The sequence below is a fragment of the Variovorax sp. 10N412 genome, from assembly GCF_056394985.1.
Window position 1 is genome coordinate 1 of record NZ_JBFTIO010000006.1, and the last position, 55,178, is coordinate 55,178.

Consider the following 55,178-nt stretch of genomic DNA (forward strand, 5'->3'; position numbering starts at 1 on the left):
TTGCCGATCCACATCGAGGCGATCAGGCCCCAGAACAGCTCGGGGTTGCTGGTCATCACCTGCGGGCCGGGCTGGATGTTGTGGATCGTCATGGCACCCACCATCAGCGCCATCACCGCGTTGGGCGGAATGCCCAGCGTCAGCAGCGGAATGAAGGAGGTCTGCGCGCCGGCGTTGTTGGCCGACTCGGGCGACGCCACGCCGCGGATGTTGCCCTTGCCGAACGGGACTTCGCCCGGGCGCATCTTGATCTTCTTCTCCAGCGCATACGAGGCGAACGAGGCCAGCAGCGCGCCGCCGCCCGGCAGGATGCCCAGGGCCGAACCCAGCGCCGTGCCGCGCAGCACCGCGGGCGTCATGCGCTTGAAGTCTTCCTTGGTGGGCCACAGGCCCTTCACCTTGTGCGTGAACACCTCGCGCTCGTCGTCGGGCTGCGAGAGGTTGCCGATGATTTCGCCGTAGCCGAACACGCCCATGGCGATCACCACGAAGCCGATGCCGTCGGTCAGTTCAGGAATGTCGAAGCTGTAGCGCGCCACGCCCGAGTTGACGTCGGTGCCCACGATGCCCAGCAGCAGGCCCAGCACGATCATGGCCACCGCCTTGATCAGCGAACCCGACGCCAGCACCACCGCGCCGATCAGGCCCAGCGTCATCAGCGAGAAGTACTCGGCCGGGCCGAACTTGAAGGCCAGCTCGGTCAGCGGCGGGGCGAAGGCCGCGAGGATCAGCGTGCCGACGCAGCCCGCGAAGAACGAGCCCAGCCCGGCCGCGGCCAGCGCGGGGCCCGCGCGGCCCTGCCTTGCCATCTGGTAGCCGTCGATGCAGGTGACCACCGAGGACGACTCCCCGGGCAGGTTCACCAGAATGGCCGTCGTGGAGCCGCCGTACTGCGCGCCGTAATAGATGCCGGCCAGCATGATGAGCGCCGACACGGGCGGTAGCGCATAGGTGGCAGGCAGCAGCATCGCGATGGTCGCGACCGGCCCGATGCCGGGCAGCACGCCGATCAGCGTGCCCAGAATGCAGCCCAGCAGGCAATACAGCAGGTTGGTGAAGGTGAAGGCAACGCCGAAACCGATGGAAAGGTTGTGGATCAGGTCCATGGTGCGTGCTCCTCAGCCCGAAATGAAAGTGGGCCAGACCTGGATCTGGAGCTTGAGCGCCCAAATGAAGGCCACGTAGCTGCCGGCGGCCAGGATGGTCGACAGGATCAGCACGTCGCGCAGCTTGAAGTGCTCGCCCGCCATGCTCGAGATGATCGTGAGGGCGTAGATCGCGATGATCATCCCCATGGCCGGCAGCCCGATGCTGGGCAGCCCGCCCAGCAGCACGCCGAAGGCGAGGTTGGCGCCGAGCACGAAGGCCAGGGGCTTCCAGGCCCACTTGCCGATCGGGTCGCCGTCGGTGGTCTCGACCACCAGCGCCTGGAACATGATGATGGCGCCCAGAAAGGCCAGCAGGATGCCCAGCATCAGCGGGAAGTACCCCGGCCCCATGCGGGCGCCGTCGCCGATGGTGTAGGTCGTGGCGCCTATCGCGAAGGCCCCTCCCACGCTGGTGAACATGACTCCTGAAAAGAAGTCCGCCTGACTCTTGATGCGCATGTCTCGCCCCTCTTGTTTTGAAGGAGTGAGCGTCGTTCTGCGCGGCTGACCGTTGGCTGACCGCGAGGGTACGGACAAATGCTTACCGGGTTTCCATGAGGGCGACCTGACTGCGGGCTCGGAAGGGGGGCGGTAGAAACGAAAAAAGCTCCCGAAGGAGCTTTTTTCATTCAGAGAGCCGGAGCTCTCGGACGTGCAGGGAGGGCTTAGTAGCCGCCGCGGCCACCGCCGCCGCCGCCGTAACCGCCGCCACCACCGCTGCGGCCACCGCCGCCGCCGCCGTAACCGCCGCCACCACCACCACCGCCGTAGCCGCCACCGCCACCACCGCCGTAGCCGCCGCCACCACCGGTGCGGGGGGGACGAGCTTCCATCGGACGGGCTTCGTTCACCGTCAGGGCACGGCCCTGGAGCGAATGGCCGTTCATGGCTTCGACAGCTGCGAGTGCTTCAGCATCCGTGCCCATTTCGACAAAGCCGAAGCCCTTCGAACGACCGGTGTCGCGTTCCATCATGACCTTGGCGCTGACGATCGAGCCGAACTCGCCGAAAGCCTGTTCCAGGTCGTTGTCACGCACGGAGTAGGCGAGGTTGCCTACGTAGAGTTTCTTGCCCATTGAGGGACTCCTAATTCAAACCAACAAAACAAAGCGATGGAGTCCCAGAATCACAACAAACAAGTGCGCTGTGGCGCGAAACTGACCGATCACCGAATTACGTGCACGGGAGACAAGTCTCACAGACACGTAAGCCGGATTATCCAGCGTGAATTGCAAAAAGAGTGGGAAATTCGTGTGTTATTGCGAAACAGTCCGACCCGGCGGGCGATTTCGCAACGGTTTCAGGAGGTCCGAAAGCCCGTTGTGGTCTATCTCATGCATCAGGGCGAGCAGCCGGCCGATGTCGCCTGAGGGAAAACCCTCACGCGCAAACCAATTCAGGTAATTCCCGGGCAAATCGGCGATCAGCGTGCCCTTGTGCTTGCCGAAAGGCATCGGGAGGCTCACCAGGCGCTGCAGGTCTTCGGGCTTCATCGGGTGCTCAGCCTCCCGCTCGCTTGACGGTGTGGCCCTGCTTGACGAGGGCGGCGATCACCGTTTCGCGGTGGTCGCCCTGGATTTCGATCACGCCGTCCTTCACCGTGCCGCCCGAGCCGCAGGCCGTCTTGAGCTGCTTGCCGAGCGCCGCGAGGCCTTCGGCGTCCAGCGCCACGCCCTTGACGACGGTCACGCCCTTGCCTTTGCGCCCCTTGGTCTCGTGCGATACACGCACAATGCCGTCGGTGGCCGGCGCGCGCGCGTTGAGTTCCTTGCAGCGGCACCGGGCCACGGGCTCGCCGCAGTCGGGGCACATGCGCCCGCCCGCCTCGGTGGAGTACACCAGGGCGCTGCCGGTCTGATTGCGCTGTTTCATCGTCGACATTCGCTACGTCTCTCTTCTCTCTCGGGTTTCTCTCTCTGTCTGCTCACATGCCATTCGTTTCACTGGGCCTGGCCCCCGCGCTCGTTCAGGCTGCCGCCGAAAGCGGTTATGCCGCGCCGACCGCCATCCAGGCCGCGGCCATCCCCGCGATTCTGCAGGGCCGCGACGTGCGGGGCTCGGCGCAGACCGGCTCCGGCAAGACCGCCGCATTTTCCCTGCCCGTGCTGCAGCGCCTGAGTGCCCAGCGCGTGGACGGCCCGCGCCGCGTGCGCGCCCTGGTGCTCGTGCCCACGCGCGAACTCGCGGCCCAGGTCGGCGAGACCATGCGCAGCCTGGCGCAGCACCTGCCCGAGCGGCTGAAGATCGTCATCGCCTTCGGCGGCGTGTCGATCAACCCGCAGATGATGGGCCTGCGCGGCGGCGCCGACATCGTCATCGCCACGCCGGGCCGGCTGCTCGACCTGGTCGAGCACAACGCGCTCAAGCTGAATGCCGTGTCGACGCTGGTGCTCGACGAGGCCGACCGCCTGTTCGACCTCGGCTTTGCCGAGGAGCTCGGCCGCATCCTGGCGCTGCTGCCCGCGCAGCGCCAGAACCTGCTGTTCTCCGCCACCTTCCCGGCCGCCATCCAGGCGCTGGCCGACGGCATGCTGCGCGAGCCCGCCGTCATCGACGTGCAGGGCGAGCCGGGCACCGAGCCCAATATCGTGCAGCGCGTGATCGAGGTCGACGCCATCCGACGCACGCAGTTGCTGCGCCACCTGCTCAAGCAGCACGAAGGCGAATGGGACCGCGTGCTGGTCTTCGTCGCCACGCAGCATGCGGCGCAGATCGTGGCCGAGAAGCTCTACAAGAACGGCATCTACGCGGTGCCCTTCCACGGCGACATCGCGCAAGGCACGCGCACCGACATCCTGTCGCAGTTCAAGGAGAGCCGCTGGGACGTGGTGATCGCCACCGACCTCGCGGCGCGCGGCATCGACATCGCGCAGCTGCCCGTGGTCATCAACTACGACCTGCCGCGTTCGCCCACCGACTACATCCACCGCATCGGCCGCACCGGTCGCGCGGGAGAAAGCGGGCTCGCGATCAGCTTCGTGAGTGCATCGACCGAGGCGCACTTCCGCCTGATCGAGAAGCGTCAGGGCCTGAGCCTGCCGCGCGAGCGCGTCGAAGGCTTCGAGCCGACCGAAGCGGCCGTGCCGGTGACCGATGCGTCGGGCACGGGCGGCGTGAAGGGGGCGCGGCCGAGCAAGAAGGACAAGCTGCGGGCGGCGGCGGCCCTTGCAGCGGCCCAGCGCGGCGAGGGCGGCCAGGGCGATCAGGGCGGCCCGAACGACTGACGCAGGCGCGTCACTCCGCCGCGTAGTCGACCTGGTGCCGCGCGACGCGCAGCTCGCCCAGCTCTTCGCGAATGCGCAGGTGCGCGGGGTGTGTGGCGTAGCCGTCGAGCGCGGCCTGGCTGTCGAACTCGCTGTAGAGCACCACGTCGCAGGCGTAGCCCACGCCGCTTGAATCGACACCCACTTCCAGGTGCAGAAGGCCCGGCACCTGCCCGCGCAGCGACTCGAACTTGCGCTTGAGCAGCTGGCAGGCCTGCGCCTTTTCTTCCGGCGTGTCGCCGCGCAGGTTCCACATCACGATGTGCTTGACCATGGAGGCAGCGCGCTCGCTCATTCGGCCGGCGCAAAGCCGACCTTCTGCGGCCACAGGTTGGTGAAGGCCAGGACCGAACTCGAACTGCTGGCATAGAGCCCGGCGCGCGTGAAAGGCTCGTTCGCCTGCCATTGCTCGGCAGCCGCGCGGCTGTCGAATTCGATGGCCAGCAGGCTGCCCACCATCGTCTTTCCGTCGTCGGCCAGCAGCGGGCCGGCGAAGGCCATGCGGTCGGCCACCTGCGCCAGGTAGGCCTTGTGCTCCGGGCGCACCGCGGTGCGCAACGCGGCCGAACCGGGCTTGTCGAGAAGATGGAAGACGAAGATCACACGGGGCTCCTGCTGTGGGTGGCCGCTCGATGCTAAGCAGGCGCGGCGCAGAACGCCATGCACCGGCAGCCTCGCCGGTGAAGAACAGTTTTCCGCTGGCGTGCGATCGGCCTGCGGCGCGCCCGGTCTGGCCGCTCACCAGCCCATCTGCTTGGCCGCCAGCTCCTTCATGATTTCCTCCGCCCCGCCGCCGATCATCATGACCTTCACCTCGCGGTAGATGCGCTCGCTGACGGTGCCGCGCATGAAGCCCATGCCGCCCAGGATCTGCACCGCCTGGTCGGCGCAGAACTGCATGGTCTGCGTCGCATGGTTCTTCAGCATGCAGATCTGCGCCACCCACTCGGGCGCGTTGAAGCGGCCGGCCGCCTCGAGCGCATCGCCCTCGGCCGACACGGCCTCGATCCATGCTTCGGTGGAGGCGATGCGCATCTGCATATCCACCAGCTTGTGGCGCACGGCCTGGTGTTCGATGAGCGCGGCGCCGAAGGTCTTGCGCTCACGCGACCAGGCCAGTGCTTCGTCGAGGCAGGCCTGCGCGAAGCCGAGCGCCCCGGCGGCCAGCCCGATGCGCTCGCCGTTGAAGTTGCCCATGACCATGCGAAAGCCCGCGCCTTCGTCCCCCAGCAGGTAGCGCGCCGGCACGCGCACGTTGTCGAAGTGCAGCGTGGCGGTGTCGGAGCACAGCCAGCCCATCTTCGCCAGTCGCGTGCGCGAGAGGCCCGGCGTGTCGCCCGGCACCAGCAGCATCGAGATGCCGCCCGCGCCGCGGCCTTCGCTGGTGCGCACGGCCACGGTGATCCAGTCGGCGCGCATGCCCGAGGTGATGAAGGTCTTCTCGCCGTTCACGACGTAGTCGTCTCCGTCGCGCCGTGCCGTGGTGCGCAGCGCCGCCACGTCGGAGCCGCCGCCGGGCTCGGTGATGGCCAGGGCCGCGATCTTCTCGCCGCGCAGCACCGGCGGCACCACCTCCTGGCGCACCGCCTCGCTGCCGTGCAGCACCACGGGCGGCAGGCCGATGTTGTGCGAGAACAGGCTGGCGAGCACGCCGCCGCTGCGTCCATGGCGCGCGAGCGCGATCCACGCGGGCAGCTTCAGCGAATACGAGGCGGGCGTGCCGCCCAGTTCCTCGGGATAGCTCAGGCCCAGCAAGCCGAGCTCGGCGGCGCGCGTGTAGAGCGCGCGCGGAAACTCGCCCGCGTCGTCCCATGCCTGCACGTGCGGCGCGATCTCGGTTTCGGCGAAACGCCGCACCGTGTCGGCGAGCGCGGCGCGGTCGGCTTGCAGTTCGGCGTTCATGGCCGCGTCTTCAAACGCGCGGCGCCCGCTTGGCGATGCCCATGGTCTTTGCGAGGATGCCCAGCATCACCTCGTCCGCGCCGCCGCCGATGGAGCCCAGCCGCCCGTCGCGGTACAGGCGCGACACGCGGTTTTCCAGGGTGAAGCCCATGCCGCCCCAGAACTGCAGGCAGGTGTCGGCCACCTGCCGCGTGAGGCGCCCGGTCTTGAGCTTGGCCATTGATGCGAGTTCGAGCACGTCCTCGCCCTGCACATGCAGGTCGCAGGCGCGGTAGGCGAGGGCACGCAAGGCTTCGACTTCGGTCTTCAGCTCGGCCAGCTTGAACTGAACCCACTGCTGGTCGGCCAGCGTGCCGCCGAACATCTGGCGCTGCTGCGCCCATTCGATGGTCTGGGCGATGCAGTCTTCCATCGCTTCGAGCGAGCTCGCCGCGGCCCACAGCCGCTCTTCCTGGAACTGCTGCATCTGGTAGATGAAGCCCTGGCCCTCCTCGCCGACGCGGTAGCGCTGCGGCACGCGCACGTTGTCGAAGTAGATGAGCCCGGTGTCGCTCGAGTTCATGCCGATCTTGCGGATCTTCTTCGCCTTCTCGATGCCGGGGCTGTCCATCGGCACCATCACGAGCGACTTGTTGCGGTGCACCGGTCCGTCGCCGGTGTTGACCAGCATGCACATCCAGTCGGCCTGCAGGCTGTTGGTGATCCACATCTTCTGGCCGCTGATGAGGTAGTCGTCGCCGTCCTTGCGCGCATGGCTCTTGAGGCCCGCCACGTCGCTGCCCGCGCCGGGCTCGCTCACGCCGATGCAGCCGACCATGTCGCCCGCGATGGCGGGCGCCAGGAACTCGCGGCGCAGTTCGTCGCTGCCGAAGCGCGCGAGCGCGGGCGTGCACATGTCGGTCTGCACGCCGATGGCCATGGGCACGCCGCCGCAGCTGACGTGGCCGAGCGCCTCGGCCATGGCCATGGCGTACGAGTAGTCGAGCCCGCCGCCGCCGAAGGCCTCGGGCTTGTTCAGGCCCAGCAGGCCCAGGTTGCCGAGCTTCTTGAAGACCTCGTGCGCGGGGAAGATCTCGGCGGCTTCCCATTCGTCCACGTGCGGATTGATCTCTTCGTCGATGAAGCGGCGCAGGGTCTTCTGGATCTCGAGGTGTTCGTGCGTGTACTGCATGGGGTTGTCTCCGTTCGTTCTTTCTTCACTTGTCCTGCGCGTCCTGGAACACACGCGGCGTCTGCGCCAGGTGGAAGCCGTCGAAGGGCTTCACCGCGCCGCGCTGCCGTGCCTGGGCATCGGGCAGTTCCATCGGCCAGCCCATGCGCACCTGCGGCCGCGCGCCGTCCACGCGCAGCACGGTGCCGCTGATGAAGCTGGCCGCGGGGCACAGCAGGAAGGCGATGGCGGCGGAGGTCTCGGCCTCGGTGCCGAAGCGGCCCGCGGGCAGGGTCTTGCGCATGGCGCGCAGCATGTCGCCGGCCTCGGGCGGGTAGTGGTCCATGCCGCTGGAGGCGATGTAGCCCGGCGCCACCGCGTTCACGCGCACGCCGCTCACGGCCCATTCGGCGGCGGCCGTCTCGGTGAAGCTCACCATGCCGGCGCGCGCCGCGCCGCTGTGGCCCATGTTGGGCATGGAGCCCCAGATGTCGGCCACGATGTTGACGATGGCGCCGCCGTGCGCCTGCATGCTTTGCACATAGCACTCGCGGGCCACCAGGAAGCCGCCCGTGAGGTTGGTGTGGATCACCGCCTCCCAGCCCTTGGCCGAGATGGCGGCCAGCGGCGTGATGTACTGGCCGCCCGCGTTGTTGACCAGCCCGTCGATGCGGCCCTGCGCGGCGACGACGGCGCCGATGGCCGCGCGCACCGCGTCTTCCTGGCGGATGTCGAAGGCCTGCGTGCTGGCATGGCCGCCGGCGGCCTCGATCTCGGCTCTCACCGCGTCGAGCTTTTCCTGTTTGCGCCCGACCAGCACCACGTGCGCGCCGAGCGCCGCGAGTTCGTGCGCGGTGCAGCGGCCGATGCCGGAGCCGCCGCCGGTGACGACGATGACCTGCCCGTCGAACAGGCCGGGGGTGAAGACGGAGCGGTAGCGGGATGAAGAGGCGTTCATGCGAAGGACTTTCGGAAACTTGTCTTGCGGTGTGTCATGCGTCATTCGCCAACGATCTCGGCGACCTCGGCCACCACATGCCGCGCGGCCACCTGCGCGCCGACCGCGACATGCAGCGCGACGCGCCCGGCGCGCGGTGCGCAGTGCACGTGCTCCATCTTCATCGCCTCCAGCGTGACGAGCGGCTGGCCTGCGGCGACCGCATCGCCTTCGGCCACCAGCAGTGCGATGACGCGGCCGTTCATGGAAGCGCGCAGCAGGCCGTCGCGGCCGGCATCTGCGGCGCGTGCCACGGCCGCGTGCGTGAGGTCGTCGAGCCGGAACGCGCGGCCACGGAAATGGAAGAAGACGCGGCCGGCCTCGCGCACCACGAGCGCCTGCTCGGCCAGTCCGCCGCACGAAAAGCGCAGCGTGCCGTCGTCCTGCAAGGCGACCAGCGCGATCTGCGCGACCTGCGCGGGCGCCTGGTCGTCCAGCACTACATCGAAGGCGCCCTTGCCGCGTGGCGTCACACGGGCCGCGTGCACCGCGCCGTCGAGCGCAAAGCGCAAGGCGTTGGGCAGCGTGTGCGCCAGCGGCGACGGCCAGCCGCGCTCGCCGAGTTGCAGCAGCAGGGCGGCGAGCAGCGCGGCCTGCGTGTCGGCCGGGGCATCGGGCGCGAGCAACGCACCCGAGTGATCTGCAATGAAGGCCGTCGTCGCCGCGCCGCTGGCGAACACTTCGTGCGACAGCGCGCGTTGCAGCAGTGGCTGGTTGGTCGCGATGCCGAGCGCCACCGTGTCCTGCAGGCCCGCCATGAGCCGGTGCCTGGCTTCCTCGCGCGTGCGGCCGTGCGCCACCAGCTTGGCGATCATCGAGTCGTAGAAGGGCGGCACGGCCGCGCCGTCGCGCAGCGCGTGTTCCGTGCGCAGCGCGGGCGAAGGCCGCCACGCCGCGAGCGTGCCGCTCTGCGGCATGAAGCCCTGGTTCGGGTCTTCGGCGCACAGGCGCACTTCGATCGCATGGCCGGTGATGCGCACGTCCTGCTGCGCCAGCGGCAACGGTTCGCCGGCGGCCACGCGCAACTGCAGCTCGACCAGGTCGAGCCCGGTCACGGCCTCGGTCACCGGGTGCTCCACCTGCAGCCGCGTGTTCATTTCCATGAACCAGTACCGGCCTTCGGCATCGAGCAAGAATTCAAGCGTGCCCGCGCCTTCGTAGGCGATGGCCTTCGCCGCCGCCACGGCCGTGGCGCCCATGCGCTCGCGCAAGGCCTCGGACACCGCGGGCGAAGGCGCTTCCTCGATCACCTTCTGGTGCCTGCGCTGCACCGAGCAGTCGCGCTCGCCCAGGTGAATGGCGTGGCCGTGCCGGTCGGCGAACACCTGGATCTCGATGTGGCGCGGCGCGACGATGGCGCGTTCGAGGATGACGGTCGCGTCGCCGAAGGCGTTGAGCGCTTCCGACTGCGCGCTGCGCAGCAGCTCGTCGAACTGCGCGGCAGATGCCACGAGCCGCATGCCGCGTCCACCGCCGCCGGCCGTGGCCTTGATCATCACGGGCCAGCCGATGCGCGCGGCTTCGGCGGCCAGCCGCTCCGCGCCCTGGTCGTCGCCCTGGTAGCCCGGAATGCACGGCACGCCCGCGGCCTGCATCAGGCGCTTGGCGCCGGCCTTGTCGCCCATGGCGCGAATCGCCTCGGGCGACGGTCCGATGAAGACCAGGCCCGCGTCGCGGCAGGCCTGCGCGAACTCGGCGTTCTCCGCGAGGAAGCCGTAGCCCGGGTGCACCGCGTCAGCGCCGCTGGTGCGTGCGGCCTCGACGACGGCGGCGATGTTCAGGTAGCTCTGCGCGGGCAGCGACTCGCCGATCCACACGGCCTGGTCGGCCTGGCGCACGTGCTCGGCGTCGGCGTCCGCGCTGGAATACACGGCCACGGTGCGGTAGCCCATCGCGCGCGCCGTGCGCATCACGCGCACCGCGATCTCGCCGCGGTTGGCGATGAGGATCTTGCTGAAGCCGTTCACTGAAAAACCTCCGCGCTGCGCACTGCGGCGCGCGCTTGCTTGGGGCGGCCCGGCGCTTCGCTCATGGCCGCGCCACCGAAAACTGCATGGCTTGCGGCACGCGCGCATCGGCATCGCGGCAGACCGACAGCACCTCGGCCAGCACGGCACGCGTGTCGCGCGGGTCGATCACGCCGTCGTCCAGCAGCAGCGCGCTGGTGGTGAACACGCTCATCTGCCGATCGAAGCGCTCGACGATCTGCTGCTGCATGGCGTCGATCTTCGCGTGGTCGACCGCACCCTTGCGCGCCATGCCGGCCTCCATCACGATGGCCATGGTCTTCGCGGCCTGCTCGCCGCCCATCACCGCGGTGCGCGCATTGGGCCAGCTGAAGCAGAAGCGCGGCGCAAAGCCGCGCCCGCACATGCCGTAGTTGCCCGCCCCGTAGGAGGCGCCGCAGTGCAGCGTGATCTGCGGCACCGTGGCGCTGGTCACGGCCTGGATCATCTTGGCGCCGTGCTTGATGATGCCGGCCTCCTCGTGCGCGCGGCCCACCATGTAGCCGGTGATGTTCTGCAGGTAGACGATGGGCGTGCGCGACTGGCAGCAGGCCTGGATGAAGTGCGTGGCCTTGGTCGCGCCGTCGGAGTCGATGGGGCCGTTGTTGGTGATGAGGCCCACCGCGTGCCCTTCGAGCCGGATGTGGCCGCAGACGGTGGCGCTGCCGTAGTGTTCGCTGAACTCGAGGAACTCCGAGCCGTCGGCGATGCGCGCGATGACCTCGCGCATGTCCACCGGCCGCCGGCCGTCGCTGGGCATGAGGCCCAGCAGGTCGTCGGCGTCGTGGCGCGGCGGCGCGAAGGGGCGCGGCTTGTCTTCGCGCGCCCAGTCGATGCCGCCGAGGATGGAGCGCGCGATGCGGATGGCGTCTCGGTCGTCTTCGGCCAGGTAGTCGCCCAGCCCGGAGATGTGCGCGTGCATCACCGCGCCGCCCAGTTCTTCTTCGGTCGCGATCTCGCCGGTGGCGGCCTTCAGCAGCGGCGGCCCGGCCAGAAAGGCCCGCGTGCGGTCGCGCACCATGACGATGTAGTCGGACAGGCCGGTCTGGTAGGCCCCCCCCGCGGTCGATGAGCCGTGCGTCACCGTCACCACCGGCAGCCCGGCGGCCGACAGGCGCGCCAGGTTGCGAAAGATGCCGCCGCCGCGCACGAAGTCCTGCACGCGGTATTGCATGAGGTTGGCGCCCGCGCTTTCCACCAGCTGCACGTAGGGCAGCTTGTTTTCGAGCGCGATCTCCTGCACGCGCAGCTGCTTGTCCAGCCCCATGGGCTGCAGCGCGCCGGCGTCGATGCCCGAGTCGGACGCGCTCACCATGCAGCGCACGCCCGACACCCGGCCGATGCCGGCGATCACGCCGCCGCCGGGCACGCTCTTCGACAGGTCGGGGTTGTCCTGGCCCAGCCCGGCGAGCGAGGCCAGCGGGAGAAAGGGCGCGCCGGTGTCCAGCAGCAGCGCGATGCGCTCGCGCGGCAGCAACTGGCCGCGCTTGGCAAAGCGCTCGGCCGATGCGCCGGACGTCGCCGCGGCGCGGGCCTCGTGCGCGCGCACCTCGCCGAGCAGCGCGAGCATGCCGGTGCGGTTGGCCTGAAAGGTGTCGCTGGCCGCGTGCAGCCGGGATTCGATGACGGGCATGGGGTCTGTACGGATCGTTGTTGTCGCTCTGTACGGACTTTAGGAGGGGCCCGCCGCCCCTGCTTGCGCCAACTAGCTGGTGGGCGCTCCCGGGCGTCGGTGCGTCAGTGGGCCGTGGGCCGCCGCACGCCGGCCGCCGGTGTCGTGTCGAGGCTGCTGCCGGTGACCACCCAGTAGATGAAGATCAGCACCGCGCCGGCCGTGCCGAACACGATGAGGCCCATCGAACTGCCGCCGATGGCCAGCGCGTCGACCGGCGCGGCGGCGGTGCAGACCATGCGCGCGGCGCTCATGCCCACGTAGTGCATGGTGCACACGGCCACGCCCATCACGGCGGCGGCCGCCACCTTGTGGGAGAACTTGCGCAGGTTGAACGCCAGCCACAGCGCGGCGGCGGCGGCGCTGACGGCAATGACCACCGACAGCGCGACCCACGCCACGTCGAAGTCCATCTCGGCGCGCATGTTCATCGCGAACATGCCCATGTAGTGCATCACGCACGCGCCGGCCCCGGCCAGCAGGCTGCCGCCCAGCCAGCCGGACCTGCTGAACCGGTGGCGGCCGCCGGCCATGTACAGCGCAATGCCGGAGATGAGCACGGCCGCCACCAGCGACACCGCCGTGAGCGGCACGTTGTACGAAATGGCCACCGGCAGCCGGTACGCCAGCATGCCGATGAAGTGCATCGACCAGATGCCGATGCCGCCCAGCGCCACCGCGGCGCAGGCCACGACGGCAAGGTTGGGCCTGCCGTCCGCGCCGACCATGCGCCCGGCGCATATGAGCGCCACCAGCGAGCCGGCGAACGAGATGAAGAAGGAGAGCGCCACCATGCCCAGGGAATATTCGGGCAATAGCAGCTGGCCTGCGACGAGCGGAGTCATGCGTGTTCCTTTCGATGAAAGAAAGGACGGCTCGCGAACCCCCGAAAACGGAATGCGACCGGGACGCCGCGAGACGTCCGGGCCAGTTTGTAATGGTTGTTTTAAAAAGTAAACAGGTAATTACACTTCTTGTTACGCTACCTTACGGCGCGAATTCGATAGATCGCATTGTTGCGGTCGGCCGCCATGTAGATGGTGCCGTCGCGCCCCACGGCCACGCCGGTCACCACGTACGGCGGCGGCAGCCCGGGGCCGGGCGCGAGGCCGATCGGCAGGTTCTCGGCCACGGTGCGGCGGCTGCCGTCGGCCGGGTCGATCTCCACCAGCCGGCGCGCCGCGCTCTCGGCCACGATGAAGCTCCCCCAGGGCGTTTGCGCCACGCCTTCGGGCAGCGCCAGCCCGTCGGCCACGGTGCGCAGCGGCGCGCTGGCGTCCAGCGGAATGCGCAGCAGCTTGCCCGCCGCCTCGGTCACGTAGAGCGCGCCGTCCTGCCCGATGACCATCTGCACCGGCCCGTTCAGGCCGCTGGCAACGACCGACTTCTGGACGAACTTCGGCCCGCTGGCGCGCGTGATGCTGCCGGTGGCGATCTCGGCGTAGATCACGCTGCCGTCGGGCATGGGAATGGCGTCGAACGGCGCCTTCAGGCCGTGGATGGTTTCCACGGTCTTCAGCGTCTGGCGGTCCACCAGCTGCACCGTGCCGGTGAACCACGAGGTCAGCGCAAACAGCCTGGACGACAGGCCGACCGCGAACGGGTAGTCAAGCTCGGGTTCGCGCTGCATGCGGAACACGTCGCGCACCTCGCCCTTGCGCACGTCGACTTGGCGGAAGCCGAACACGTCGGCCACCCACAGGTCGTTGCCGTCGATCTTCATGCCGGCCGGCACCGCCACCTTGCCGCTGGTGAGCGTGCGCAGGTCCCCGGTGGCGGGGTTGAAGGCCAGCACCTCGTTGTTGGCCATGTTCGACACGTAGATCGTGCCGTCCGGTGCAATGGCGAGGTTGTCCAGCGAAGGCCGCAGTTGCCTGGCGACAGTCTTCTTGCCGCTTGCAAGATCGACCCGCACCAGTTCGCCGCTGCGCGCATCGACCACCCAGAGGTTGCCCTTGCCGTCCAGGTTGGCGGCGGCCGGGATCTTGAAGCCGTCGGCAATCACGGTCATGTCGCCGTTCGCGGGGTCTATCTTCACGACCTGCCCCTTGAACCACAGCGGCCCGTAGAGCAGGCCGTCGGGCCCGACCTCGAAGCCGTTGAAGCCGCCCATGTCCTTCTTGATGAGCCGCGGCGGCTTCTGGCCCGTGCGGTCGATTTCCCAGAGCGCGTCGCCCAGGAACACCTGCGAGGCATAGAGCTTGCCGTTGCGGCGGTCGAAGTCCAGCGAGTTCAGGCCGGGCAGGTCCTTGGCGAGCACCTGCAGCGGGGCGGTGTCGTTCTCGCGGTAGCGCAGCATGCCCATGAGGTAGTTGGTCCAGGCCAGCTCGCCCTTCGGACCCACGGCGATGTCGTCGGCCTGGCCTTCGGGGGCGTCGACCAGCACCTTGGCCGCGCCGGTGGTGCGGTCGACCTCCCACAGCGTGTTGCCCAGCACCGAGCCCGCCAGCAGGCGGCCCTTGGCGTCGATGGCCAGGCCGTGCACGCCGGCGAAGGCGGAAGGCGCGACCAGCGCTTCGGGTGCGGCCCACGACACGGGCCGTGCAGGCCGGGTGGTGAGCGGCTCGGCGGACGAGGTGAAGGAAGGCGGGGCCAGCGTGCTGCAGGCGCCCAGCAGGGCCAAGGTGGCGGCCAGCGCGGCGGCGCGAAAAACGCCGGACGAACGACGGGGCATGGGTTTGTCTCCTCTTGTGATGGCGCGAGCAGTCTAGGAGGCCGCCGGGGCGGCGGAGTCTCTCCGGGGACACGGTGCGGACTTTCGTCCGCTGGGGCTTACCCGCCCGGGGGAATCGTGCTCAGCCGCGCAGCAACTGCGTGACCGTGTGGATCAGCAGCCCCACCAGCCCGCCCACCAGCGTGCCGTTGATGCGGATGAACTGCAGGTCGCGCCCGATGTGGCGCTCGAGTTCGACGGTCATTTCCTGCGCGTTCCACTCGCCCACGCGCTCCTCGATGTAGCGGCGGATGTCTTCGCGGTAGCGCTCGATGGCCAGCGGCGCGGCGGCCTCGATCTGCTCGTTGATCCAGCGGCGAATGGCCTCGTCGCCCTGCAGCCGCGTGCCCAGCGCGCCGGCCATCGACGCGATGCGCTGGCGGATGGTCGAGTCGTGGCGGCCCAGGTCGTCGTGCAGCCAGGCCAGCAGCTCGCCCCAGAGGCCGTGCAGGTAGTCGCCCAGGGCAGGGTGCGCGATGAGCTCGGCGCGAATCTGCTCGCCGCGCCGCTGGAACTCGGGGTCCAGCTTCAGGCGCACCACGAAGTCGTCGACGAAGTGGTCGAAGCGCTTGCGCATCGGGTGGTCGGGCTCGGCCGCCAGCTCGCCGAGGGTGTGCGCCACGGCCGCCACGATCTTGCGCGTGGCCAGCTTGGCCGCCACCTGGTCCAGGCCCACGTAGCGCAGCGTCTTGATCTCGCGCGCGATGGCCTCGGTGATGTGCGCCTGCAGTTCGTCGCCCTCGAGCAGGCCAGCCACCTGCTGCAGCACGTCGTCGAGCAGCGCCTGGTGGCGCCCGCCGGCCGTGAGCGCGTCCAGCGCCTGGCCGGTCAGGCGAGACAGGTCGATCTTCTCCAGGCCCGCCGCCGCGGCGCGGCCCATGAAGGCGCGCACCCGTTCGTCGTCGAAGGCCGTCAGGCCATAGCGCGCGGCGGCCACGCCCCATTCGCCCAGCTTCTCTCCGCTGGCCGGGCGGGCCAGCCAGTCGGCGATGCGCCCGGCCGCGTCGAACTGGCGCACCTTGCCCAGCACCTGCGCGGTGCTCAGGAAGTTGTCGCAGATGAAGCCCGCGAGCTTGGCGCCGATGCGGTCCTTGTTGCTCGGGATGATGGCCGTGTGCGGAATCTTCAGGCCCAGCGGATGGCGAAACAGCGCCACCACCGCGAACCAGTCGGCAATGGCGCCGACCATCGCGGCCTCGGCGAAGGCCGCCACATAGCCCGGGGACACCCAGGCCGGGTGCCGCGCATGCAGCACGCTGGCCACCGCATAAAGCAGCGCGGCGCCGCACAGCAGGCCGAGCGCGACGCGCTTCATGCGCCGCAGCGCGTCGCCTGCGCCACTGTCGCCGGTGTCAGCCAATATCAGCCGATGGTGGGCGAGGTGGCCAGCCGTTCCATGAACAGCTCGCAGCGCGCCAGCTGCTCCAGGCTCACGAACTCGTCGGGCTGGTGCGCCTGCTCGATGCTGCCGGGGCCGCACACCACGGTGGGGATGCCGGCGTTCTTGAACAGGCCCGCTTCGGTGCCGAAAGCCACCAGCGTGGTGCGGTCCTCGCCCGCCAGGCGCTGGGCCAGCAGGGTGATGGGGTCGCTGGCCGAGCCCAGGAAGCTCGGGATTTCGCAGATGGTCTCGAACTGGAAGCCGGCGTCCTTGGCCACCTTCTTCATCGAAGGCTCCAGGCCGCCGGCGTAGGCCACCACGTCGGCCTGCATGCGCCTGGCATCGGCGGTGGGCAGGTCGCGGAATTCATAGCGGAATTCGGCGTCGCGCGGCACCACGTTGTCGGCGATGCCGCCGTGGAACTGGCCCACGCTCGCGGTGCTGAAGGGCACGTCGAAGCCCTCGTAGCGCGGCTCGCTGCGCTCGAAGTCCTCGGCCATGTCGCGCACCTTGCCGATCACGCGGGCGGCCATCTCGATGGCATTCACCGACTTGGGCGTGAGCGACGAATGCGCCTCCTTGCCGCGCACGCAGCATTTGTAGCGGTACACGCCCTTGTGGGCGATGGCCGGCACCATGCTGGTGGGCTCGCCCACGATGCAGGCCAGCGGCTTGATGCCCGCGTCGCGCATGTCGGCAATGAGTTCCTTCACGCCGAAGCAGCCGATCTCTTCCTCGTAGCTGAACGCGAAGTGCACCGCGAAGGGCGAGTCGCTTTCCAGGAAGCGGTGGGCATTGGCCAGCGCAATGGCGATGAAGCTCTTCATGTCGGCCGAACCGCGGCCGTACAGGCGCTCGTTCTGCACCACGGCGGAGAGCGGGTCGACGCTCCAGTCCTGGCCGTCCCAGGGCACCGTGTCGGTGTGGCCGGAGACGATCACGCCGGCCGGCTTGCCTTCGCCCAGCGTGGCGAACAGGTTGGCCTTGGTGCGTTCGGCGTTGTAGGTGATGCGGCTCTTCACGCCCAGGGCGGCCAGATGGCTCTGGGCGAAGTCGATCAATTGGAGGTTGCTGTTGGCGCTGACGGTGTTCATGCGAACCAGCGTCTGGGCCAGCAGAAGGCTTTGGGGGGAAAGCGTATGGAGCATGCAACACATTCTCCCGGAAGTCGGCGCGGCGCGCCGGGCGGGGTCGATGCTGTCACGCGAAGCGGGTACGCTGCGCCTCTTTTGGACGGAGAAAAATCCATGCGCACCCTTCAGCTCGCCCTGACCGCGACCGCCGCCCTGTGCGTTGCCGCCTGCGGCACCACCGGCAATTCCGGTTCCGCCAACAAGCTGCTGACGCTCGACGGCAACCCGCCGCTGGTCATTGCACACCGTGGCGCCTCGGGCTACCTGCCTGAAGAAACGCTGGAAGCCTATTCGCGCGCCATCGAGCTGGGCGCCGACGTGATCGAGATGGACCTGGTCTCCACCAAGGACGGCGTGCTCATCGCCCGCCACGACCCCAACCTGGCCATCAGCACCGACGTGGCCAAGCACCCGCGCTTCGCCTCGCGCAAGAAGACCATCAAGGTCGACGGCGAAACCCAGACCGGCTGGTTCAGCAACGACTTCACGCTGGCCGAGATCAAGACCCTGGGCGGCATCTCCACCGACGCCGAGCGGCCGCAGGAGTTCAACGGCAAGTTCAAGGTCGTGACCTTCCAGGAAATCATCGATTTCGCCAAGGCCAAGACCAGGGAAACCGGCCGCACCATCGCCATCTACCCCGAATCGAAGAACCCGACCTATTTCCGCGAACTCGGCCTGCCGCTGGAAGACAAGATGATCGCCGCCATCACGGCCGCCGGCTGGAACAACAAGACCGCGCCCATCTACGTGCAGTCCTTCGAGCCGGGCAGCCTGAAGTACATGAAGAGCAAGGGCCTGAACACGAAGATCATCCAGCTGATCGACGGCGACAGCGTCGACCTGCGCACCGGCACCGTGACCTTCGCCGTGCCCAGCGACCGCCCCTACGACTGGACCAAGGCCGGCGAAAAGCGCAACTTCGACGCCATGGTCACGCCCGCGGGCCTGGCCGAAATCAAGACCTACGCCGACGGCATCGGCCCTTGGAAGCGCTACATCGTGAGCATCAAGGGCACCATCGGCGCCGACGGCAAGCCGGTGGACGTGAACAAGGACGGCAAGATCAACGACGCCGACGCCACTTCCATGGCGCCCACCACGCTGATCGCCGACGCCCACAAGGCCGGCCTGTTCGTGCACCCCTTCACCTTCCGCAACGAGTCGCGCCGCCTGCCGTCGGACTACAACAAGGACGGCAAGAACGAATACGGCGTGTACTACAAGCTGGGCGTGGACGGCGTGTTCACCGACTTCACCGACACCGCCCTGGCCGCGCGCGCGGACTACCTGAAGAGCATCGGGCGCTGAGCCTTGCGTCGAGCGGATCGTTGAGCGCAGCCTGAGGGTTTGCCCGGCACGGTCTTTGCGGGTGTTGTCGCAAAGCCTAGACTGTGAAACATGAAACTCATCGATTCGCTCGTCACGCAGGCGGCCGGCATCGCCGCCGTCCGACGTGACCTCCACGCCCATCCCGAACTCTGCTTCGAAGAAGTCCGCACCGCCGACGTGGTGGCAGGCAAGCTCACCGAATGGGGCATTCCCATTCACCGCGGGCTGGGCACCACCGGCGTGGTGGGCATCATCAAGAACGGCACCGGCAACCGCGCCATCGGCCTGCGCGCCGACATGGACGCGCTGCCCGTCACCGAACTCAACACCTTCGCCCATGCCAGCCAGCACCACGGCAAGATGCACGCCTGCGGTCACGACGGCCACACGGCGATGCTGCTGGCAGCCGCGCAGCACCTGGCGAAGAACCGCAACTTCGACGGCACCGTGTACCTGATCTTCCAGCCCGCGGAAGAGGGCGGCGGCGGCGCGCGCGAGATGATCAAGGAAGGGCTCTTCGAGCAGTTCCCCATGGACGCCGTGTTCGGCATGCACAACTGGCCCGGCATGAAGGCCGGCCAGTTCGCCGTGAGCCCCGGCCCGGTGATGGCGTCGGGCAACAAGTTCCACGTGAACGTGATCGGCAAGGGCGGCCACGCCGCGCTGCCGCAGACCGGCATCGACCCGGTGCCGATCGCCTGCGAGATCGTGCAGGCCTTCCAGACCATCCTCACGCGCAAGATGAAGCCGACCGATTCGGCCGTGATCTCGGTCACCACCATCCACGCGGGCGAAACCAACAACGTGATTCCCGACAACTGCGAGCTGTCGGGCACGGTGCGCACCTTCTCGCTGGAAGTGCTCGACATGATCGAGGCCAAGATGGAGCAGATCGCCAAGCACATCTGCGCGGCGCACGACGCCACCTGCGACTTCCGCTTCGAGCGCTACTACCCGCCCACCATCAACACCGAGGCCGAAGCCGACTTCGCCCGCCGCGTGATGGGCGAGATCGTCGGCCCCGACAACGTGCTGCGCCAGGAGGCGGCCATGACGTCGGAAGACTTCGCCTTCATGCTGCAGGCCAAGCCCGGTGCCTATGCCTTCATCGGCAACGGCGACGGCGCGCACCGCGACGTGCACCACGGCGAAGGCCCGTGCACGCTGCACAACGCGAGCTACGACTTCAACGACGACCTGATTCCGCTGGGCGCGACCTGCTGGGTGCAGCTCGCCGAGCAGTTCCTGAAGCCCGGCGCCGCCGCCGCATGATCGGCATTGCCGAAGCCTTTTCGCCGCGCTACGCCCAGGCACGCCAGAAGTTCCTGCAGGCCTGCGTGAGCGCGGGCCTGACGGTCGAGCCGCACGCACACCCGCTGAAGGGCCGCGACGGCGAGGAGCTCTCGATGGACGTGGCGCTGGACGGCAACGCCGACGCCGAGCACATGCTCATCGTCACCAGCGCCTGCCACGGCGTCGAAGGCCATTGCGGCAGCGGCGTGCAGGTGTTCGCGCTGCACGACGCCGAGTGGCGCGAGAAGGCCAGGGCGCAGGGCGTGGCGGTGCTGTACGTGCACGCGCTCAACCCGCACGGCTTTTCGCACGGCCGGCGCGTGACGCACGAGAACGTCGACCTGAACCGCAACTTCATCGACTTCTCGAAGCCGGTGCCGGTGAACGAGCCCTACGCCAGGCTGCACGAACTGCTGCTGCCCGCCACCTGGCCGCCCACGCCCGAGAACCAGGCGGCGGTGGCCAAGTGGATCGACAAGCACGGCACCACGGCCTACCAGGCCGCCGTGACCAGCGGGCAGTACCAGTTCGACGACGGCCTGTTCTTCGGCGGCAAGGCGCCGACCTGGAGCAACCAGACGGTTCGCAGGGTGCTGAGGCGCCACGCGGGCCGCGCGAAGCGCCTGGCGTGGATCGACCTGCACACGGGCCTGGGCCCCAGCGGCCTGGGCGAACGCATCTACGCCGGCAAGGACGACAAGGCCGCCTACGCACGCGCCAACGCCTGGTGGGGCACGCCGGCCGCGCCTGTCACTTCGATCTACGACGGTTCCTCCACTTCGGCCCTGCTGCGCGGGCTCATGTGGGACTCGGTGTACGAAGAGTGCCCGCAGGCCGAGTACACCGGCATCGCGCTGGAATACGGCACGCTGCCGATCCTCGAAGTGACCGGCGCCTTGCGCGCCGACCATTGGCTGCACAAGCATCCGGAAGCGCCGGCCGACCTGGCCGACGGCATCCGGGCGCGGATGGTGGAGGTGTTCTACACGGACACCGACGCCTGGCGCGGGCAGATCGTCAGCCAGGCCCGCCAGGCCATGTTCCAGGCCGTGGACGGGCTCAGGTCCTGACCCGCCCGTCGCCCGTCAGCATCGAAAGCTCGACGAACTTCGAGCCCACGTGGTTCTTCGCGGAGAACGACACCTCGAACCCGCCGAACTGCTGGCGGTCGATGCTTTCCAGCCCGGCCACGAGGCTGTCGCGCGTCGGCTTGCCCGGCGCCCTGCGCAGTCCCTCGGTCAGCACCTTCGCGGCCAGGTAGCCTTCCATGCTCGAGAAGTTGGCGCTGGCACCGTTGCCGGCCTTGCGCACCGCGTCCGCGAACTCGCGCGCCAGGGTGTTGGCCTGGTTGTAGGGCGAGGGCACCACCTGCGTGACCATCACGCCCGCGGCCTCCTTGCCCAGTTCGTCGGCCAGCGCCTGCGTGCCGACGAAGGACATGTTGAAGAACGTGCCGCCGTAACCCGCCTTGCGCGCCTCGCGGATGAACGCCGCGCAGGCCTTGTAGGCGCCGACTTGCACCACCGCGTCCGGCCGTGCGGCCACGATGGTCTTCACCGCCGCCGCCACGTCGTTCGAGTTGCGCTGCACCGTGGCCAGCGCCACAGGCTTGAGCTGCTGCTGCTCGAGCGCCAGCGTCACGCCGTCGAGCCCGGCCTTGCCGTAGGCGTCGTTCTGATGGAACACCGCGATCTTCTTCTGGCCCAGGTGCGTCAGCTGCTTCACCATCAGCGCCGTCTCGTCGTTGTACGAGGCGCGCAGGTGGAACACGTTCTTTTGCAACGGCTCGCGCAGCGACATGGCGCCGGTGAGCGGCGCGATGAACGGTACCTTGTCCTTGACCGCCAGCGGCATCGCCGCCAGGCTGGTCGGCGTGCCGATGTAGCCGAACAGCGCGAACACGTCCTCGTCGATCAGCTTCTGCGTGTTGGCCGCGCAACGGTCGGGCTCGTAGCCGTCGTCCAGGTTCTTGATCACCACGTTGCGGCGGTCCGGCTGGGCGTTGTAGGTGTCCAGGAACAGCTTGGCGCCCTGGTGGAACTGGATGCCCAGTTGCGCCGCCGGGCCGGTGAACGGCGCCGATTGCCCGAGCACCAGCGGTGCCTCGCCCTGCGCCCGGGCGATGCCGAAGCTGCCCAGCGTGGCGGCCGCGCCCGCGGCCAAAGAAAAACGTCGTCGATTCATCACCATGTTCAAAACCCCCTCCCGCGCTTTGACTCGCGCACAAATTAGACTTGCCCGATGCCCCACGCACCGGATTCCCTGCTTGAAGAAGCACCCCCGCCCACCGCTGTGTCCACCGTCCTGGGGGCCTGCCCCCATGACTGTCCGGACACCTGCGCGCTCGTCACCACCGTCAAGGACGGCGTGGCCGTGAAGCTGCAGGGCAATGCCGCGCATTCGCACACCGGCGGCGTGCTGTGCACCAAGGTGTCGCGCTACATCGAGCGCAACGACCATGCCGAACGGCTGGTTCAGCCGCTCAGGCGCGTCGGTCCCAAGGGCAGCGGCCAGTTCGAGCCGGTGAGCTGGGACGAAGCGCTCGACGACATCGCCGCGCATCTTGAAGTATTACAGGGAAAACCCGAAGACATTCTCCCCTACAGCTATGCGGGCACCATGGGCCTGGTGCAGGGCGAGTCGATGGACCGGCGTTTTTTCCACAAGCTGGGTGCCAGCCTGCTGGACCGCACCATCTGCTCCATGGCGGGCGGCGAGGCCATGGTCTACACCCTGGGCGCCAAGGTCGGCATGCGCATCGAGTTCTTCGCCGAGGCCAAGCTCATCCTGATCTGGGGCAGCAACTCCATCGCCAGCAACCTGCATTTCTGGCGCCACGTGCAGGCGGCCAAGCGCGCCGGCGCGCGGGTGGTGTGCATCGACCCGCGCAAGACCGAAACCGCCGACAAGTGCGACGAGCACGTCGCGCTGCTGCCCGGCACCGACGCCGCCCTGGCGCTGGCGCTGATGCACGAACTCATCGTGCACGACTGGCTCGACCACGGCTACATCGCCGACCACACGCTGGGCTGGGAGCAATTGCGCGAGCGCGCGCTGCAATGGCCGCCGTCGCGCGCGGCCGAGGTCTGCGGCATTGCCGAAGCGCAGATCGTGTCGCTGGCCAGGGCCTACGGCACCACGAAGCCGGCCGCCATCCGCCTGAACTACGGCATGCAGCGCGTGCGCGGCGGCGGCAACGCGGCCCGCGCCATCGCCTGCCTGCCGGCGCTGGTGGGCGCCTGGCGCGACCGCGCGGGCGGCCTGCTGCTGAGCAGCTCGGGCCACTACCCGGTCGACCGCGCCGCGCTGCAGCGCCCCGACCTGCTGGCCGGCCGCCGGCCGCGCACAATCAACATGAGCACCATCGGCGACGCGCTGCTGGACACCGCCCGCCCCGTGAAGGCCATCGTGGTCTACAACAGCAACCCGGTGGCGGTGGCGCCCGAGTCGGCCAAGGTGGCGGCGGGCTTTGCGCGCGAAGACCTGTTCACCGTGGTGCTGGAGCAGTTCCGCACCGACACCGCCGACTACGCCGATTACCTGCTGCCCGCCACCACGCAGCTGGAGCACTGGGACATCCACTGCAGCTACGGCCACACCGACGTGCTGCTGAACCGCCCGGCCGTGGCGCCGCGCGGCGAGGCGCGCAGCAACGCCTGGGTGTTCCGCGAGCTGGCGCGCCGCATGGGCTTCACCGAGCCCTGCTTCTCCGACTCCGACGAGACGCTGTGCCGCACCGCCTTCGCCGAGAACGCCATCGACTTTCCCCAGCTGCTGGAACAGGGCTTCACCAGCGTGAAGCTGCCCGAGGCGCCGTTCGCCGAAGGCAAGTTCCCCACGCCCTCGGGCCGCTGCGAGTTCTTCAGCGCCCGGCTGGAAGCGATGGGCATGAACGCCGTGCCCGACCACGTGCCCAACTGGGAGCCGGCCGGCAGCTCGAAGGAGTTCCCGCTGGCCATGATCTCGCCGCCGGCGCGCAACTTCCTCAATTCGACCTTCGTCAACGTGACCAGCCTGCGCGCCATCGAGGTCGAGCCGCTGCTGGAAATCCACGCGGACGACGCCGCCGCGCGCGGCATCGAAAACGGGGCCACGGTGCGCGTGTTCAACCAGCGCGGCGAGCACCGCTGCCGTGCCGAGGTGTCGCGCCGCGCGCGGCAGGGCGTGGTGCACGGCATGGGCATCTGGTGGCGCAAGCTGGGCATGGACGGCACCAACGTGAATGAGCTGACCAGCCAGCGCCTGACCGACATCGGCCGCGGCCCCACGTTCTACGACTGCCTGGTCGAGGTCGAGCGGGCGTGAAGCTGCTTTCAGCGCTCGCGCTGGCCGGCTCGCTGCTGCTGACCGGCTGCGCCGACCTCGGTTACTACTGGCAATCGGCCAGCGGCCACATCGGCATCATGCGGGCGGCCAAGCCCGTGCCCGAGTGGCTGGCCGACCCGGCCGTGTCCGCCCCGCTGAAGGCCAAGCTCGAACTCACGCAGCGCATCCGCCGCTTCGCCTCCAGCGAGCTCGGGCTGCCCGACAACCCCAGCTACAAGTCTTATGCCGACCTGCACCGCCCCGCCGCCGTGTGGAACGTGGTGGCCGCGCCGCCGTATTCGCTCACGCTCAAGAGCTGGTGCTTTCCGGTGGCGGGCTGCGTGGGCTACCGCGGCTACTACAGCGAGGACGCGGCCAAGGCCGAAGCCGAGGCGCAGAAGAAGCTCGACCTGGAAGTCGCCATGTACCCCGTGCCAGCGTACTCCACGCTCGGCTGGATGAACTGGGCCGGCGGCGATCCGCTGTTGTCCACCTTCATCGGCTACCCCGAAGGCGAGCTTGCGCGCATCGTGTTCCACGAACTCGCGCACCAGGTGCTCTATGTGCCCGGCGACACGGTGTTCAACGAGTCGTACGCCACGTCGGTCGAGCGCATCGGCGGCGCGATGTGGCTGCAGCGCGAAGCCGGCGAGGCAGCGCGCGGGGAATACACGCAGTTCGACGCGCAGCGCCAGGGTTTTCGCGCGCTGGCGCTCGACACCCGCCGCGCACTGACCCAGGTCTACGAATCGCCCGAAGCCAAGGCCAAGGACTGGGCCCGGGTCGAAGCGATGAAGCAGGCCGCCATGGCCGACTTTCGCGCGCGCTACGCCCAACTGAAAGCGGGTTGGGCCGGCCCGCGCCAGAATGCCTACGACGGCTGGGTGGCGCGCGCCAACAACGCGGCCTTCGGGGCGCAGGGCGCGTACGACGACCTGGTGCCCAGCTTCGAGAAACTCTTCGATCGCGAAGGCCGCGACTGGCCGCGCTTCTACACTGAGGTCAAGCGCATCGCCGCGCTGCCGACCGCCGAGGAACGCCGCGGCGCGCTGCAAGCGGCCACCGGCATCCTGCAAACCCGCTCCAGCCCCCACAAAGCCAACAAGGAAGATCACGGTGCCTGACATCCATATCGAACGCAACCACACGCTGGGCATCGCCGGCGCGCGCGCCGTCGCACACCGGTGGATCGAGCAGGCCGAGCAGGAGTTCGGCCTCGAATGCGTCTACACCCAGGGCGACGACCGCGACGTGGCGACGTTCACCCGCGCCGGCATCGACGGCACCGTCGAGGTCACGGCCAGCACCTTCGTGCTGGACGCAACGCTGGGCTTCCTGTTCAGCAGCTTCAGCGAAATGATCGAGCAGAAGATCACGCGCAACCTCGACGCGATGCTTGGCGCGCCCGGCGGCGGTACCCGCCTCGCCTGAGGCGTCGACCGGCGCCAGGCTTCAGCTCAGCCGGTGCATCGCACCGCGCAACGCTGGGTAGAGCGACTTGTAGATATCGAAGCGTTCGCGGTACACCGCCTGCGCCTCGGGCCGGGGCCTTGCGCGTTCCACCAGCGTGACCCAGCCGCGCTCGGCCGTCGCCGCATCGACCAGCCCCGCACCCAGCGCCGCGAGCATCGCCGCGCCCAATGCAGCCTCGACTTCTTCCTCGATGGTGAACACCGGGTAGCCCGTGACGTCCGCCACGATCTGCATCCACAGGTCGGAGTGCGCCGCACCGCCGACCACGATCAGGCGGTCGTCCAGCGGCTGGCCGCTGCGTCGCCCCGCCTCGATGTTGTGCTGCAGCGCGAAGCTCACGCCTTCGAGCACCGCGCGGTACAGGTGCGCGCGGCTGTGCGCGAGCGACAGGCCGATGAACGCGCCCTTGGCCTGTGCGTCCCAGATGGGGCTGCGCTCGCCCATCAGGTACGGGAGGAAGACGAGGCCTTCGGCGCCGGGCGGCACGTCGACGGCCTTGCGCTCGATCAGCGCGTGCGCGTCCGCTCCGGTGCGCGCGGCCTCGGCCACCTCGGCCTGGCAGAACGCTTCGCGGAACCAGGTGACGGCCGCACCCGCCGTGATCGCGCCGCCGAACACATAGCTGCGGTCCGCGCCGCGGTACACGTGCGGCATGGTGATGAGCTGGTGCCGCGCATCGACCGTGGGGCTCACGAAGCCCCAGCACATGCTGGTGCCGATCATCGCGACATGGTCGCCGCTGCCGGTCACGCCCGCGCAGAAGGTGGCCACGGCCGCATCGACCCCGCCCGCCATCAGCGGCATGCCTTCGGCCAGGCCCAGCTTCGCCGCCCACCCGGCGCTCAGCCCGCCGACCACGTCGCTCGATTCCACAAGGCGCGGCGGCATCAGGTGCGCCGGAATGCCGAGCATGCGCATCGCCTCTTCGGACCACTGCCGGCGCTCGGCGTCGTACACGCCGCCGATGTTGCCGGCCGAGCTGTGGTCCACCGCGAGTTCGCCCGTCAGCCGCCAGTTGATGTAGCTGTTGGGCGGCAGGAAGTAGCGCGTGGCCTCCCACACCTGCGGCAGGTGCTCGCGGACCCACAGGATCTTGGTGAAGCCGTGGTAGCTGTCCACGCCGTTGCCGGTGATGGCCTCGAGCCGCGGCACGTCCACGTTCGCGTTCACCCACGCGACCTCGGCAGTGGCGCGGCGGTCCATCCAGATCAGGCAGGGGTGCAGCGGCTGCATCGCTGCATCGACCGGGATGCCCGCGCCGCCGTACAGGCTGCTCACGCACATTGCCGCAATGTCCGCGGGCGCCAGGCCGCTGGCTGCCACGCAGGCGCGCACGCTTTCGCATACCGCGTCGAACCACACCGCGCAGTCCTGCTGCGCCCACAGCGGCTTGGGCGTCTCGGGCTGGTAGGCCACGCTGCGTTGCGAATGCACCTTGCCGTCGATGCCGACCAGCAGGCATTTGGTGCTCTGCGTGCCGATGTCGACGCCGATCACGTATTTCATGGTGTGTTGTCTCTTGGAATCGGGGTTGCGGCCGCTGCAGCCCCGGGTTGGAATCCAGCCAGTTTGCCAGCGACACGGCACACTCTGGCGCCATGACGACGACAACCTCTTCTCCACCCGTGGCCGGCCCGCTGGCCGGCCTCAAGGTCATCGAGCTCGGGCAGCTCATCGCCGGGCCTTTCGCGGCGCGCACGCTGGCCGACTTCGGCGCCGAGGTCATCAAGATCGAGCCGCCCGGCGCGGGCGACCCGCTGCGCACCTGGCGGCTGCTGAAGGACGGCACCTCGGTGTGGTGGCAGGTGCAGTCGCGCAACAAGCGTTCGCTGGCGCTCGACCTGCGCGAGGCCGAGGCCCAAGCGATCGTTCGGCAACTGGCGGCCGAGGCCGACGTGCTGATCGAGAACTTCCGCCCCGGCGCCATGGAAGGCTGGGGGTTGGGCCCCGACCAGCTGCTGGCGGCCAACCCCGCGCTCGTGATGCTGCGCATCAGCGGCTATGGCCAGAGCGGGCCCTACCGCGACCGGCCCGGCTTCGGCGTGGTGGCCGAGGCCATGGGCGGGCTGCGCCACCTCACGGGCGAGCCGGGCCGCGTGCCGGTGCGCGTGGGCGTGTCGATCGGCGACACGCTCGCGTCGCTGCACGGCGTGATCGGCGTGCTGCTGGCCATGCAGCACCGGCATGCCACGGTGAGCGCCGCCCACCCGAAGGGCATCGGCCAGGTGATCGACGTGGCGCTGTACGAGGCGGTCTTCAACTGCATGGAAAGCCTGCTGCCCGAGTACGGCGCCTTCGGTGCGGTGCGCGAGGCGGCCGGCAGCGCGTTGCCGGGCATCGCACCGACCAACGCGTACCGCTGCAAGGACGGCGGCTACGCCATCGTCGCGGGCAATGGCGACAGCATCTTTCGCCGCCTGATGGCATGCATCGGCCGGCCCGATCTCGCGGCCGACGCGGCGCTCGCGGGCAACGCGGGGCGGGTGGCGCAGGTGCAGATGCTGGACGCCGCCATCGGCGACTGGGCCGCGCAGCGCACGGTCGACGAGGTGCTGGCCGCGCTCGACGCGGCGCACGTGCCGGCGGGTCGCATCTACACCATCGCCGACATCGCGGCCGACCCGCACTACGCCGCGCGCGGCATGCTGCAGCAGGTGCGCATGCCAGACGGCAGCGCGCTCGCCGTGCCCGGCTTCGTGCCCAAGCTGTCGCTCACGCCGGCCAGCCACCGGCACAACGCGCCGGCGCTGGGCGCGGACACCGATGCGGTGCTGAAGGAAATCGGGTTGAGCGCCGAGCAGATCGCCGCGCTGCATGCGCGCGGGATCGTGGCTTGAAGCGGGTGCCGATCAGTCCCGCAGCGACTCGATCAGGTCGATGTATTTCTGCTTGGCCTCGTCCGCGCTCGCACCCTTCTGCGCGGTCCACGCATCCCACTTGGCGCGGGCCACGATGTCGCTGAAGCTGGGTTTCTTGGCGGTGTTGTCGCCTTCGGTGGCCTGCTTGAAGAGGCCGTAGATCTTCAGCAGCGTGGGGTTGTCGGGGCGCTCGGCGAGCAGTTTGGAGTGGGCCTGTGCGGCTTCGAACTGGGCATGGAGATCGGACATGTCGGTCGGTTTGAAAAGCTGAAAACGCGCATCTTAAATTGCGCGGTACCCATGGGTACCGGCTCAGTCTTTCAGGCCCGCACGCGCCAGCTCCACATCGAGCCGTTCGCGCGCGTCGGCCGGCTTCAACGCCGCGGCCTGCTCGTACAGGTCGGTGGCTTCGCCCATGCGGGAGTCTCCGTGCAGCATCAGCAGGGCGCGCGCGTACTCCATCTTCCCGGCGGCGGAATGCGGGTGCAGCTCGAGCCCGCGTTCGAACAGCGCCATCGACGTTTCCGCCCGCACGCCATAGGTCATGCGCCCGACCAGCGCACCCACCTTGTCGATCACCTCGGCGTGGAACGACGCCAGCGCCAGGTGCGCATCGGCATGCCGGGGCTGCAGCTCGATCACGCGTTCCAGCGTGCCCTTGAGCCTGCTGCCCAGCCCCTGGGCCAGCGCGCGCGCCACGCTGATGCCCTGGCTGTAGCGGCCCAGCGCATAGGCCTGCCAGTACAGCGCCTGGCAGTTGTCGGGCTCGGCCGCGGCCTGCGCGCCGGCGCGCTCGATCACCTGGCGGAACATGGCGAGCCGCACGGCCTCGCGCGGCTCCAGGTAGTTGGCGTAGATGGCGGTGGCCTGGTTGGCCAGCGCCAGCCCTTCGGCCCCGTGAAGCAGGCCCAGCATGGCGGCACGCTCGAACTCGCCGCTGTGGTACAGGGCCCAGCCCTCGGCCAGCGGCGAGCGCTCGTCCGGCACGGGCAGCTCATGGCCGGCATGCAGGCGCGGCCAGTGCGAGGCCACGCTGCGCGCGTCGTAGCGCGGCACGTCGGCCCAGGGCAGCGGCTTCCATGGGTCGGCGTTCGCGGCAGCCGGGTGGGCGGACATCAGCGAGAGGGGTTGGAAGTCAGGGTGGGGCATGTGTCTAGACCGCCATGTCGACAGAAGGTGTCGCGTTGCTGCCGCGCTGTGGAGCATCGTCGCCGTTGTAGGCATGGCTGAGCGTCAGCAGATGCCGCCGCTGCTCCCGCTCGAGGTACGGCGCAAGCTGGTGCAGCGTGTGGTGGGCGCCGCGCATCAGCGCGCCCTGCGCGTGCGAGGGCTCCAGCGCCTCGCGCGGGTTGCGCACGTACTCGTAGCTCAGCCAGTAGGTCAGCACGACGACCATGCTCTGCGCGAGCGTGTCGACCTCGTGCGCGTCGATCTCCAGGTGGCCGGCGCGGCTCAGCCCGGCAATCAGCTGGCGAATGGCGCGCGCCTTGTGCTTCAGCACCAGCTGGAATTGCGTTTCCAGGTGCCGGTTCTTGCTGAGCAGGTCGTTCAGGTCGCGGTACAGGAAGCGGTAGCGCCAGATCAGCTCGAACAGCGTGTGCATGAAGAACCATGCATCCTCCACGTCGTGCACGCCTTCGCTGGCGTGCAACAGCTCGTTGAGCTCGGCCTCGTAGCCGTCGTAGAGCTTGTTGATCAGCTCTTCCTTGGCCGGGTAGTGGTAGTACAGGTTGCCCGGGCTGATGTTGAGTTCGCCCGCCACCAGGGTGGTCGAGACGTTCGGCTCCCCGAAGCGGTTGAACAGGTCCAATGCGGCTTCGAGGATGCGTTGCGCCGTGCGTCGTGGCGCCTTCTTTGCCATGTCGGTGCCCCCGTTTGTCTCGTGGTCTGTTGGGGACACTCTAGCGTATGTGCACCGCGCCATGGATGGCGCAGGACATGTTTCGCGGGACTGATTTTTGGTGCAGTGCCGCAATCCGGGCAGGCCGCGTTCGGCCTGCGCGGGGTCAGCCAGCCTTGCTGCGGCGCAAGGTGGTCTTCTTGGCGGCGGGGGCCGCCGTCTTGCGCGCGGCGCTGCGGCTGGCGCGCGCCGGGGCGGCTTCCTTGGGCGCGCCGCCGTGCTGCTTCTTCAGTTGCGCCTCGAGCGCGTCGACGCGCGCCTGCAGCGCGGCCATGTCGGCGGCCGTGGGCGTGCCGAGCTTTTCGAGCGCGCGCGCCACGCGCTCTTCGAAGATGTTCTCCAGCTTGCCCCACTGGCCGGCGGCCTTGGTGCCGAACTCGCTGGCGAAGCCGGCCATGCGGGTCTGCGCCTGGCTCAGGGTTTCCTCGGCGGCCTGCTGGGTCTTCTTCTGCATGCCGGCGCCGTCCTTGACCAGCGCCTCGAAAGCCTTGCTGCCCTCCTGCTGCATCTTGGCGAAGGCGCCGAGCCCGGCCAGCCAGATCTGCTGGGCGGAGTCCTTGATGCGGTCGGAGGATTTGCCGTTGTCGCTGCTGTCGTCGTGGTTGCCGGAGGTGGCCATGCGAGAAATTCCTTGAAAGGGGTCGGGTCGCAGGACTCTAGCCGCCCGCGCCCCTCGCCGTTAGAGCTTTCCGCCTAGCCGGGCACCCTCAGGGCGTGGCGCCTGCCGCGCGGCTGGCGTCCAGGTGGGCCTTGGCGCGCTCGGCCAGCGCCATTTCGCCGGGCGTTACCGGCGCGAAGGCCTCGACCGGCAGCGGCCGGCCGTGCGAGTCGACCGACACGAACACGATCAGGCATTCGGTGGTCTTTTCCATCACGCCGCCCTTCATGTCGCCGCTGCGCACCTCGACCGAGATGTTCATGCTGGTGGTGCCGGTGTAGGCCAGGCGGGCTTCCACCTCGACGAGGTCGCCGATCATGATCGGGCGGTGAAAGCGGATGCTGCCGATGAAGGCGGTGACGCAGTAGCGCTTGGCCCAGCTGGTCGCGCAGGCGTAGCCGGCCTCATCGATCCACTTCATGACCGTGCCGCCGTGGACCTTGCCGCCGAAGTTGACGGTGCTGGGTTCTGCGAGGAACCGCAGGGTGATCGAGGACATGGGGGCCGCCTTTTTCGTAGGGCTGTGGGTTCGGGAGCCGCGATTATGCGAGCGCCCGAATACCCGAGGACGCCGCCCGTCGCTCCGGCATGCGCGCTCAGCTGCCGCTGAACAGCTGGGCCAGCGTGCGCCGCAGCCAGGCGTTGCCCGGGTCGGCATGAAAGCGCTCGTGCCAGTGCTGCTTGACGGCGTAGGCGGGCAGGGCGAAGGGCGGCTCCAGCAGCTTCACCGGCTCCTGCGTGACCAGCACCTGGCCCAGGATGCGCGGCACCACCACGATCAGCTCGGTGTGCGCCACGATGCGCGCCACGCTCAGGAAGCTCGACAGCCGCACCACCACGTCGCGCTTGAGCCCCAGCCGGGCGATGGTCGTGTCGACGATGGCATGTCCGGTGCCCGACGTGGACACCACCGCGTGCGCCTCGGCCTCGAAGCGCTTGCGCGTGAGCTTGGCGCCGATGCGCGGGTGGTTGCGCGCCGCCAGGCACACGAAGTTCTGCATGAACAGCGTCTGCTGGTAGAAGCCCGCGTCCAGCTGCGGCATGAAGCCCACGGCCAGGTCGACCTCGCCGTCCTGCAGGCGGCGCCCGCTGATCGTGGAGATGATCTCGGTCTCGATGTGCACGCCCGGCGCCGCGCGGCGCAGGTGGTCGAGCAGGCCGGGCAGCAGCACCACCTCGCTGATGTCGGTCATGCAGATGCGAAAGCGCCGCTGCGCCTGGGCGGGCTCGAAGCTGCTGCGGTTGCCCTGGGCCTGCGCCAGCTGGGCCAGCGCCTCGCGCAGGTTCGGGTAGATGCGCTCGGCGTGCGGCGTGGGCTGCATGCCCTGCGCGGTGCGGGTGAACAGGCGGTCGTCGAAGTGCGCGCGCAGCTTGTTCAGCGCGGTGCTCGCCGCCGCCTGCGCCATGCCCAGCCGCTCGGCCGCCTTGGACACGTTGCCGGTCTTGTAGACCTCGTCGAACACGGCGAGCCATTCGAGATCGAGCTTGGACATGGACAGGTTTCCTCTGGCGCCGGTTGGAATGCGAAAGCTGCGAAAAGCACCATTATCGAAATTTCGAATTCCGTGTATTGGCCGCCGGTCTTGAGGAAATAGTGGTGCCGCTCAACAATGCCCGCAACGGAGACACCCACGCCCATGAAAACCGCGCCATCCAATGCGGCCGAGCGCAGCGACTACTACGCCCGCATCCGCCCCCTGAACCTCACGCCGCTGTGGGAATCGCTGCATGCCCTGGTGCCGCGCGAGCCGCAGACGCCCTGCGTGCCCGCCCTGTGGCGCTACGACGAGATCCGCCCGCTGCTGATGGCGTCGGCCGACCTCATCACCGCCGAAGAAGCCGTGCGCCGCGTGCTGGTGCTGGAGAACCCGGCGCTGCCGGGCAACTCGTCGATCACGCAGTCGATCTATGCCGGCCTGCAGCTCATCATGCCGGGCGAGGTGGCGCCTTCGCACCGCCATGTGCAGTCGGCGCTGCGCTTCATCGTCGACGGCAAGGGCGCGTACACCACGGTGGGCGGCGAGCGCACCACCATGTACCCGGGCGACTTCATCATCACGCCCTCGTGGGCCTGGCACGACCATGGCAACGAGGGCATCGAAGGCGTGAGCGAGCCGGTGGTGTGGCTCGACGGGCTGGACATTCCGATGCTGCGCTTCTTCGACGCCGGCTTCGCCGAGAACGACGACGCCAAGGTGCAGCATGTGTCGCGCCCCGAAGGCCACAGCCTGGCGCGCTTCGGCCACAACATGGTGCCGGTGCGTCACGACCATGTGTCTGCCACCTCGCCGATCTTCAACTACCCCTATGCGCGCAGCCGCGAGGCGCTGGCCCAACTGCAAAAGCAGGAGGCGCCCGACGCCTGGCTGGGCCACAAGCTGCGCTACATCAACCCGCTGACGGGCGGCTCGCCGATGCCGACCATCTCGACCAACCTGCAGCTGCTGCCCCAAGGCTTCGCGGGCAAGACGCACCGCGCGACCGACGGCGCCGTGTACAGCGTGGTCGAAGGCCACGGCACGGCCGAGATTGCCGGCCAGCGCTTCGACTTCGGTCCGCGCGACACCTTCGTGGTGCCGTCCTGGGCACCGCTGCGGCTGTTGTCTCCGAACGAAGACACCGTGCTTTTCAGTTTCTCCGACCGCCCCGTGCAGCAGGCCATGGGCATCCTGCGCGAAGCCTTCCTCGAAGACGCCTGAAGCCCGGCGACTCTTTTTCCTTCCACTTGTTTTGACCGTGTGCCGCCGCGTGCGGCAGGAGCCTTCATGTCCTTTGTCTTCACACCCCCCTCCATCGTCGGCCTGCCCATCGTGGATTCCGACAAGCTGTTCCCCGTGCGCCGTGTCTACTGCGTCGGCCGCAACTACGCGGCGCACGCCCGCGAGATGGGCTTCGACCCGGACCGCGAACCGCCGTTCTTCTTCTGCAAGCCCAACGACGACGCGTCGGTGGTGCCCGTCGCCGAAGGCGCGACCGGCCACATTCCGTACCCGCCGCAAACCAGCAACTACCACTACGAAGCCGAGCTGGTGGTGGCCATCGGCAAGGGCGGCAAGGACATTGCCATCGACCAGGCCGCCAGCCACATCCACAGCTACGCGGTCGGCCTGGACATGACGCGCCGCGACCTGCAGATGAAGATGCGCGAGCAGGGCCGCCCGTGGGAAATCGGCAAAGCCTTCGACTTCTCCGCGCCCATCGCGCCGCTGCGCACGCTGGCCGACGTGGGCGAGATCAACGCCGGCAGCATCACGCTGGAAGTCGACGGCCAGGTGCGCCAGAACAGCGACATCACGCACCTGATCTGGTCGGTGAACGAAGTCATCGCCAACCTGTCGACGCTGTTCACGCTGCAGCCCGGCGACCTGATCTTCACCGGCACGCCCGAAGGCGTGGGCGCGGTCAAGCCCGGCCAGACGATCAAGGTGAGCATCGAGCGCCTGCCGTCGCTGACCGTTCGCATCGACTGAGTCCCGCACGAGAAAGCACAGGCCGCCCCATGACCGCATCCGCCCCCAAGAACCCTCCCACCGTGCTGCTGGTCGGCGGCGGCATCGGCGGCATGGCCGCCGCGCTGGCGCTCGCGCGCATCGGCGTGGCCGTCGACCTGCTGGAGCAGAGCGCCGCCATCGGCGAGATCGGCGCCGGCCTGCAGCTGGGCCCCAACGCCTTCGCCGCGCTCGACGCGCTGGGCGTGGGCGAGGCGGTGCGCAGGGGCTCGGTGTTCACCGACCGGCTCGTGATGATGGACGCGGTCGATTGCGGCGAGGTGGCTTCGGTGCCGGTCGGCGATGCCTTCCGCGCGCGCTTTCGCAACCCGTACGCGGTGAGCCACCGCGCCGACCTGCACGGCGCCATTCACGAGGCGGTGAAGCAGCATCCGCTGATCCGCTTCCACACCTCGGCGCAGGTCGAGGCGGTCGACATCGGCGGCCAGGGCGTGACCGCCGTCACCCGCGACGGCCGCCGATTCAGGGCGGACGCCATCGTCGGCTGCGACGGCGTGAAGTCGGTGGTGCGCCACGCGCTCATCGGCGACGCGCCGCGCGTGTCGGGCCACGTGGTCTACCGCGCCGTGGTGCCCGCGGCCGACATGCCCGCCGACCTGCGCTGGAACGCGCCCGTGGTCTGGGCCGGTCCCGACTGCCACCTGGTGCACTACCCGCTGCGCCACGGCGAGCAATACAACCTGGTCGTCACCTTCCACAGCCGCGAGAAGGAAGAGTGGGGCGTGAGCGACGGCAGCAAGGAAGAAGTGCTCTCGTACTTCGAGGGCGTGCATGCGCGCCCGCGCCAGCTGCTCGACCGCCCGACGTCGTGGCGCCGCTGGAGCACCGCCGACCGCGACCCGGTCGCGCGCTGGAGCGAGGGTGCGGCCACGCTGCTGGGCGACGCGGCGCATCCCATGATGCAGTACCTCGCGCAGGGCGCGTGCATGGCGCTCGAAGACGCGGTGACGCTCGGCGAGGCCGTGAAGGCCTGCGCTTTCGACATGCCCGCCGCGTTCAGGCTGTACGAGGCGGCGCGTGTCGCCCGCACCGCGCGCGTGGTGCTGTCGGTGCGCGAGATGGGGCGCCTGTACCACGCCAAGGGCGTGGAGCGCCTGGTGCGCAACAGCCTGTGGGTCGGCCGCTCGCCGGAACGCTTCTACGATGCGGTCGAGTGGCTCTACGCCTGGCGGCCCGAGCAGTGCCTGGACGATGCACCCGAGGCACTGCACGCGCCGGCTTCGGCAAGGACCGAGGCGGCCGCCGCGCTTTCGCCGCACTGACACCTGTTTCTTTCATCATCCACAACCATCGAGGCGGCCACCAAGGTCACGCCCAGGAGACAAAGACATGAATTTCTCGCGCGCACTGCTGGCAGGCGTCCTTGCCTTGACGGCGGCCACCGGGGCGCTGGCCCAGGCCGGCGACTATCCCAACAAGCCCGTGACCCTGGTCACCCCGTTCGCGGCAGGCAGCGGCCCCGACGCGGTGCTGCGCCTGGTCTCCGACAAGCTCTCGCGTCTGTGGAACCAGCGCGTGCTGATCGACAACAAGCCCGGCGGCGGCGGCTTCATCGCCATCGACCAGGCCCGGCGCGCCGCGCCCGACGGCTACACGCTGCTGCAGCTCGACAGCGAGCACATCGCCGCGCTGCCGCACCTGTACAAGTCGAAGAACTTCGTGACGCTGCAGCACTTCGACCCGGTGGCCTCGCTGTTTCGCACGCCCTTCTTCGTGGCCGTGGGCAGCGACTCGAAGTGGAAGACCATGGGCGACCTGATCGCCGCGGCCAAGGCCGACCCCGACGCCGTGGTCTACGGCTCGTGGGGCGTCGGCAGCCCGGGCCACCTGGGTGCCCAGCAGCTCGAGGCGCTCACCGGCATCCGCATGCGCCACGCGCCCTACCGCGAGGTGTCGCAGCTGTATGCCAACGTGGGCGCCGGCGAGGTGCCATGGGCCTTCGCCAGCATTCCGTCGAGCCAGGGCATCTACAAGGCCGGCAAGCTGCGTTACATCGCGGTGGCCGCGGCCAGGCGCATTCCGCAGATGCCCGACGTGCCCACCATGGCCGAGGCCGGTGGCCCGGCCTCGCTGGAGGTGAATTCGTTCGTGTCGCTGCTCGCGCCCAAGGGCGTGCCGGCGGCCGTCAAGGCGAAGATCAACGCCGACGTGGCCAAGGTCATCGCCGACCCCGAAATTCGCGCCCGCTTCGACACCTTCGCCTTCGAGCCGCTGGCGTGGTCGCCCGAGGAGATCGAGCGCAATGCCGAGGCCAAGTCGAAGGTGTACGGCGAGCTGGTGCGCAGGGGCAACATCAGCCTCGAATAGCGCGGGCCGCGCCTTGCCCACCCTTCCGCTCGGCAGTTAAGCTGGCCCTCTTCGTTTTTTTGACAATTCTTCACATTTCCATGCACGCCACCAAGAGAGCCCTCCTGATTGCCTGCGGCCTGGCCGCCGCCGCCGCGTTGCCGCTGACCGCCAGCGCGCAGAACGCCGCCTGGCCGACCAAGCCGATCCGCCTGCTGGTGGGCTTCCCCGGCGGCTCCACGCCCGACATCGCGGCGCGCACCATCGCCGAGCCGCTGTCCAAGGCGCTGGGCCAGCCGATCGTGGTGGACAACAAGGCCGGCGCCTCGGGCAACATCGCGGCCGACCAGGTGGCCAAGGCCACCGACGACCACACGCTGGGCATCGTCATCAACGGCAACCTCACGTCGTCGAAGATGCTGTACGCCAAGCTGCCGTACGACCCGGTCAAGGACTTCACCTACCTGTCGCTGATCGCGACCGCGCCGCTGGTGCTGGTGGCGCAGAACAACCTGCCCTCGGGCACCGCCTTCTTCGACGCGGGCCGCAAGGCCGGCGACAAGTGGAACTACGGCTCGGTCGGCATCGGCTCGGTGGGCCACCTGGGCATGGAACTGCTCAAGACGCGCGTGCCCGGCTTCAAGCCCGAGCACGTGCCCTACCAGGGCAACCCGCAGGTCATCACCGCCATGCTGGGCGACCAGGTGCAGATGGGCCTGATTCCCCCGGGCGTGGCCATGCCGCAGATCCGGGCCGGCAAGCTCAAGGCCATCGGCCTGACCGGCGGGCGCAGCGCGCTGGTGCCGGAGATTGCGCCGCTGGCCGACGCCGGCGTGAAAGACTTCAACCTCGAGGTGTGGGTGGCGCTGCTGGGCCCGGCCAACCTGTCGAAGGCCGCACAGGCGCGCATCAGCCGCGAACTCGAAGTCGTCATGAAGGACCCGGACGTGCGCCGCAAGCTCTTCGAACAAGGCTGGCAGGCCGTGGGCACCTCGCCGGACGGCATGCGCACGCGCGTGACCGAAGAGGCGGCCATCATGAGCAAGATCATTTCCGCCCGCGGCATCAAGTTGCAGTGATGAGCGCCCAGACCCTGCATGAACCGGCGCGCGAGCTGCCGGTGTTCGGCGAGTACGACGTGGTCGTGGTCGGCGGCGGCCCCGCCGGCATCGCCGCGGCCGTGAGCGCGGCGCGCCACGGCGCCAGCACGCTGCTGGTGGAGCGCTACGGCTTCCTCGGCGGCATGGGCACCGCGGGCGGCGTCACCAACTTCGCGGGCCTGTACGGCAAGCGCAGGGGCGAGATGACGCAGCTGGTGCACGGCGTGGTCGACCAGCTGATCGAGCGCATCGCCGCGCTCAACGGCATGAACGATCCGCAGAACGGCATGGGCGGGCGCATCTGCGTGCGCTCGTACGACACCTCGGCGTACAAGCTCGCGGCCGACCAGTTGCTCGAAGCGGCGGGCGTGAAGCTGCTGTTCCATGCCTATGCGGCCGCGGTGATCCGCGACGGCAGCCGCATCGCGGCGCTGGTGGTGGAGACCAAGTCGGGCCGCCAGGCCATCCGCGCCAACGCCTTCGTCGACGCCAGCGGCGACGCCGACGTGGCCGCCTTCGCCGGCGTGCCCTTCGAGGTGGGCGACGGCCACGGCAGCGGGCTGTTCCCGACCACCATGTTCCGCATCGGCCAGGTCGACGCGCCGGCCGCGCTCGAGGCGGTGGGCGAGTTCAAGGCCATCAACGACTTCATGGCGCGCGCCGAGGCGCAAAAGCCGGGCGTCTACAAGTTTCCGCGCGAAGGCGCCATCCTGCGGCCCAACAAGGACCCGCGCGAGTGGCGCGCCAACGTCACGCAGATCCGCAACGCCCAGGGCCGCGCGATGAACGGCGTGGACGCGCAGGAGCTCACCGACGGCGAGCTCGAGGGCCGCCGCCAGATCACCGAGTACTTCAGGTTCCTGAAGGCCGAGGTGCCGGGCTTCGCGCAGTCGGCCATCGTGGAGATCGCGCCGCAGGTGGGCATTCGCGAGACGCGGCGCATCCAGGGGCTGTATGCGCTGCAGCGCGAAGACATCCTGGGCTCGGCCAGGTTCGACGACAACATCGGCCTGAACGCCTGGCCGATGGAGATGCATGCCGACGGCCGCATCGAATGGGCCTTCCCGCGCGACGAAGACAACGCCTACAACCACCTGCCGTGGCGCATGCTGGTGCCGCAGGCGCTCGACAACCTGCTGGTGGCCGGGCGCTGCGCGTCGATGACGCACGAAGGCCAGTCGGCCGCGCGCGCGAGCGGCGGCTGCTTCGTCATGGGGCAGGCCGCGGGCACGGCGGCGGCGTCGCTGGGCGGCGCGGCCTTTGCCGCGGTCGACGTGGCGGCGCTGCAGAAGAAGCTGCTCGCCGACGGCGCCGACCTCGACCGCTGAGCGCGGCGAACACGGCGGGATGACGCTAGAGTCCGGGGCTTGATGAACTCGAACCCCGGACGAAAAGTGCACTTCCTGTCGTTGCCGACCACCGCGCGTCGCATTCTCCTGGCGCTGTCCTGCGCCACCCTCGGCCTGTTGCAGATGGGCTGCGCCAGCACCCCCGAAGGCGACCCGGTCCATGGCAAGGACCGCATCCTGAGCTTCGTGGCGGCCAAGGACGGCCGCAAGGTCGCCATCGCCGGCGAGAAGTACCACTACGTGTTCGACGGCGACCCTTCCGTGGCGGCGCTGCTGCGCTGGGACGGCCGCGCGAAGGTCGTGCCCGCCCTGATCGGCGAGTTCAAGGTGGCGCGCAACCAGAGCTTCGAAGGCCAGTACGTGCTGATGGCGTTCGACGCCGACCTGACGCCCGAAGACCGCAGCTTCCTGGTCCAGACCGGCTTTGCCAAGGCGGACGTGAAATACGGCGACCGCACCGGGCCGGCGCTGCGTTACTTCGGCACCGTCTACGGCAAGCGCTACGAAGCGGCGCCGCTGAAGTCGGCCGACAAGGTCGACTTTTCCAGGCGCCAGTACCTCGCCTACGTCGAGCAGGAAACGCTCAGCGGCGCCTTCACCAAGGCCGCGCCCACGCCGCTGGTGTATGCCGACGACGGCTCGATGCTGCTGGGCGGCGTGCCCGTGCGCGTGGTCCAGGGCGGCACCGACTTCACCTGCAGCGCCCGCGTCATGGGCTTTTGCCTGTACCGGTAGCCGCGCCGGCAATGCGTGCTGACCGGGCCGCGACAGCCTGCGGGCCCGGCCTTTGCTATGGTCGGAGCTTGCCTTTTTGCCAGCCCCTGACTGCTCCTTCCCGATGATCATCGACCCCGCCACCGCCGCCCGCCTCGTCAACGAACTCGTCTCGCTCATGCAGCTCGAGCCCCTGGGCGGCGACCGCTTCCTGGCGCAGAGCGAGGACATCGGCACCCCCGCCGTGTTCGGCGGCCAGGTGCTCGGCCAGTCGCTGATGGCCGCCAGCCTCACGGTCGGCGCCGACCGCCCGGTGCACTCGATGCACGCCTACTTCCTGCTGCCGGGCGAGCATGCGCCCATCGAATACAGCGTCGACCGCGTGCGCGACGGCCGCAGCTTCACCACCCGCCACGTGGTGGCGCGCCAGCAGGAGCGCATCATTTTCGAGATGTCGGCTTCGTTCCAGACCGTGGACGACGGCGTCGACCACCAATTCGACATGCCCGAAGTGGCGGGCCCCGAAGGCCTGGTCAGCGAGCTCGACCAGCGCATCGCCCTGGGCGACCGGCTGCCCGAGCCCTGGCGCGCCAAGGCGACGCAGCCGCACGGCATCGAGTACCGCCGCGTCGACCCCGAAGACCTGATCGCACCCGAGGTGCGCCCGACCTCGGCCCAAAGCGCCATCTGGATGCGCGCCGTCGCGCCGCTGCCCGACGACCCGATGGTGCACCGCGCGCTGCTGGCCTATGCGTCCGACCACGGCCTGCTGCGCGCCGCCATGCTGCCGCACGGCCTGAGCTTCATGAGCGGCCAGGTGCGCCCCGCCAGCCTCGACCATGCCATGTGGTTCCACCGCGATTTCCGCATGGACGACTGGCTGCTGTACGTGCTCGACTCGCCCAGCGCGGGCGGCGCGCGCGGCCTGTGCCGCGGCAGCCTCTATGCGCGCGACGGCCGGCTGGTGGCCTCGGCCGCGCAAGAGGGCATGCTGCGCATCAGGAAGCTGGCGGCTCGGCAGGTTCGGTCATGAGCGTGGGCGGCAGCCCTTCGCGGCTGCGTTCGTCCAGCAGCCGCTGGTAGTTGTCTCGCAGCAGGATGCCCGCGTAGTACACGTGCTCGCGCATCAGCTGCTCGGCGCGCGCGGCATCGCCTGAAATCACGGCCTGCACGATGCGGTGGTGGTCGTCGTGCGAGCGCAGGATCACGCCGTGGTCGTTCCACAGCATGATCCGGTCCGACGCGAACGGCACCGCCTGCGCCTGCGCGCCGAAGCGCATCACCCACGGGTTGCGCGCGCCGTGCATCAGCGTGTTGTGCAGCTTCACGTTCATCTGCTGGTAGGGCGCCAGGTCGTCCAGCAGCAGCCGGCCCTTCGCCAGGATCTCGTCGCCCTCGCGCAGGCACTCGCGCAGCAGCGCGGCGGTGGCGTCGTCCACCCCCAGTGCGGCGAAGCGCCGGCAGGCCAGCCCCTCCAGCACCGAGCGCACCTCGTAGGCCGCCAGGATGTCCTCCAGCGCGAACGAGCGCACCAGGTAACCCTTCTTCGGCTGGTGGTCGATCAGCCCTTCCATCGCCAGCGCGGCCAGCGCGGCGCGCACCGGCGTGCGCGACACCTTGAGGCTTTCCGCGATCGGCACTTCCTCCACGCGCGTGCCCGGAGCGAGCCGTCCGTGAAGGATCCAGGTGCGCAGCGTCTCGGTGACTTGTTGGGAGAGTGTGTCCATGTCAGGTATACATGATGCCCGTAAATTGGGACGATAGTTGGCGTTATTAGGGAAAACGAGGGCGCATGGATGTGCTCATGTATACACAATGCGACCCTCGATCAACTTTCAAGCCGCCCCGCAGGCGGCCCGGAGACCTTGAAGCCCATGGCGGACCATCATGCACAACCCCACGGCCGGCTGGCCCTCGTGACCGGCGGCGGCCGCGGCATCGGCGAGGCCGTGTGCCGTCGGCTCGCGGCCAGCGGCTACCGCATCGTCGTGGCCGACATCGACGGCGACAACGCGCGCGCCGTGGCGCAGTCGCTGGGCGAGGGCCACGACTTCCGCCAGTTCGACGTGAGCGAAGAGGCCGCGGTCGAAGCCGCGTTCGACGACATCGAGGCCAGGCTCGGCCCGGTCGCCGCGCTCATCTGCGTGGCCGGCGTGCTGCTGCAGCCCGGTGGCGAGCGCTCGCCCATCAAGGACACCACGCTGGAGAACTGGGAGCGCACCTTCGCCGTCAACGCGCGCAGCGTGTTCCTGTGCGGGCGCGCCTACCTGCGCCGCCGCGAGGCGGCGCCCGTGGCGCACGGGCGCATCGTCACCTTCGGCTCGGTGGCGGCGCAGCTCGGCGGCTACCGCGCGAGCGCAACCTACATCGGCGCCAAGTCGGCGGTGCTCGGCCTCACCAAGGCCATGGCGCGCGAATCGGCGCACCTGGGCGTCACCTGCAATTCGGTGGCCCCCGGCCTGATCGACACCGACATGCTGCGCGGCACCGTGCAGAGCAGCGGCGCGCTCACGGCCGCCGCCGCCAACATTCCGCTCGGGCGCATCGGCACGGTGGACGACGTGGCGGGCGCGGTCGACTACCTGGCCTCGGAGCAGGCGGCGTACATCACGGGCAACGTGATCGACGTCAACGGCGGCTACCGCATGCAGTAGGCGCGCGGGTTTTCTTTCACTCACCCATTCCAACGGAGACAGCCCATGAAAAAGAACTTCCTGATTTCGGCCCTGGCGCCCCTCGCGCTGTGCGCTTTCGCGGGCGGCGCCGCCGCGCAGGCCGAACCCGGCCTCACCGACAAGACCATCAAGATCGGCATGTTCTCGCCGATGTCGGGCGCGTCGATGAACTACGGCTTCGACGTGATCAACGCCGCGAAGATGTACTACGACAAGGTCAACAAGGAAGGCGGCGTGAACGGCCGCAAGATCGAGCTGGTGGTGGAAGACGACCGCTGCAACGCCAACGACCTGCTGGCCGCGGTGAAGAAGCTCACCGAGCAGGACCAGGTGTTCCTGCTCAACGGCGGTTCCTGCTCGGCCGCCGTGGTGGGCGCGCGCGAGTACGTGGAGCGCGCGAAGATTCCGCTCGTGATGCTCAACGCCTCGGGCGACGGCGCGCTGTATCCGCCGTCGAAGTACATCTACGGCGCGTTCTCCATCTCGCAGCACGCCGTGGGCGGCTCGATGGTGCAGTTCGCGAGCGAGCAGCTCAAGGCGAAGAAGATCGGCTACATCAACCACGACGACGCCTACGGCGGCTGGAACCTCGAGTCGGCCCAGGCACAGGCCAAGGCGCTCGGCGGCGTCGACCTGCAGGTGCAGTCGGTCAACCCGAACATCACCGACGTCACGGCGCCCATGCTGAAGATCAAGGCCGCCAACCCCGATGTGCTGCTGCTCACCACCTATGCGCGGCCCGTGAGCCTGATCGTCAAGCGCGCCTTCGAGCTCGGCTTCAACAAGCCCATCGTGCTGGCCGTGAACTCCACCGCCGACCTGAAGCAGCTGGTGGAGAACGTGGGCAACAAGGACGCGTTCAAGAACGTCTACATCCAGGAAGTGCTGGCCGACGTGCCCGGCGGTCCCAAGCTGAAGTGGGTGTACGACATGTACAAGGCCGCCTACCCCGACCTGGCGTCCAAGCCCGGCCATCCGCAGGCCTACATGCCCTACGGCATCCCGCCCGCGATGGCGGTGGTCAACGCCCTGAAGGCGGCCGGCCCGAACCCCACGCGCGAGAAGGTGCTCACCGCGCTGTCGACCATGAAGTTCGACTCCGGCGTGATGGCCGGCCCGATCGAGTTCGGCCCCGACGACCGTGCCGCGCAGGAGGCGGCCATCTACATCAAGTTCGACGGCAGCAACATGGCGCTGGTGCCCGGCAGCTACAAGAGCGTGTGGAAGTACAAGCCCTGAGGGCGGCGGCGATCCCATGAGCCTCTCCGACATCTGGCTTTTCCTGCAGCAGGGCGTGCTGTCCGGCATCGTGACCGGCAGCGTCTACGCGCTGCTCGCGGTGGCGATCGTCATGGTCTTCAAGACCACCGACGTGCCGAACTTCTCGCAGGGCGAAATCTTCATGGCCGGCGGCTACGCCGCGCTGTTCCCGCTGGTGGTGTGGGGCTGGCCCTACTGGGCCGCGGTGCTTGCGAGCATCGTGGTCACCGCCTTGCTCGCCGCCGCGTTCCAGCGCGTGGTGATGCAGCGCGTGACCGCCTCGCGCGGCGTGGGCGTGCAGCTCGTCATTGCCACGCTCGGCTTCGCCTACCTGCTCAAGGGCCTGGTGCGCAAGACGGGCCTGGGCGACACGCCGCGCTCGCTGCCCTCGCTGGTGCCGCAGGACCCGGTCATGATCGGGCAGGCCTCGCTCACGCTGCTCGACCTGGCCATCTTCGGCTCGGCCGTGGTGGTGATGGTGCTGCTGTACCTGATGTTCACGCGCACCCGCACCGGCCAGGCCATGCGCGCGGTGGGCATGAATCCGCGCGGCGCGCAGATCGTGGGCGTGAAGCTGGGCAGCATCCGCATGAAGATCTGGGCGCTCACGGGCGTCATCTCGGCCATCTCGGCGCTGCTGATCACGCCCAAGATCCTCATCACGCCCGACATCGGCCACATCGCCATCCTGGCCTATGCGGCGGCCATCGTCGGCGGCTTCACCAGCCTGCCGGGCGCGGTGGTCGGCGGTTTCATCATCGGCATCGTCGAGAACCTGGTGGGGCTTTTCATTTCGTCCAATGCCATCGTGGTGGCGCCCTTCGTGGCGATCATGGTGGTGCTGCTGGTGCGTCCGCAGGGGCTGCTCGGCGGCAAGCCGCAGGTGAAGAAGGTATGAGCGCGTCCACAGTTTCGTCCCCGTGGTGGGACCGCGGCGTGCTGCTCGGCATGGCCGTGGTGCTCGCCGTGCTGCCCTTCACCACCAGCGGCTACGTGCTGTACGTGGTCAACCTGCTGATGGTGTTCTCGGTGCTGGCGCTGGGCATGCACCTGGTCATCGGCGAGACGGGCCAGTTCGCGCTGTCGCACGCGGCCTTCTTCGGCATCGGCATCTACACGGCCGGGCTCATCAACAACCAGTGGCAGCCGCCTTTCTTCGTGTCGATCCTCGCGGGCGCGGTGCTGTCGGCGGCGCTGGGCTGGGTCATCGGGCTGCTGGCGCTGCGCATGCGCGACATCTACCTGGCGCTGGCCACCTTCGCCTTCGGCGAGGCGATGCAGTGGGTGTTCCTGAACTGGGAGTCCGTGACCAACGGCTCCAACGGCTTGCAGATGAAGTCGGCCTCGCTCGGCGGCTACCAGCTCATGAACGACCTGCAGGCCTACCCCTTCGTGGTGGCCATCGCGGCGCTGATGCTGTGGCTCACCGTCGCGCTGGCGCGCTCGCGGCTGGGCTCGTCGTTCCGCGCGGTGCGCGAGAGCGACGTGGCGGCCGTGGCCATGGGCGTGAACACCCGCGCGGTGAAGGTCACGGCCTTCGTGCTGTCGGCTGCCTTCGCGGGCGTGGCGGGCGGCATGTACACGCTGTTCACCTCGTTCATCCACCCCGAGAGCCTGGGCTTCCAGACCACCATCCTGATCCTCACGATGGTGGTGGTGGGCGGCCTGGGCTCGGTGCGCGGCGCGGTGGCCGGCGCCATCGTGTTCGGCCTGGCGTCGGAGCTGCTGCGCCAGGCCCCGTCGTACCAGGAAATCATCTACGGCGGCATCCTCATGCTCTTCATGATGTTCCTGCCCAAGGGCATGGCCTCGCTGTTCGTGGCGCGCCGCAAGTCGCAGCGCGCGACTTCCGTGAACGCAACGGAGAAGCACGCATGAGCGCCGCGCTGGGCCGCCCCGAGCAAGCTCGCACCGTAGCGCGCAGCGCGGAGGTTATTCAATGAACACGACAGCATTTCTCGACGTGCGCGACATCAGCGTGGTGTTCGGCGGCCTGAAGGCGGTGAACGGCCTCTCGTTCCAGGTGGAACAGGGCCGCATCCACGCGCTCATCGGGCCGAACGGCGCGGGCAAGTCGACCACCTTCAACTGCATCTCGCGCTTCTACACGCCGAGCAGCGGCAGCGTGAGCTTCGAGGGCCGCGAGCTCACGCGCGTGTCGCCGCACCGCATGGCCTCGCTGGGCATCGCGCGCACCTTCCAGAACCTCGAACTGTTCGCCGAACTCTCGGTGCTGGAGAACGTGCTGCTCGGCACGCACGCCCGCGGCGCGAACACGCTCGGCCGCCTGCTGCGCCGCCCCGACCGCGAGACCGAGGACTTCGCCATGCACCTGCTGGAGCGCGTGGGCCTGGCCGGCGAGCGCCACCAGCCGGCGCGCGACCTCGACTTCGGCCGCCAGAAGCTGCTGGAGCTGGCGCGCGCGCTGGCCATCAAGCCAAAGCTGCTGCTGCTCGACGAGCCGGCCGCAGGCCTGCGCAACCGCGAGATCGAAAGCCTCGACCGGCTGCTCAAGGAGCTGGTGGCACGCGACGGCATCACCGTGCTGCTGGTGGAGCACGTGATGCAGCTGGTGATGTCCATCTCCGACCGCATCACCGTGATGGCCTTCGGCGAGAAGATCGCCGAGGGCACGCCCGCGGAAATCGGCAGCAATGCGCGCGTCATCGAGGCCTACCTCGGCAAGGGAAAAGCAAAGGAGGCCGCGCATGGCTGAAGCACTGTTGTCCTTGCGCGCCATCTCGGCCGCGTACGGCCGCATCCAGGCGCTGTGCAACGTGTCGGTGGACGTGCCCGAGGGCGAGATCGTCGCGCTGCTCGGCAGCAACGGCGCGGGCAAGACCACCACGCTGAACTGCATCTCCAACCTGGTGGACTGCACCGAGGGCGAGGTGCGGCTGGACGGCGAACGCATCGACCGGCTCGGCTCCGACGCGCTCGTTGCGCGCGGCATCGTGCAGGTGCCCGAAGGCCGCCAGGTGTTTCGCGACATGAGCGTGCGCGAGAACCTCGACCTGGGCGCCTACCTGCGGCGCGACCGCGCGGGCATCCGCAACGACCTCGAGGCGGTGTACGCCATGTTCCCGCGCCTGAAGGAGCGCCAGCACCAGATGGCCGCCACGCTCTCGGGCGGCGAACAGCAGATGCTGGCCATCGGCCGCGCGGTGATGGCGCGCCCGCGCGTGATGCTGTTCGACGAACCGTCGATGGGACTGTCGCCGCTGCTGGTGGAGCAGATGTTCGAGATCATCGAGCGGCTGCACCGCGAGCAGAAGCTCACCATCCTGCTGGTCGAGCAGAACGTGCAGCTCGCGCTGGCGGTGGCCAGCTACGGCTACATCCTGGAGAACGGCGAGATCTCGCTGCATGGTCCCGCCGCGCAGCTTGCCAATGACGAAGCGGTGCGCCGCGCCTACCTCGGCGTCTGACGCCGACCCCTGCGAAGGAAAGTTCATGCTTCTCGAAGACAAACTCTCGCTCGTCACCGGCGCCGCGCGCGGGCTGGGCGAGGCCATTGCGCGCCGCATGGCGGCCGAAGGCGCGCACGTGCTGGTGGTGGACCGCGACCTCGACGTGGCGCAGCAGGTGGCCGCATCGATCCGCGAAGGCGGCGGCCGCGCCGACGCCGAGAGCGTCGACGTGAGCGACGCGGCGGCGGTCGATGCGCTCGCCGCGCGCGTGGCGGCGTCGCACGGCGACATCGACGTCCTGGTGAACAACGCCGGCATTTCCGCGCGCTCGAAGTTCGACGAGCCCGGCGCGCGCGAGGCCTGGGACCGCGTGATGTCGGTCAATCTGCAGGGCGTGTTCAACGTGACGCAGTCTTTCGTGCCCGCGCTCAAGCGCACGCACGGCAACATCGTCAACCTGTCGTCCATCGTGGCCTTCGGCGCGGGCATCTCGTCGGCCGGCTACGTGGTGGCCAAGGGCGGCGTGCGATCGCTCACGCAGGTGCTGGCGCGCGACCTCGCCCCGCATGGCGTGCGCGTGAACGCGGTGGCGCCGGGCCTCATGGTCACCGACATGACGGCCGGCCAGCGCGAGACCGAGCACGGCACCGACTGGTACATGAGCCGCGTGCCCATCAAGCGCCATGGCGAGGCCGACGAGATTGCCGGGCCGGTCGTCTTTCTTGCCTCCTCGATGGCGAGCTACGTCAATGGCGTGGTGCTGCCGGTCGATGGCGGCTACCTGGCGGTCTGAAGACCCCCACACTCTGGAACAACAAATGAACAACAGCAGTGAAGACAAACGCCTGGTCCTGGTCACTGGCGGCGCCAGCGGCATGGGCCGTGCCATCGTCGAGCGCATGGCGCGCGACGGCTGGCGCGTGGTGATGGCCGACTACAACGGCGAACTCGCCGAACGCGAGACGCAGGCGCTGCGCGCCGCCGGCCTCGACGTGGCGTGCCGCGCCATCGACCTCACCGACGAGGCGGCCGTGCGCGCGATGGTGCAGCAACTGCCGCCGCTCACCGCGCTGGTCAACAACGCGGGCATCTTCGACGAGCGCGCCTTCCTGGACGTGACCTCGGCCGACTTCCGCCGCATGTACGAAGTGAACCTGCTGGCCGTGGCCACGCTCACGCAGGAGGCCGCGCGGAAGATGACCCACGGTGCGCGCATCGTCAACATCGCGTCGCGGGCGTACCTGGGCGCGAGGAACCACGCGCACTACGTGGCCTCGAAGGCCGCGCTGGTGGGCTACACGCGCGCCAGCGCGATGGAACTGGCGGCGCGCGGCATCATGGTCAACGCCATCGCGCCGGGGCTCATCGACACGCCGCTGCTTCGCGCGCTGTCGCCCGAGCGGCTCGCCGCGCAGCTGGCGCTGCAGCCCACGGGCGCGGCCGGCACGCCGGAAGACATCGCCAACGCCGTGGTGTTCTTCGCCTCGCCCGCGACCTGCTTCGTCACCGGGCAGGTGCTGTTCGTCGACGGCGGCAAGTCGCTCGGAGGCTCGGGATCGTGATGGCGAATTCACCGGAAAAAACGTCGTACGACGTCGTCGTCATCGGCAGCGGCGCGGGCGGGCTCAGCGCCGCGCTCACCGCAAAGCTCGAAGGGCTGGACGTGCTGGTCGTCGAGAAGACCGGCCGCGTCGGCGGCTCCACCGCCATCTCGGGCGGCGCCGTGTGGATACCGCTCAACGACCAGGCCGAGGCCGCCGGCCACCCCGACACGCGCGGCAAGGCCTGGACCTACCTGCAGAACACCGTGGGCGCGGCCGGCGACGAGGAGCTGCGCCACGCCTTCCTCGACGCGGGCCCGCTCGCGCTGCGCTACCTGCGCGAACGCACGGAGGTGAAGCTCGCCGCGCGCACCTACTCGCCCGACTACTACCCCGACCGCGAAGGCGCCGCGATGGGCGGCCGCTCGCTCGACCCGATCGAGTTCGACGGCCGGTTGCTCGGCGCGCACTTCAAGACGCTGCGCGACCCGCTGCCCGAGTTCTGCGTGCTCGGCGGGATGATGGTGAACATGACCGACGTGAAGCACCTGCTCGGCGTGTGGCGCTCGTTCGCCTCGTGGAAGCACGGCGTGAAGATGGTGCTGCGCTACGCCGGCGACCGGCTGCGCGGCCACCACCGCGGTACGCGTCTGCTGCTGGGCAATGCGCTGGCGGCGCGGCTCTTTCACAGCGTGCTGCAAAAGAACATTCCGTTCTGGCTCGACACGCCGGCGCTCGGCCTGGAGAAGGATGCGAGCGGTGCGGTCACTGGCGTGCACCTGCGGCGCGACGGCAAGGAGATCACGGTGCGCGCGCGGCGCGGCGTGGTCATCGCCACCGGCGGTTTTCCGTGGAACGCGGCCATGCGCGGCCAGCACTATCCCGCGCCGACCGGGCCGTACTCGATGTCGCCGCAAGACAATGCCGGCGAAGGCATCGCGATGGCGCGGCAGGCGGGCGGCGTGCTCGGCACGGGCCACACCGGGCCCGCGCTGTGGGCGCCGGTGTCGATGCTCACGCGGCCCGACGGCAGCGTGCTGCGCTATCCGCACCTGGTGTGGGACCGCGCCAAGCCCGGGCTGATTGCGGTCGATGTGCGGGGCGAACGCTTCGTCAACGAGTCGACCTCGTACCACGAGTTCGTGCGCGGCATGTACCGCGCGAACGACAAGGCCATGGCCGTGCCCGCGCTGCTGGTGTGCGACAGCGCCTTCATGGAGAAGTGGGGCCTGGGCCTTGCGCTGCCGGGCGGCCGCCCGCGCGAGCACCTGGTGCGGGCCGGCTACCTGTACCGCGCCGGCACGCTGGAAGACCTGGCGAAGCAGGCGGGGGTGGACCCGGCCGGCCTGGCGCGCACGGTCGCACGCTACAACCCGCTCGCCGCGCAGGGGCAGGACCCCGCATTCGACAAGGGCGGCAACGCCTACAACCGCTACCTCGGCGACCCCGACCACCAGCCCAACGCCTGCCTCGCGCCGGTGCAGCAGGGGCCGTTCTACGGCGTGAAGGTCTACCCCGGCGACATCGGCACGGCGCTCGGCATTCGCACCGACACCAATGCCCGCGCGCTCGATGCGCAGGGCACGCCCATCGCCGGCCTGTACGTGGCCGGCAACGACATGCACTCGGTCATGGGCGGCGAGTATCCTGCGCCGGGCATCACGCTCGGCCCTGCGCTAACCTTCGGCTGGGTCGCCGGGATGCACCTGGCGCACGGTGCCAGGGGCGCCACGGAACACGCCTGAGACCCGACCTGCATTGCGCCCGACATCGCGCCTGAAAGACATCACTTCATCATGCAAATCTTCTTCTCCCCCGCTTCCCCCTTCGTGCGCAAATGCATGGTCGTGGCCCACGAGCTCGGCATGGCCGATCGCATCGAGAAGCTGCCCAGCGCCGCCGGCCCGGTGGTGCGCGACGCCACCATCATTCCGAAGAACCCGCTGGGCCAGGTCCCGACCTTCATCACCGACGACGGCCAGGTGCTGTTCGACAGCCGCGTGATCTGCGAGTACCTGAACGCCACGCAGTCGGGCCACCTGTTCCCGGCCGAAGGCGCGGACCGCTGGGCGCGCCTGACCGAGCTGGCGCTGGCCGACGGCATGACCGCCGCAGCCCTGCTCGCGCGCTACGAGAACGTGCTGCGCCCCGAGGCACTGCGCTGGGCCGACTGGACCGACGGCCAGCTCGCCAAGGTGCGCACCGGCCTGGAATGGCTCGAAACGGCCGTGCCGTCGTTCGGCGAGCGCGTCGACATCGGCACCATCGCCTTCGCCTGCGCGCTGGGCTACATGGACTTCCGCTTTCCCACGGTCGACTGGCGCGCCGATGCGCCGAACAGCGCGAAGTGGTTCGATGCCTTCAACCAGCGCCCGTCGATGCGCGCGACCCTGCCGCCGGCCTGAGCGCGATGACGTTCGACGACCTGTCGGTGCGCACCGGCATCGCGTTGCCGGCGTTGCTGCGTCAGCTCATTGCCAACGCACCGCAGGCGCTGGGCAGCACGTATGACTTCGAGTGGCTGAGCGCCGCAGAGGCTGCCAGCGTTCTCGACGAGTGGCTGGACGCGAAGTGGCAGGGCGGCCGGCGCTTCCTGCCCTTCGCGCAATCGGGTGGGGGCGATGCGTACTGCCTGGTGCCGCTGTCGGGTGACGCGGGGGAAGCGGTCGGCGTGGCCTTCGTGTGGCATGACGCCGAGGAAGCCGCACGGACCACGGCTCGTTCACGGACTTCGTCTGCGCGAAGTTCCTGGAGAGCTTCGCGGACCTGAGCCACCTCGAGGACGACGATCTGTCGGAAGAGGAAATGGCGGCGCGCGTCATCGACGACGTGGCGTCGGTCGCAGCGTTCATGGACGCACAGACGGCCGCATGGTTGCAGGCCCTGAGCCGCCGGCCGGTCGAGTCGCGGCCCTTCAAGGCAGGGCCGCGTGCCCAGCCCGAGCAGGTGCCCTCGCTGATCTCGCAAGCGCAGCGCGAAGAGGAACTGGCGCGCTTTCAACTGCAGGGCGCGGAGCCGTTCGCCGTCAAGCCGCGCTGGGAAATCGGCGAGTAGGCAAAGAGCCCCGGGCTGGCACGCTTGCCCATTCCTTGGCCCAATGCGGTTCTCGCATGAACCAAGGAACCCTGCATGTCTTCTGAAGCACAGAAAAAAGTAGCCATCGTCACCGCCGGCGGCAGCGGCATGGGCGCCGCCGCGGCGCGCAAGCTCGCGGACGACGGCTTTCGCGTGGCCATTCTTTCGTCGTCCGGCAAGGGCGAGGCGCTCGCGGCCGAGCTGGGCGGCATCGGCGTGACCGGCTCCAACCAGTCGAACGACGACCTGAAGCGCCTCGTGGACCGCGTGGTCGACGAATGGGGCCGCGTCGACGTGCTGGTCAACAGCGCCGGCCACGGCCCGCGCGCGCCCATCCTGGACATCACCGACGAAGACTGGCACCGCGGCATGGACGTCTACCTGCTGAGCGCCGTGCGCCCCGCGCGGCTCGTGGCGCCGCTGATGGTGAAGCAGGGCGGCGGCACCATCATCAACATCTCGACCTTCGCGGCGTTCGAGCCCGACCCGGTGTTCCCGACCTCGGGCGTGTTCCGCGCGGGCCTGGCGGCGTTCACCAAGTTGTTCGCCGACAAGTACGCCGCGCACAACGTGCGCATGAACAACGTGCTGCCGGGCTTCATCGACAGCCTGCCCGAGAAGGCCGAGTTCCGCGCGCGCATTCCCATGGGGCGCTATGGCAAGAGCAGCGAGATCGCGGCCGTCATCGGCTTCCTGGCGTCGGAGGGCGGGGGCTACATCACCGGGCAGAACCTGCGCGTGGACGGCGGGATCACGCGCTCGGTGTGAGGCCGGCGGGCGGCGAAAGAGACCGCCGGAAAGGCCGCTCCCTACAATCGCGCCCCATGTGCTCGAGGATGCCCCGCTTTCCCATTCGCCGCCGGCAGTCCGGCTGCTCGCGGCCGACGCCTCCTTGACGACGGTGCAGTGACACGCGGCGGCTTCGTCGCCGCGACACCCCGGGCCGCCCGCCGGCCCTTGCCATGCACCCGTCCCGCACCCCCATGCACCTGCTGAAGCTCCAGCGTGCGGCATGCGGGGTGTTTTCCCTTTGTTCATGTCCTCCCTCCACAGTCGCCCGCGCACCGAGTGGTGCCCCAGCATTCCCCGCGAGCTGATGGCCGGCGCCGTCGCCACCTTCGCGCTCATTCCCGAAGTCATCGCCTTCTCTTTCGTGGCCGGCGTCGATCCGGCGGTCGGGCTGTTCGCCTCCTTCGTCATCGGCATCGTCATTGCCTTCACGGGCGGGCGGCCGGCCATGGTGTCGGCCGCGGCCGGCTCGGTGGCCCTGGTGGCCGCGCCGCTGGTGCATGCGCACGGGCTGCCGTACCTGCTGGCCGCCGGGGTGCTCGCGGGTGCGATGCAGATCGTGTTCGGCCTGCTGCGCCTGGGCGTGCTGATGCGCTTCGTGTCGTCGTCGGTGCGCACCGGCTTCGTCAATGCGCTGGCGATATTGATCTTCGCGGCGCAGATGCCGCACTTCATCGGCGCCAACGCCGCGACCTGGGCCATGGTGGGGCTGGGCCTCGCCGTCATCTACCTGCTGCCGCGCCTCACCACCGCGGTGCCCTCGCCGCTGGTGTGCATCGTGGTGGTGACGCTGGCGGGCCACTGGCTGGGCCTGCCGCTGAAGACGGTGGCCGACCTCGGGCAACTGCCGGGCGCGCTGCCGGCCTTCGCGCTGCCCGACGTGCCGCTCACGCTCGAGACGCTGCGCATCATTGCGCTGCCTGCCTTCGCCATGGCCATGGTCGGCCTGCTCGAATCGATGATGACCGCCAGCGTGGTCGACGAACTCACAGACACCCCCAGCTCGAAGAACCGCGAGTGCAGCGGCCTGGGCGTGGCCAACGTGGCGGCCAGCTTCTTCGGCGGCATCGCGGGCTGCGGAATGATCGGCCAGACCGTGAGCAACGTGCGCTACGGCGGGCGTGGCCGGTTGTCTACGCTGTTCGCGGGCGCGTTCCTGCTGATCCTGATGGTGCTGCTCAAGCCCTGGGTGTCGCAGGTGCCGGTGGCGGCGCTGGTGGCGATCATGGTGATGGTGTCGGCCTCGACCTTCGACTGGGGGTCGCTGCGCACGCTGGTGCGGCACCCGCGCATGTCCAGCGCGGTGATGCTCGCGACGGTGGCCGTCACCGTGGCCACCGACAACCTGGCGACGGGCGTGGCGGTCGGCGTGATGCTGAGCGGCGTGTTCTTCACCTTCAAGGTGGCGCGGCTGCTGAAAGTGCACGCGGCGTTGGAGGCGGACGGCACGCGCGCCTACCGCGTCACCGGCCAGGTGTTCTTCGCCTCGTCCGACATGCTGGTAGAGGCCTTCGACGTGCGCGAGATCGACGGCGCGCCGGTGCGCATCGACGTGTCGCAGGCGCACTTCTGGGACGTGACCGCCGTGGCCGCGCTGAAGAAGGTGGTCGAGCGGCTGCGCAAGCACGGCAGCGCGGTGGACGTCACGGGCATGAACCAGGCCAGCCGCGACCTGGTGCTGCAACTGGACGCGGCACCCGACTGAATCGCCACCTGGCCCGCACGCTCACGTTGCCGTTTGGCAACAATTTGAAACAGAACAGGGTATTCTGCGCCCCGCTTTCGCCAGCAATTCAGACTTTCGTTTACGCCTGATTACTATTGGTAGCGATTCTGGACATCGCAGCCTCGCGCCTCATTTGTCCAGCCCCGGTGTTCCCTGGAAGAAGAAATGAGCCGAAGCTTGATGAGACAGTGGGTTCGATGCGGCGTGGCCGCCGCGGTGGCCATGGCCGTTCTGGGCGGGCCGGCCGCCCACGCGCAGGGCGAGCGCTTCGACATCGCGCGCTTCCAGGTGGAGGGCGACACGCTGCTCGGCCCCGCCGAGGTGCAGCGCCTGGTCGGCGGCATCGCCGGCACCGGCCGTGCCTACGGCGACATCCAGCGCGCGGTCGATGCGCTGCAGCAGGCCTATGCCCAGGCCGGCTATACCACGGTGAAGGTCTCGGTGCCCGAGCAGGAGCTCACGGGGGGCATCGTCACGCTGAAGGTGACGCAGGCCGCGATCGGCACGGTCACCGTCACCGGCAACACGCATTTCAGCGCCGAGAACATCCGCGCCAGCCT

At 69.1% G+C, this 55,178-nt stretch carries 56 protein-coding genes (1 of these 56 running past the window's edge); 31 read left to right on the top strand and 25 right to left on the bottom strand.

Translation table 11 applies throughout. The features are described from left to right. From AC1DJH_RS15945 to AC1DJH_RS15965, 5 genes are all read right to left on the bottom strand, one after another. A partial coding sequence (locus AC1DJH_RS15945) for a tripartite tricarboxylate transporter permease (RefSeq protein ID WP_478186311.1) occupies nt 1-1,106 on the bottom strand: 1,106 nt, incomplete at its 3' end. A gap of 12 nt (nt 1,107-1,118) precedes the next feature. After that, complete coding sequence (locus tag AC1DJH_RS15950) at nt 1,119-1,607, bottom strand: tripartite tricarboxylate transporter TctB family protein (RefSeq protein WP_435487191.1); 489 nt, start codon at nt 1,605-1,607, stop codon at nt 1,119-1,121. A 206-nt stretch (nt 1,608-1,813) separates the two neighbouring features. Continuing rightward, entirely contained in the window at nt 1,814-2,224 is a 411-nt protein-coding gene (locus AC1DJH_RS15955; RefSeq protein WP_192323417.1) for an RNA recognition motif domain-containing protein, read from the bottom strand. A gap of 180 nt (nt 2,225-2,404) precedes the next feature. Further along, nucleotides 2,405-2,641 carry a DUF3820 family protein gene (locus tag AC1DJH_RS15960; RefSeq protein WP_435446788.1) on the bottom strand — a complete coding sequence of 79 codons (237 nt, stop codon included), beginning with the start codon at nt 2,639-2,641 and terminating at the stop codon, nt 2,405-2,407. 7 nt (nt 2,642-2,648) lie between these two features. Then, the gene (locus AC1DJH_RS15965; protein WP_435438865.1) at nt 2,649-3,029 is read right to left on the bottom strand and encodes a translation initiation factor Sui1; all 381 of its coding nucleotides are present in this window, start codon (nt 3,027-3,029) and stop codon (nt 2,649-2,651) included. A 47-nt stretch (nt 3,030-3,076) separates the two neighbouring features. Between AC1DJH_RS15965 and AC1DJH_RS15970 the strand changes: the two genes are divergently transcribed. Further along, a complete protein-coding gene (locus tag AC1DJH_RS15970) occupies nt 3,077-4,372 on the top strand; it encodes a DEAD/DEAH box helicase (protein ID WP_478186312.1) in 1,296 nt (431 codons plus the stop codon). A gap of 10 nt (nt 4,373-4,382) precedes the next feature. Here AC1DJH_RS15970 and AC1DJH_RS15975 read toward each other — a convergent pair whose 3' ends face one another. The 11 genes from AC1DJH_RS15975 to argE all read right to left on the bottom strand — a co-directional run bounded on the left by AC1DJH_RS15975 (nt 4,383) and on the right by argE (nt 17,380). Then, entirely contained in the window at nt 4,383-4,685 is a 303-nt protein-coding gene (locus AC1DJH_RS15975) for a Dabb family protein (protein WP_478186550.1), read from the bottom strand. Nucleotides 4,686-4,702: 17 nt separating this feature from the next. After that, nucleotides 4,703-5,014 (bottom strand): YciI family protein, encoded by a 312-nt coding sequence (locus AC1DJH_RS15980; protein ID WP_472113810.1) that lies wholly within the window; start codon nt 5,012-5,014, stop codon nt 4,703-4,705. Between the two features lie 135 nt (nt 5,015-5,149). Continuing rightward, a complete protein-coding gene (locus AC1DJH_RS15985) occupies nt 5,150-6,313 on the bottom strand; it encodes an acyl-CoA dehydrogenase family protein (protein ID WP_478186313.1) in 1,164 nt (387 codons plus the stop codon). Nucleotides 6,314-6,323: 10 nt separating this feature from the next. Next, entirely contained in the window at nt 6,324-7,484 is a 1,161-nt protein-coding gene (locus tag AC1DJH_RS15990; protein WP_435487183.1) for an acyl-CoA dehydrogenase family protein, read from the bottom strand. A 25-nt stretch (nt 7,485-7,509) separates the two neighbouring features. After that, nucleotides 7,510-8,421, bottom strand: a complete 912-nt coding sequence (locus AC1DJH_RS15995; RefSeq protein ID WP_435487182.1) for an SDR family oxidoreductase — start codon at nt 8,419-8,421, stop codon at nt 7,510-7,512. A 41-nt stretch (nt 8,422-8,462) separates the two neighbouring features. Next, a complete protein-coding gene (locus tag AC1DJH_RS16000; protein WP_478186314.1) occupies nt 8,463-10,427 on the bottom strand; it encodes an acetyl/propionyl/methylcrotonyl-CoA carboxylase subunit alpha in 1,965 nt (654 codons plus the stop codon). Nucleotides 10,428-10,488: 61 nt separating this feature from the next. Then, nucleotides 10,489-12,099: an acyl-CoA carboxylase subunit beta gene (locus tag AC1DJH_RS16005; protein ID WP_478186315.1), complete on the bottom strand. Its 1,611-nt coding sequence runs from the start codon at nt 12,097-12,099 to the stop codon at nt 10,489-10,491. Between the two features lie 104 nt (nt 12,100-12,203). Continuing rightward, entirely contained in the window at nt 12,204-12,983 is a 780-nt protein-coding gene (locus AC1DJH_RS16010; protein WP_478186316.1) for an MHYT domain-containing protein, read from the bottom strand. A 137-nt stretch (nt 12,984-13,120) separates the two neighbouring features. Continuing rightward, complete coding sequence (locus tag AC1DJH_RS16015; RefSeq protein ID WP_478186317.1) at nt 13,121-14,812, bottom strand: Vgb family protein; 1,692 nt, start codon at nt 14,810-14,812, stop codon at nt 13,121-13,123. A 121-nt stretch (nt 14,813-14,933) separates the two neighbouring features. Beyond that, nucleotides 14,934-16,211 (bottom strand): DUF445 domain-containing protein, encoded by a 1,278-nt coding sequence (locus AC1DJH_RS16020; RefSeq protein WP_472113793.1) that lies wholly within the window; start codon nt 16,209-16,211, stop codon nt 14,934-14,936. A gap of 2 nt (nt 16,212-16,213) precedes the next feature. Then, entirely contained in the window at nt 16,214-17,380 is a 1,167-nt protein-coding gene (gene argE, locus AC1DJH_RS16025) for an acetylornithine deacetylase (RefSeq protein WP_435494373.1), read from the bottom strand. A gap of 99 nt (nt 17,381-17,479) precedes the next feature. On the opposite strand from argE, the gene AC1DJH_RS16030 reads away from it, so the two are divergent. The 3 genes from AC1DJH_RS16030 (at nt 17,480) to AC1DJH_RS16040 (ending at nt 21,060) form a co-directional block, all read left to right on the top strand. After that, entirely contained in the window at nt 17,480-18,676 is a 1,197-nt protein-coding gene (locus tag AC1DJH_RS16030) for a glycerophosphodiester phosphodiesterase (protein ID WP_478186318.1), read from the top strand. Nucleotides 18,677-18,766: 90 nt separating this feature from the next. Next, a complete protein-coding gene (locus AC1DJH_RS16035; protein ID WP_472113784.1) occupies nt 18,767-19,969 on the top strand; it encodes a M20 aminoacylase family protein in 1,203 nt (400 codons plus the stop codon). Continuing rightward, nucleotides 19,966-21,060: a M14 family metallopeptidase gene (locus AC1DJH_RS16040; RefSeq protein WP_478186319.1), complete on the top strand. Its 1,095-nt coding sequence runs from the start codon at nt 19,966-19,968 to the stop codon at nt 21,058-21,060. Before AC1DJH_RS16035 ends, AC1DJH_RS16040 begins: the two co-directional genes overlap by 4 nt. Here AC1DJH_RS16040 and AC1DJH_RS16045 read toward each other — a convergent pair. Next, a complete protein-coding gene (locus AC1DJH_RS16045; protein WP_478186320.1) occupies nt 21,050-22,180 on the bottom strand; it encodes an ABC transporter substrate-binding protein in 1,131 nt (376 codons plus the stop codon). The genes AC1DJH_RS16040 and AC1DJH_RS16045 overlap by 11 nt on opposite strands. A gap of 51 nt (nt 22,181-22,231) precedes the next feature. On the opposite strand from AC1DJH_RS16045, the gene AC1DJH_RS16050 reads away from it, so the two are divergent. From AC1DJH_RS16050 to AC1DJH_RS16060, 3 genes are read left to right on the top strand one after another with little or no spacing between them, the layout of a single operon-like run. Further along, nucleotides 22,232-24,295: a molybdopterin-containing oxidoreductase family protein gene (locus AC1DJH_RS16050; RefSeq protein ID WP_478186321.1), complete on the top strand. Its 2,064-nt coding sequence runs from the start codon at nt 22,232-22,234 to the stop codon at nt 24,293-24,295. Next, nucleotides 24,292-25,419 (top strand): aminopeptidase, encoded by a 1,128-nt coding sequence (locus AC1DJH_RS16055; protein ID WP_478186322.1) that lies wholly within the window; start codon nt 24,292-24,294, stop codon nt 25,417-25,419. Before AC1DJH_RS16050 ends, AC1DJH_RS16055 begins: the two co-directional genes overlap by 4 nt. Beyond that, nucleotides 25,412-25,726, top strand: coding sequence for a polyhydroxyalkanoic acid system family protein (locus tag AC1DJH_RS16060; RefSeq protein WP_472113773.1), 315 nt, complete (start codon nt 25,412-25,414; stop codon nt 25,724-25,726). The genes AC1DJH_RS16055 and AC1DJH_RS16060 overlap by 8 nt, the downstream gene beginning before the upstream one ends. 21 nt (nt 25,727-25,747) lie before the next feature. Here the strand turns inward: AC1DJH_RS16060 and AC1DJH_RS16065 are convergent, their stop codons facing one another. Then, entirely contained in the window at nt 25,748-27,274 is a 1,527-nt protein-coding gene (locus AC1DJH_RS16065; RefSeq protein ID WP_478186323.1) for an FGGY-family carbohydrate kinase, read from the bottom strand. A gap of 92 nt (nt 27,275-27,366) precedes the next feature. On the opposite strand from AC1DJH_RS16065, the gene AC1DJH_RS16070 reads away from it, so the two are divergent. Further along, nucleotides 27,367-28,605, top strand: coding sequence for a CaiB/BaiF CoA transferase family protein (locus AC1DJH_RS16070; RefSeq protein ID WP_478186324.1), 1,239 nt, complete (start codon nt 27,367-27,369; stop codon nt 28,603-28,605). Between the two features lie 12 nt (nt 28,606-28,617). On the opposite strand, the gene AC1DJH_RS16075 is transcribed toward AC1DJH_RS16070, so the two are convergent. The 6 genes from AC1DJH_RS16075 to AC1DJH_RS16100 form a co-directional block, all read right to left on the bottom strand. Continuing rightward, nucleotides 28,618-28,875 (bottom strand): acyl-CoA-binding protein, encoded by a 258-nt coding sequence (locus AC1DJH_RS16075; RefSeq protein WP_478186325.1) that lies wholly within the window; start codon nt 28,873-28,875, stop codon nt 28,618-28,620. 63 nt (nt 28,876-28,938) lie between these two features. Continuing rightward, nucleotides 28,939-29,775 (bottom strand): hypothetical protein, encoded by an 837-nt coding sequence (locus tag AC1DJH_RS16080; RefSeq protein ID WP_478186326.1) that lies wholly within the window; start codon nt 29,773-29,775, stop codon nt 28,939-28,941. A 4-nt stretch (nt 29,776-29,779) separates the two neighbouring features. Continuing rightward, a complete protein-coding gene (locus AC1DJH_RS16085; RefSeq protein ID WP_478186327.1) occupies nt 29,780-30,487 on the bottom strand; it encodes a TetR/AcrR family transcriptional regulator in 708 nt (235 codons plus the stop codon). A gap of 145 nt (nt 30,488-30,632) precedes the next feature. Further along, complete coding sequence (locus tag AC1DJH_RS16090) at nt 30,633-31,145, bottom strand: phasin family protein (RefSeq protein WP_478186328.1); 513 nt, start codon at nt 31,143-31,145, stop codon at nt 30,633-30,635. An 88-nt stretch (nt 31,146-31,233) separates the two neighbouring features. Next, nucleotides 31,234-31,683, bottom strand: a complete 450-nt coding sequence (locus AC1DJH_RS16095) for an acyl-CoA thioesterase (protein ID WP_472113757.1) — start codon at nt 31,681-31,683, stop codon at nt 31,234-31,236. A 97-nt stretch (nt 31,684-31,780) separates the two neighbouring features. Beyond that, nucleotides 31,781-32,677, bottom strand: coding sequence for a LysR family transcriptional regulator (locus tag AC1DJH_RS16100; protein WP_478186329.1), 897 nt, complete (start codon nt 32,675-32,677; stop codon nt 31,781-31,783). Between the two features lie 144 nt (nt 32,678-32,821). Between AC1DJH_RS16100 and gtdA the strand changes: the two genes are divergently transcribed. From gtdA to AC1DJH_RS16140, 8 genes are all read left to right on the top strand, one after another. Then, entirely contained in the window at nt 32,822-33,883 is a 1,062-nt protein-coding gene (gtdA, locus tag AC1DJH_RS16105; RefSeq protein ID WP_435487165.1) for a gentisate 1,2-dioxygenase, read from the top strand. Nucleotides 33,884-33,949: 66 nt separating this feature from the next. Then, nucleotides 33,950-34,654, top strand: a complete 705-nt coding sequence (locus AC1DJH_RS16110) for a fumarylacetoacetate hydrolase family protein (protein ID WP_478186330.1) — start codon at nt 33,950-33,952, stop codon at nt 34,652-34,654. A gap of 29 nt (nt 34,655-34,683) precedes the next feature. Further along, complete coding sequence (locus AC1DJH_RS16115; RefSeq protein WP_478186331.1) at nt 34,684-35,955, top strand: 3-hydroxybenzoate 6-monooxygenase; 1,272 nt, start codon at nt 34,684-34,686, stop codon at nt 35,953-35,955. 67 nt (nt 35,956-36,022) lie between these two features. Beyond that, nucleotides 36,023-37,000, top strand: a complete 978-nt coding sequence (locus AC1DJH_RS16120; RefSeq protein WP_472113743.1) for a Bug family tripartite tricarboxylate transporter substrate binding protein — start codon at nt 36,023-36,025, stop codon at nt 36,998-37,000. An 80-nt stretch (nt 37,001-37,080) separates the two neighbouring features. Next, the gene (locus AC1DJH_RS16125; RefSeq protein ID WP_478186332.1) at nt 37,081-38,058 is read left to right on the top strand and encodes a Bug family tripartite tricarboxylate transporter substrate binding protein; all 978 of its coding nucleotides are present in this window, start codon (nt 37,081-37,083) and stop codon (nt 38,056-38,058) included. After that, nucleotides 38,058-39,407, top strand: coding sequence for an FAD-dependent oxidoreductase (locus AC1DJH_RS16130; protein ID WP_478186333.1), 1,350 nt, complete (start codon nt 38,058-38,060; stop codon nt 39,405-39,407). The genes AC1DJH_RS16125 and AC1DJH_RS16130 overlap by 1 nt, the downstream gene beginning before the upstream one ends. A gap of 42 nt (nt 39,408-39,449) precedes the next feature. Beyond that, a complete protein-coding gene (locus AC1DJH_RS16135; protein WP_478186334.1) occupies nt 39,450-40,163 on the top strand; it encodes a hypothetical protein in 714 nt (237 codons plus the stop codon). Nucleotides 40,164-40,266: 103 nt separating this feature from the next. Then, nucleotides 40,267-41,175, top strand: coding sequence for an acyl-CoA thioesterase (locus AC1DJH_RS16140; RefSeq protein ID WP_478186335.1), 909 nt, complete (start codon nt 40,267-40,269; stop codon nt 41,173-41,175). Here AC1DJH_RS16140 and AC1DJH_RS16145 read toward each other — a convergent pair. Beyond that, nucleotides 41,141-41,869 (bottom strand): GntR family transcriptional regulator, encoded by a 729-nt coding sequence (locus AC1DJH_RS16145; protein ID WP_478186336.1) that lies wholly within the window; start codon nt 41,867-41,869, stop codon nt 41,141-41,143. The two genes, AC1DJH_RS16140 and AC1DJH_RS16145, sit on opposite strands and share 35 nt — an antisense overlap. A 147-nt stretch (nt 41,870-42,016) precedes the next feature. Here AC1DJH_RS16145 and AC1DJH_RS16150 point away from each other — a divergent pair, with 147 nt between their 5' ends. From AC1DJH_RS16150 to AC1DJH_RS16220, 15 genes are all read left to right on the top strand, one after another. Beyond that, complete coding sequence (locus tag AC1DJH_RS16150; RefSeq protein WP_478186337.1) at nt 42,017-42,796, top strand: SDR family NAD(P)-dependent oxidoreductase; 780 nt, start codon at nt 42,017-42,019, stop codon at nt 42,794-42,796. 45 nt (nt 42,797-42,841) lie between these two features. Then, complete coding sequence (locus tag AC1DJH_RS16155) at nt 42,842-44,056, top strand: ABC transporter substrate-binding protein (RefSeq protein WP_478186338.1); 1,215 nt, start codon at nt 42,842-42,844, stop codon at nt 44,054-44,056. A gap of 16 nt (nt 44,057-44,072) precedes the next feature. Next, on the top strand, nt 44,073-44,975 hold the full coding sequence (locus AC1DJH_RS16160) for a branched-chain amino acid ABC transporter permease (RefSeq protein WP_472113725.1): 903 nt from the start codon (nt 44,073-44,075) through the stop codon (nt 44,973-44,975). After that, the gene (locus AC1DJH_RS16165; protein WP_478186339.1) at nt 44,972-45,955 is read left to right on the top strand and encodes a branched-chain amino acid ABC transporter permease; all 984 of its coding nucleotides are present in this window, start codon (nt 44,972-44,974) and stop codon (nt 45,953-45,955) included. Before AC1DJH_RS16160 ends, AC1DJH_RS16165 begins: the two co-directional genes overlap by 4 nt. A gap of 61 nt (nt 45,956-46,016) precedes the next feature. Further along, nucleotides 46,017-46,793, top strand: a complete 777-nt coding sequence (locus AC1DJH_RS16170) for an ABC transporter ATP-binding protein (protein ID WP_478186340.1) — start codon at nt 46,017-46,019, stop codon at nt 46,791-46,793. Next, nucleotides 46,786-47,505: an ABC transporter ATP-binding protein gene (locus AC1DJH_RS16175; protein WP_478186341.1), complete on the top strand. Its 720-nt coding sequence runs from the start codon at nt 46,786-46,788 to the stop codon at nt 47,503-47,505. The genes AC1DJH_RS16170 and AC1DJH_RS16175 overlap by 8 nt, the downstream gene beginning before the upstream one ends. Before the next feature lie 25 nt (nt 47,506-47,530). Further along, nucleotides 47,531-48,280 (top strand): SDR family NAD(P)-dependent oxidoreductase, encoded by a 750-nt coding sequence (locus AC1DJH_RS16180; protein ID WP_478186342.1) that lies wholly within the window; start codon nt 47,531-47,533, stop codon nt 48,278-48,280. Between the two features lie 25 nt (nt 48,281-48,305). Beyond that, a complete protein-coding gene (locus tag AC1DJH_RS16185) occupies nt 48,306-49,049 on the top strand; it encodes an SDR family NAD(P)-dependent oxidoreductase (RefSeq protein ID WP_478186343.1) in 744 nt (247 codons plus the stop codon). Continuing rightward, a complete protein-coding gene (locus tag AC1DJH_RS16190; RefSeq protein ID WP_478186344.1) occupies nt 49,049-50,773 on the top strand; it encodes an FAD-dependent oxidoreductase in 1,725 nt (574 codons plus the stop codon). Before AC1DJH_RS16185 ends, AC1DJH_RS16190 begins: the two co-directional genes overlap by 1 nt. 51 nt (nt 50,774-50,824) lie before the next feature. After that, nucleotides 50,825-51,433 carry a glutathione S-transferase gene (locus tag AC1DJH_RS16195; RefSeq protein WP_478186345.1) on the top strand — a complete coding sequence of 203 codons (609 nt, stop codon included), beginning with the start codon at nt 50,825-50,827 and terminating at the stop codon, nt 51,431-51,433. Nucleotides 51,434-51,438: 5 nt separating this feature from the next. Further along, complete coding sequence (locus AC1DJH_RS16200; protein WP_478186346.1) at nt 51,439-51,798, top strand: SMI1/KNR4 family protein; 360 nt, start codon at nt 51,439-51,441, stop codon at nt 51,796-51,798. A 35-nt stretch (nt 51,799-51,833) separates the two neighbouring features. After that, nucleotides 51,834-52,082, top strand: coding sequence for a hypothetical protein (locus AC1DJH_RS16205; protein WP_478186347.1), 249 nt, complete (start codon nt 51,834-51,836; stop codon nt 52,080-52,082). A gap of 75 nt (nt 52,083-52,157) precedes the next feature. Beyond that, a complete protein-coding gene (locus AC1DJH_RS16210) occupies nt 52,158-52,871 on the top strand; it encodes an SDR family oxidoreductase (RefSeq protein WP_435438909.1) in 714 nt (237 codons plus the stop codon). Nucleotides 52,872-53,139: 268 nt separating this feature from the next. Next, complete coding sequence (locus tag AC1DJH_RS16215; RefSeq protein ID WP_478186348.1) at nt 53,140-54,597, top strand: SulP family inorganic anion transporter; 1,458 nt, start codon at nt 53,140-53,142, stop codon at nt 54,595-54,597. Between the two features lie 201 nt (nt 54,598-54,798). Further along, a protein-coding gene (locus AC1DJH_RS16220) for a ShlB/FhaC/HecB family hemolysin secretion/activation protein (RefSeq protein WP_478186349.1) crosses the window boundary here: on the top strand, nt 54,799-55,178 show its start. 1,282 nt of this gene lie beyond the right edge of the window; only the first 380 of its 1,662 coding nucleotides appear in the window; it begins with the start codon at nt 54,799-54,801; its stop codon lies beyond the right edge, outside the window.

What these genes read in the sequence shown, in the direction of transcription:
- AC1DJH_RS15950 (WP_435487191.1), bottom strand. Translation starts at nt 1,607, where the DNA reads ATGCGCATCAAGAGTCAGGCGGACTTCTTTTCAGGAGTCATGTTCACC.
- AC1DJH_RS15955 (WP_192323417.1), bottom strand. Translation starts at nt 2,224, where the DNA reads ATGGGCAAGAAACTCTACGTAGGCAACCTCGCCTACTCCGTGCGTGAC.
- AC1DJH_RS15960 (WP_435446788.1), bottom strand. Translation starts at nt 2,641, where the DNA reads ATGAAGCCCGAAGACCTGCAGCGCCTGGTGAGCCTCCCGATGCCTTTC.
- AC1DJH_RS15965 (WP_435438865.1), bottom strand. Translation starts at nt 3,029, where the DNA reads ATGTCGACGATGAAACAGCGCAATCAGACCGGCAGCGCCCTGGTGTAC.
- AC1DJH_RS15970 (WP_478186312.1), top strand. Translation starts at nt 3,077, where the DNA reads ATGCCATTCGTTTCACTGGGCCTGGCCCCCGCGCTCGTTCAGGCTGCC.
- AC1DJH_RS15975 (WP_478186550.1), bottom strand. Translation starts at nt 4,685, where the DNA reads ATGGTCAAGCACATCGTGATGTGGAACCTGCGCGGCGACACGCCGGAA.
- AC1DJH_RS15985 (WP_478186313.1), bottom strand. Translation starts at nt 6,313, where the DNA reads ATGAACGCCGAACTGCAAGCCGACCGCGCCGCGCTCGCCGACACGGTG.
- AC1DJH_RS15990 (WP_435487183.1), bottom strand. Translation starts at nt 7,484, where the DNA reads ATGCAGTACACGCACGAACACCTCGAGATCCAGAAGACCCTGCGCCGC.
- AC1DJH_RS15995 (WP_435487182.1), bottom strand. Translation starts at nt 8,421, where the DNA reads ATGAACGCCTCTTCATCCCGCTACCGCTCCGTCTTCACCCCCGGCCTG.
- AC1DJH_RS16005 (WP_478186315.1), bottom strand. Translation starts at nt 12,099, where the DNA reads ATGCCCGTCATCGAATCCCGGCTGCACGCGGCCAGCGACACCTTTCAG.
- AC1DJH_RS16010 (WP_478186316.1), bottom strand. Translation starts at nt 12,983, where the DNA reads ATGACTCCGCTCGTCGCAGGCCAGCTGCTATTGCCCGAATATTCCCTG.
- AC1DJH_RS16015 (WP_478186317.1), bottom strand. Translation starts at nt 14,812, where the DNA reads ATGCCCCGTCGTTCGTCCGGCGTTTTTCGCGCCGCCGCGCTGGCCGCC.
- argE (WP_435494373.1), bottom strand. Translation starts at nt 17,380, where the DNA reads ATGCTCCATACGCTTTCCCCCCAAAGCCTTCTGCTGGCCCAGACGCTG.
- AC1DJH_RS16030 (WP_478186318.1), top strand. Translation starts at nt 17,480, where the DNA reads ATGCGCACCCTTCAGCTCGCCCTGACCGCGACCGCCGCCCTGTGCGTT.
- AC1DJH_RS16035 (WP_472113784.1), top strand. Translation starts at nt 18,767, where the DNA reads ATGAAACTCATCGATTCGCTCGTCACGCAGGCGGCCGGCATCGCCGCC.
- AC1DJH_RS16040 (WP_478186319.1), top strand. Translation starts at nt 19,966, where the DNA reads ATGATCGGCATTGCCGAAGCCTTTTCGCCGCGCTACGCCCAGGCACGC.
- AC1DJH_RS16045 (WP_478186320.1), bottom strand. Translation starts at nt 22,180, where the DNA reads ATGGTGATGAATCGACGACGTTTTTCTTTGGCCGCGGGCGCGGCCGCC.
- AC1DJH_RS16050 (WP_478186321.1), top strand. Translation starts at nt 22,232, where the DNA reads ATGCCCCACGCACCGGATTCCCTGCTTGAAGAAGCACCCCCGCCCACC.
- AC1DJH_RS16065 (WP_478186323.1), bottom strand. Translation starts at nt 27,274, where the DNA reads ATGAAATACGTGATCGGCGTCGACATCGGCACGCAGAGCACCAAATGC.
- AC1DJH_RS16070 (WP_478186324.1), top strand. Translation starts at nt 27,367, where the DNA reads ATGACGACGACAACCTCTTCTCCACCCGTGGCCGGCCCGCTGGCCGGC.
- AC1DJH_RS16075 (WP_478186325.1), bottom strand. Translation starts at nt 28,875, where the DNA reads ATGTCCGATCTCCATGCCCAGTTCGAAGCCGCACAGGCCCACTCCAAA.
- AC1DJH_RS16080 (WP_478186326.1), bottom strand. Translation starts at nt 29,775, where the DNA reads ATGCCCCACCCTGACTTCCAACCCCTCTCGCTGATGTCCGCCCACCCG.
- AC1DJH_RS16085 (WP_478186327.1), bottom strand. Translation starts at nt 30,487, where the DNA reads ATGGCAAAGAAGGCGCCACGACGCACGGCGCAACGCATCCTCGAAGCC.
- AC1DJH_RS16090 (WP_478186328.1), bottom strand. Translation starts at nt 31,145, where the DNA reads ATGGCCACCTCCGGCAACCACGACGACAGCAGCGACAACGGCAAATCC.
- AC1DJH_RS16095 (WP_472113757.1), bottom strand. Translation starts at nt 31,683, where the DNA reads ATGTCCTCGATCACCCTGCGGTTCCTCGCAGAACCCAGCACCGTCAAC.
- AC1DJH_RS16100 (WP_478186329.1), bottom strand. Translation starts at nt 32,677, where the DNA reads ATGTCCAAGCTCGATCTCGAATGGCTCGCCGTGTTCGACGAGGTCTAC.
- gtdA (WP_435487165.1), top strand. Translation starts at nt 32,822, where the DNA reads ATGAAAACCGCGCCATCCAATGCGGCCGAGCGCAGCGACTACTACGCC.
- AC1DJH_RS16110 (WP_478186330.1), top strand. Translation starts at nt 33,950, where the DNA reads ATGTCCTTTGTCTTCACACCCCCCTCCATCGTCGGCCTGCCCATCGTG.
- AC1DJH_RS16115 (WP_478186331.1), top strand. Translation starts at nt 34,684, where the DNA reads ATGACCGCATCCGCCCCCAAGAACCCTCCCACCGTGCTGCTGGTCGGC.
- AC1DJH_RS16120 (WP_472113743.1), top strand. Translation starts at nt 36,023, where the DNA reads ATGAATTTCTCGCGCGCACTGCTGGCAGGCGTCCTTGCCTTGACGGCG.
- AC1DJH_RS16125 (WP_478186332.1), top strand. Translation starts at nt 37,081, where the DNA reads ATGCACGCCACCAAGAGAGCCCTCCTGATTGCCTGCGGCCTGGCCGCC.
- AC1DJH_RS16130 (WP_478186333.1), top strand. Translation starts at nt 38,058, where the DNA reads ATGAGCGCCCAGACCCTGCATGAACCGGCGCGCGAGCTGCCGGTGTTC.
- AC1DJH_RS16135 (WP_478186334.1), top strand. Translation starts at nt 39,450, where the DNA reads ATGAACTCGAACCCCGGACGAAAAGTGCACTTCCTGTCGTTGCCGACC.
- AC1DJH_RS16140 (WP_478186335.1), top strand. Translation starts at nt 40,267, where the DNA reads ATGATCATCGACCCCGCCACCGCCGCCCGCCTCGTCAACGAACTCGTC.
- AC1DJH_RS16145 (WP_478186336.1), bottom strand. Translation starts at nt 41,869, where the DNA reads ATGGACACACTCTCCCAACAAGTCACCGAGACGCTGCGCACCTGGATC.
- AC1DJH_RS16150 (WP_478186337.1), top strand. Translation starts at nt 42,017, where the DNA reads ATGGCGGACCATCATGCACAACCCCACGGCCGGCTGGCCCTCGTGACC.
- AC1DJH_RS16155 (WP_478186338.1), top strand. Translation starts at nt 42,842, where the DNA reads ATGAAAAAGAACTTCCTGATTTCGGCCCTGGCGCCCCTCGCGCTGTGC.
- AC1DJH_RS16160 (WP_472113725.1), top strand. Translation starts at nt 44,073, where the DNA reads ATGAGCCTCTCCGACATCTGGCTTTTCCTGCAGCAGGGCGTGCTGTCC.
- AC1DJH_RS16165 (WP_478186339.1), top strand. Translation starts at nt 44,972, where the DNA reads ATGAGCGCGTCCACAGTTTCGTCCCCGTGGTGGGACCGCGGCGTGCTG.
- AC1DJH_RS16170 (WP_478186340.1), top strand. Translation starts at nt 46,017, where the DNA reads ATGAACACGACAGCATTTCTCGACGTGCGCGACATCAGCGTGGTGTTC.
- AC1DJH_RS16175 (WP_478186341.1), top strand. Translation starts at nt 46,786, where the DNA reads ATGGCTGAAGCACTGTTGTCCTTGCGCGCCATCTCGGCCGCGTACGGC.
- AC1DJH_RS16180 (WP_478186342.1), top strand. Translation starts at nt 47,531, where the DNA reads ATGCTTCTCGAAGACAAACTCTCGCTCGTCACCGGCGCCGCGCGCGGG.
- AC1DJH_RS16185 (WP_478186343.1), top strand. Translation starts at nt 48,306, where the DNA reads ATGAACAACAGCAGTGAAGACAAACGCCTGGTCCTGGTCACTGGCGGC.
- AC1DJH_RS16190 (WP_478186344.1), top strand. Translation starts at nt 49,049, where the DNA reads ATGGCGAATTCACCGGAAAAAACGTCGTACGACGTCGTCGTCATCGGC.
- AC1DJH_RS16195 (WP_478186345.1), top strand. Translation starts at nt 50,825, where the DNA reads ATGCAAATCTTCTTCTCCCCCGCTTCCCCCTTCGTGCGCAAATGCATG.
- AC1DJH_RS16200 (WP_478186346.1), top strand. Translation starts at nt 51,439, where the DNA reads ATGACGTTCGACGACCTGTCGGTGCGCACCGGCATCGCGTTGCCGGCG.
- AC1DJH_RS16205 (WP_478186347.1), top strand. Translation starts at nt 51,834, where the DNA reads ATGGCGGCGCGCGTCATCGACGACGTGGCGTCGGTCGCAGCGTTCATG.
- AC1DJH_RS16210 (WP_435438909.1), top strand. Translation starts at nt 52,158, where the DNA reads ATGTCTTCTGAAGCACAGAAAAAAGTAGCCATCGTCACCGCCGGCGGC.
- AC1DJH_RS16215 (WP_478186348.1), top strand. Translation starts at nt 53,140, where the DNA reads ATGTCCTCCCTCCACAGTCGCCCGCGCACCGAGTGGTGCCCCAGCATT.